47 protein-coding genes and 1 pseudogene (1 of these 48 only partly in view) are annotated in these 57234 nt (G+C 69.4%); 16 read left to right on the forward strand and 32 right to left on the reverse strand.

Annotated elements, in window-relative coordinates; translation table 11 throughout:
• The first annotated feature begins 641 nt into the window (after positions 1-641).
• Positions 642-941 (forward strand): hypothetical protein, encoded by a 300-nt coding sequence (locus OV427_RS26140; RefSeq protein ID WP_267858890.1) that lies wholly within the window; start codon positions 642-644, stop codon positions 939-941.
• A gap of 175 nt (positions 942-1116) precedes the next feature.
• The gene (locus OV427_RS26145; protein WP_267858891.1) at positions 1117-1662 is read left to right on the forward strand and encodes a hypothetical protein; all 546 of its coding nucleotides are present in this window, start codon (positions 1117-1119) and stop codon (positions 1660-1662) included.
• Here the strand turns inward: OV427_RS26145 and OV427_RS50605 are convergent.
• Both OV427_RS50605 and OV427_RS26155 read right to left on the reverse strand, forming a co-directional pair.
• Entirely contained in the window at positions 1556-1891 is a 336-nt protein-coding gene (locus OV427_RS50605) for an ATP-binding protein (RefSeq protein ID WP_324289991.1), read from the reverse strand. The two genes, OV427_RS26145 and OV427_RS50605, sit on opposite strands and share 107 nt — an antisense overlap.
• A gap of 169 nt (positions 1892-2060) precedes the next feature.
• Positions 2061-2831 carry a zinc-dependent metalloprotease gene (locus OV427_RS26155; protein WP_267858892.1) on the reverse strand — a complete coding sequence of 257 codons (771 nt, stop codon included), beginning with the start codon at positions 2829-2831 and terminating at the stop codon, positions 2061-2063.
• Between the two features lie 377 nt (positions 2832-3208).
• Between OV427_RS26155 and OV427_RS26160 the strand changes: the two genes are divergently transcribed.
• The 3 genes from OV427_RS26160 (at position 3209) to OV427_RS26170 (ending at position 11046) form a co-directional block, all read left to right on the forward strand.
• The gene (locus tag OV427_RS26160; protein ID WP_267858893.1) at positions 3209-3940 is read left to right on the forward strand and encodes a TIM44-like domain-containing protein; all 732 of its coding nucleotides are present in this window, start codon (positions 3209-3211) and stop codon (positions 3938-3940) included.
• 291 nt (positions 3941-4231) lie between these two features.
• Complete coding sequence (locus OV427_RS26165; RefSeq protein WP_267858894.1) at positions 4232-10648, forward strand: HNH/endonuclease VII fold putative polymorphic toxin; 6417 nt, start codon at positions 4232-4234, stop codon at positions 10646-10648.
• A gap of 2 nt (positions 10649-10650) precedes the next feature.
• Positions 10651-11046, forward strand: coding sequence for an Imm50 family immunity protein (locus OV427_RS26170; RefSeq protein ID WP_267858895.1), 396 nt, complete (start codon positions 10651-10653; stop codon positions 11044-11046).
• Between the two features lie 180 nt (positions 11047-11226).
• Here the strand turns inward: OV427_RS26170 and OV427_RS26175 are convergent, their stop codons facing one another.
• The 21 genes from OV427_RS26175 to OV427_RS26275 all read right to left on the reverse strand — a co-directional run bounded on the left by OV427_RS26175 (position 11227) and on the right by OV427_RS26275 (position 38022).
• Complete coding sequence (locus tag OV427_RS26175) at positions 11227-12240, reverse strand: hypothetical protein (protein ID WP_267858896.1); 1014 nt, start codon at positions 12238-12240, stop codon at positions 11227-11229.
• A gap of 28 nt (positions 12241-12268) precedes the next feature.
• A complete protein-coding gene (locus OV427_RS26180; protein WP_267858897.1) occupies positions 12269-13246 on the reverse strand; it encodes a hypothetical protein in 978 nt (325 codons plus the stop codon).
• On the reverse strand, positions 13246-18429 hold the full coding sequence (locus tag OV427_RS26185) for an eCIS core domain-containing protein (protein WP_267858898.1): 5184 nt from the start codon (positions 18427-18429) through the stop codon (positions 13246-13248). Before OV427_RS26185 ends, OV427_RS26180 begins: the two co-directional genes overlap by 1 nt.
• Before the next feature lie 15 nt (positions 18430-18444).
• Positions 18445-20487 carry an AAA family ATPase gene (locus tag OV427_RS26190; protein ID WP_267858899.1) on the reverse strand — a complete coding sequence of 681 codons (2043 nt, stop codon included), beginning with the start codon at positions 20485-20487 and terminating at the stop codon, positions 18445-18447.
• Positions 20484-21719 (reverse strand): DUF4255 domain-containing protein, encoded by a 1236-nt coding sequence (locus tag OV427_RS26195; protein WP_267858900.1) that lies wholly within the window; start codon positions 21717-21719, stop codon positions 20484-20486. Before OV427_RS26195 ends, OV427_RS26190 begins: the two co-directional genes overlap by 4 nt.
• Positions 21716-22369 carry a phage baseplate assembly protein V gene (locus OV427_RS26200; protein WP_267858901.1) on the reverse strand — a complete coding sequence of 218 codons (654 nt, stop codon included), beginning with the start codon at positions 22367-22369 and terminating at the stop codon, positions 21716-21718. Before OV427_RS26200 ends, OV427_RS26195 begins: the two co-directional genes overlap by 4 nt.
• A gap of 7 nt (positions 22370-22376) precedes the next feature.
• Complete coding sequence (locus OV427_RS26205; protein WP_267858902.1) at positions 22377-23282, reverse strand: GPW/gp25 family protein; 906 nt, start codon at positions 23280-23282, stop codon at positions 22377-22379.
• The gene (locus OV427_RS26210; protein ID WP_267858903.1) at positions 23283-23789 is read right to left on the reverse strand and encodes a hypothetical protein; all 507 of its coding nucleotides are present in this window, start codon (positions 23787-23789) and stop codon (positions 23283-23285) included. It lies immediately after the preceding gene.
• A gap of 9 nt (positions 23790-23798) precedes the next feature.
• On the reverse strand, positions 23799-26615 hold the full coding sequence (locus OV427_RS26215) for an Ig domain-containing protein (RefSeq protein ID WP_267858904.1): 2817 nt from the start codon (positions 26613-26615) through the stop codon (positions 23799-23801).
• A 26-nt stretch (positions 26616-26641) separates the two neighbouring features.
• Positions 26642-28534, reverse strand: coding sequence for a hypothetical protein (locus tag OV427_RS26220; protein ID WP_267858905.1), 1893 nt, complete (start codon positions 28532-28534; stop codon positions 26642-26644).
• On the reverse strand, positions 28534-30321 hold the full coding sequence (locus OV427_RS26225) for a putative baseplate assembly protein (RefSeq protein WP_267858906.1): 1788 nt from the start codon (positions 30319-30321) through the stop codon (positions 28534-28536). The genes OV427_RS26220 and OV427_RS26225 overlap by 1 nt, the downstream gene beginning before the upstream one ends.
• Before the next feature lies 1 nt (position 30322).
• On the reverse strand, positions 30323-31513 hold the full coding sequence (locus tag OV427_RS26230) for a phage late control D family protein (protein ID WP_267858907.1): 1191 nt from the start codon (positions 31511-31513) through the stop codon (positions 30323-30325).
• On the reverse strand, positions 31510-31800 hold the full coding sequence (locus tag OV427_RS26235) for a LysM peptidoglycan-binding domain-containing protein (RefSeq protein ID WP_267858908.1): 291 nt from the start codon (positions 31798-31800) through the stop codon (positions 31510-31512). Before OV427_RS26235 ends, OV427_RS26230 begins: the two co-directional genes overlap by 4 nt.
• Positions 31801-31810: 10 nt before the next feature.
• The gene (locus OV427_RS26240; protein WP_267858909.1) at positions 31811-32473 is read right to left on the reverse strand and encodes a hypothetical protein; all 663 of its coding nucleotides are present in this window, start codon (positions 32471-32473) and stop codon (positions 31811-31813) included.
• Positions 32473-32730, reverse strand: coding sequence for a hypothetical protein (locus OV427_RS26245; RefSeq protein WP_267858911.1), 258 nt, complete (start codon positions 32728-32730; stop codon positions 32473-32475). The genes OV427_RS26240 and OV427_RS26245 overlap by 1 nt, the downstream gene beginning before the upstream one ends.
• Positions 32731-32733: 3 nt before the next feature.
• Positions 32734-33804, reverse strand: coding sequence for a hypothetical protein (locus tag OV427_RS26250; RefSeq protein ID WP_267858912.1), 1071 nt, complete (start codon positions 33802-33804; stop codon positions 32734-32736).
• On the reverse strand, positions 33801-34685 hold the full coding sequence (locus OV427_RS26255; protein ID WP_267858913.1) for a hypothetical protein: 885 nt from the start codon (positions 34683-34685) through the stop codon (positions 33801-33803). Before OV427_RS26255 ends, OV427_RS26250 begins: the two co-directional genes overlap by 4 nt.
• Entirely contained in the window at positions 34685-35185 is a 501-nt protein-coding gene (locus OV427_RS26260; protein ID WP_267858914.1) for a phage tail protein, read from the reverse strand. The genes OV427_RS26255 and OV427_RS26260 overlap by 1 nt, the downstream gene beginning before the upstream one ends.
• 26 nt (positions 35186-35211) lie before the next feature.
• Positions 35212-37026, reverse strand: coding sequence for a phage tail sheath subtilisin-like domain-containing protein (locus OV427_RS26265; protein WP_267858916.1), 1815 nt, complete (start codon positions 37024-37026; stop codon positions 35212-35214).
• Positions 37027-37154: 128 nt separating this feature from the next.
• Positions 37155-37358, reverse strand: coding sequence for a hypothetical protein (locus tag OV427_RS26270; RefSeq protein WP_267858918.1), 204 nt, complete (start codon positions 37356-37358; stop codon positions 37155-37157).
• A gap of 190 nt (positions 37359-37548) precedes the next feature.
• Positions 37549-38022 carry a hypothetical protein gene (locus OV427_RS26275; RefSeq protein ID WP_267858919.1) on the reverse strand — a complete coding sequence of 158 codons (474 nt, stop codon included), beginning with the start codon at positions 38020-38022 and terminating at the stop codon, positions 37549-37551.
• A gap of 114 nt (positions 38023-38136) precedes the next feature.
• Here OV427_RS26275 and OV427_RS26280 point away from each other — a divergent pair, with 114 nt between their 5' ends.
• Both OV427_RS26280 and OV427_RS26285 read left to right on the forward strand, forming a co-directional pair.
• Complete coding sequence (locus tag OV427_RS26280) at positions 38137-39657, forward strand: DUF4157 domain-containing protein (protein WP_267858920.1); 1521 nt, start codon at positions 38137-38139, stop codon at positions 39655-39657.
• A 148-nt stretch (positions 39658-39805) separates the two neighbouring features.
• Complete coding sequence (locus OV427_RS26285) at positions 39806-40261, forward strand: hypothetical protein (protein ID WP_267858921.1); 456 nt, start codon at positions 39806-39808, stop codon at positions 40259-40261.
• Positions 40262-40323: 62 nt separating this feature from the next.
• Here the strand turns inward: OV427_RS26285 and OV427_RS26290 are convergent, their stop codons facing one another.
• From OV427_RS26290 to OV427_RS26300, 3 genes are all read right to left on the reverse strand, one after another.
• Complete coding sequence (locus OV427_RS26290) at positions 40324-40995, reverse strand: hypothetical protein (RefSeq protein WP_267858922.1); 672 nt, start codon at positions 40993-40995, stop codon at positions 40324-40326.
• Between the two features lie 6 nt (positions 40996-41001).
• Positions 41002-41526, reverse strand: a complete 525-nt coding sequence (locus OV427_RS26295; RefSeq protein WP_267858923.1) for a hypothetical protein — start codon at positions 41524-41526, stop codon at positions 41002-41004.
• 218 nt (positions 41527-41744) lie between these two features.
• A complete protein-coding gene (locus OV427_RS26300) occupies positions 41745-42959 on the reverse strand; it encodes a methyltransferase (RefSeq protein ID WP_267858924.1) in 1215 nt (404 codons plus the stop codon).
• Positions 42960-43057: 98 nt separating this feature from the next.
• Here OV427_RS26300 and OV427_RS26305 point away from each other — a divergent pair, with 98 nt between their 5' ends.
• The 5 genes and pseudogenes from OV427_RS26305 to tnpC all read left to right on the forward strand — a co-directional run bounded on the left by OV427_RS26305 (position 43058) and on the right by tnpC (position 46065).
• Complete coding sequence (locus OV427_RS26305; RefSeq protein ID WP_267858925.1) at positions 43058-43519, forward strand: VOC family protein; 462 nt, start codon at positions 43058-43060, stop codon at positions 43517-43519.
• 333 nt (positions 43520-43852) lie between these two features.
• Positions 43853-43975 carry a hypothetical protein gene (locus tag OV427_RS26310; RefSeq protein WP_267858926.1) on the forward strand — a complete coding sequence of 41 codons (123 nt, stop codon included), beginning with the start codon at positions 43853-43855 and terminating at the stop codon, positions 43973-43975.
• 45 nt (positions 43976-44020) lie between these two features.
• The gene (locus OV427_RS26315; protein WP_267858927.1) at positions 44021-44179 is read left to right on the forward strand and encodes a hypothetical protein; all 159 of its coding nucleotides are present in this window, start codon (positions 44021-44023) and stop codon (positions 44177-44179) included.
• On the forward strand, positions 44173-44511 hold the full coding sequence (tnpB, locus tag OV427_RS26320; protein WP_267858928.1) for an IS66 family insertion sequence element accessory protein TnpB: 339 nt from the start codon (positions 44173-44175) through the stop codon (positions 44509-44511). Before OV427_RS26315 ends, tnpB begins: the two co-directional genes overlap by 7 nt.
• Positions 44512-44668: 157 nt before the next feature.
• Positions 44669-46065 (forward strand): annotated as a pseudogene (gene tnpC, locus OV427_RS26325) (IS66 family transposase).
• A gap of 127 nt (positions 46066-46192) precedes the next feature.
• Here tnpC and OV427_RS26330 read toward each other — a convergent pair.
• A complete protein-coding gene (locus OV427_RS26330; protein WP_267858929.1) occupies positions 46193-46339 on the reverse strand; it encodes a hypothetical protein in 147 nt (48 codons plus the stop codon).
• Positions 46340-46538: 199 nt separating this feature from the next.
• Between OV427_RS26330 and OV427_RS26335 the strand changes: the two genes are divergently transcribed.
• The gene (locus OV427_RS26335) at positions 46539-47972 is read left to right on the forward strand and encodes a hypothetical protein (protein WP_267858930.1); all 1434 of its coding nucleotides are present in this window, start codon (positions 46539-46541) and stop codon (positions 47970-47972) included.
• 996 nt (positions 47973-48968) lie between these two features.
• Here the strand turns inward: OV427_RS26335 and OV427_RS26340 are convergent.
• Positions 48969-49379 (reverse strand): MarR family winged helix-turn-helix transcriptional regulator, encoded by a 411-nt coding sequence (locus OV427_RS26340; RefSeq protein ID WP_267858931.1) that lies wholly within the window; start codon positions 49377-49379, stop codon positions 48969-48971.
• 93 nt (positions 49380-49472) lie between these two features.
• On the opposite strand from OV427_RS26340, the gene OV427_RS26345 reads away from it, so the two are divergent.
• Entirely contained in the window at positions 49473-50558 is a 1086-nt protein-coding gene (locus OV427_RS26345) for an aldo/keto reductase (protein ID WP_267858932.1), read from the forward strand.
• A gap of 250 nt (positions 50559-50808) precedes the next feature.
• Here OV427_RS26345 and OV427_RS26350 read toward each other — a convergent pair whose 3' ends face one another.
• The 4 genes from OV427_RS26350 to OV427_RS26365 form a co-directional block, all read right to left on the reverse strand.
• Positions 50809-51369 carry an imm11 family protein gene (locus OV427_RS26350; RefSeq protein WP_267858933.1) on the reverse strand — a complete coding sequence of 187 codons (561 nt, stop codon included), beginning with the start codon at positions 51367-51369 and terminating at the stop codon, positions 50809-50811.
• 86 nt (positions 51370-51455) lie between these two features.
• Positions 51456-52919, reverse strand: a complete 1464-nt coding sequence (locus OV427_RS26355; protein ID WP_267858934.1) for a S28 family serine protease — start codon at positions 52917-52919, stop codon at positions 51456-51458.
• A gap of 262 nt (positions 52920-53181) precedes the next feature.
• On the reverse strand, positions 53182-53667 hold the full coding sequence (locus OV427_RS26360; RefSeq protein WP_267858935.1) for a VOC family protein: 486 nt from the start codon (positions 53665-53667) through the stop codon (positions 53182-53184).
• 182 nt (positions 53668-53849) lie between these two features.
• The gene (locus OV427_RS26365) at positions 53850-54407 is read right to left on the reverse strand and encodes an SRPBCC family protein (protein WP_267858936.1); all 558 of its coding nucleotides are present in this window, start codon (positions 54405-54407) and stop codon (positions 53850-53852) included.
• A 501-nt stretch (positions 54408-54908) separates the two neighbouring features.
• On the opposite strand from OV427_RS26365, the gene OV427_RS26370 reads away from it, so the two are divergent.
• Positions 54909-55238, forward strand: a complete 330-nt coding sequence (locus OV427_RS26370; protein ID WP_267858937.1) for a hypothetical protein — start codon at positions 54909-54911, stop codon at positions 55236-55238.
• 237 nt (positions 55239-55475) lie between these two features.
• Positions 55476-57234: the 5' portion of a hypothetical protein gene (locus tag OV427_RS26375; RefSeq protein WP_267858938.1), read on the forward strand. It continues 2813 nt past the right edge of the window; the window shows 1759 of its 4572 coding nt (coding positions 1-1759); it begins with the start codon at positions 55476-55478; its stop codon lies beyond the right edge, outside the window.

Genomic DNA, 57234 nt, shown 5'->3' on the forward strand with positions numbered 1-57234 from the left:
CGGCTCCGGCCTCGCCCCTGCTTGGGGGAAATGGCTCGCCTGCGCGGTGAAGACCCGGGATGCTACCTGCTGCGCGCCGCCCTTGCCGCCATCGAGAATCCCGGTACCGTCACGCTCCCGGCCAGCTCCGACTGACGCCACCGCGCCGTGCTTCAATGCCCGGCGGGCTCATCCTCGCCCCGTCCAGACGGGGCGCGGCGAGCTGTTACGTCGGCGCCATGTTCGCCCTTCAGGGCCGGAACGTGACGGCCTGCTCCTTGGCTTCGGCGCGGCGTTGCTGCCCGTAGTGCGCGGTACATAGCCCGTGCGCGACAACGTCCGTACGGGTGCAGCTGCCACCCGGCCAGGTTGCGGAGCAGGTCGTCATGCCAGACAGCGTAACCCTGCCAGGCGGCGGATCGGAGTTCGAAAATGCGAAGAGCCAGGCAGCGGCAGAGGCACCCTGCGCCCAACTGGCGCGCTGGCTCCACGGCCAGGTCGTGTAGGGAACAGTGCCGCGAGACGGCTACGACAACGGCGGTCGGGCTCCCTCATCTCCATTGCACATGCAACACGCATGACGGAAAGCGCGGGCGTCGCTGGCGTCCAGGTCAGAGGGACACGCAAAATCAATCGTCCCGCTTAAGACAGGAGACACGACGATGATGCGTCTTTCGCTGAAGAAGTCGTCCCTCGCCGCCCTCTGTGCCACCGCGCTGCTTGCCGGCTGTGGCAGCGCGCCTCAGGAAAGCAACGAACCGGAGACGCCGCAGTCCGGACAGGTCACCGCGCAGCAGTACCCGGACTGCGACCCGGCCTACGACTGCCCCGTCCCATCTCAGTACGTGGCCTGCTTCGACGGGATGCTCATGTACGCCTGGGCCACGCCCGACGGCGGCTACTGCATCCAGCGTGGCGTCTGTGCCAGCCACGGCGGCCCCACCGTCTGTCCGTTCGAATAGACGCGGGGCGCCGTCCGCGCCTGGGCCCCTGTTGGGCGGACGCAGTGGGGTTGGGGCGGGAGCCAGGAGGGCGGGTGAAACACCGTGCTCGGTAAGGTAGGTCAGCGCGCGCCGCCTGCCTCCGCACTTGCGAAAACACTGTCGGGGGACGCCGCTTCGATCGAGCATCCGGCCCATGAGCTTCGAATACGTGATTGCCGGTCGACGTGCGCTCCCACCTCACGAGGGCGCGTGGGTCTACTACCTCGAACACGACGAGGACGAGGTCGAGGACGAGGACGGCGAGGAGGACGAGTTCAAGAATCGGTTCGACGAAGGCTCGCTGGAGTCCTGCGAGATCTTGCCCAAGGGCAACGATGAGTTCTTCGCCGAGGTCGAGCGCCTGGTGGGCTTCGTGCCAGCGGTCGTGATCACGATCGATCCCGCGGCATGGGAGGTGAGTACCCTTGTCGCGGAGGTGCTGGCGGAAGCGCTCGACGGCGTCATGTACTGCGACGGCCTGGTGAACGAGTTCGGTCTGGAATACGTGCCAACGGCGGCCGCGTCGGCTGTGTCCACGATCGATGAGCTGGAGGCGCGAATCTTCGCCGCCTACGAGGATCCCAAGCCGTACGTCACCCGCAGGGCGGAGCGCGGGGCGGCCAGACAGGCCGAAGCCGATGCGCGCGATCCGGTCGGAGCCGCGAAACGAGCCGCGGAAAGCGACTGGGGAGATGTCTGACCAAACGCAGGGCGCGCGCTGCCTGACGCACCTGCTTCGCGTCCACCGACGGCTGCGCTTTGAAGTCGAAGCCCTCCAGCGTCTTCACCGCCGGGAAGTGGGCAATCGTGATTCCCATGCTGACGCGCTTCTTCTGCCTGGCGTCCATCTCCTCGCGCAGCAGCAGGATGGTCCGCATGCATGAGACCCACGGGGCCTGAGCCGTATCTGCCTCTTCGTCGGTGTCCATTAGAGGGGAGGCATGCCCACCGTCCCATGTACCCGCGCGGGCGGCGGCTGCCTCGCGGCGCCTCGGGAGTGACGTGACGTAGGGCACCCGGTGCGGCGGCTGATTCCGCGAGAGAATCAGCCGCCGTTCCGTGTGGCGGGGCCCCGTCTGCGTCCCTGAGGCAGCGCGCTCAGTAGAGGTAGTTCAAGGCCGTGCGGTCAGAGCTGGTGAACTCACCGTCGGTATCGGGCGGGTAGCAGCTGTTCATGATCGACCCTCCCGGCGTGGCGGTGGTCGGCGTCCCGGGGATGAGGACGGCACCCACGCCAGCGGTTCCTTCGTTGGTGGGGGCGCCGCCGCAGCTGATGGACCTGTCGTAGAAGTCCGTGTGACGAAGACCGAGGGTGTGGCCCAGTTCGTGGGTGACGACGTGCTCGTTCACGTCCACGCTGAGGCTGTTCAGGCCGGTGCCGATGTTGATGGTTCCGTAGGGACGGCCGCCCGACGGGAATCCCGAGGAGCCGCCAGTGCCGGCCATGGTCTGCGCGGTGATGTTCGCGGTGCAGCCCGTGGTCGGTCCGCGCGCGAAGGTAATCCGGAGCCCCAGGGCATTGTAGTTACCAAGGGCCAGGTCGAGCCCCTGGCTGAGCCGGGTGTAGGTGTTGAACGTGGCGGTGGGATTGACGCAGATCTTCGTCACGGAGGTGCCGACGCGATTGGTCGTCATGTACAGCTCCTCGCTCCCCTCGCCCCGCTGGAGCAGCTCGCGGGACGCTTCGAGGCTCACGTGCGCGTCGCGGCCCACGTACACGGCACCGTCGACGACCATGATGTCGTCGGCCGGAATCCCGGCCTCCATCAGGTTGGAGATGATCTCCTCATTCTCGATGTGCGGGTCGGTACCGCAGCCGGCAAACAGCGCGCCACAGCTCACCACGAGGACTGCCGCTCTCTTGAACATGGTCGTGTACCTCGAGTCCTGAAGCGGTTCTTCCCACACTCCCGGCATGGGAGCGTCGGGGCGGACAGCAAAGCACGAGAAGCGTGCGGCGCTACCACTTCACGATGGATGTGCTTGTAGAACTTCGGTGAGGAGCGGACGGCGATGTGTGAGGGGCCGGACACCACCCGCGTGAGCTGCATCCCCGGCTGGTGCACCACCAGCATCTGACCCCCGCACCGGGGTTGCTTTCGGAGAGGGGAACCGCACGTCCAACCCTCAGCAACTGCTCCACCTCTGCTTGCGTGGGCGGCCCATACGCCATCCCTGGCGCCCGCCTGCTGGCAAGGGAGCTGCATGCTAGCGTCCCGTCCACACAGCACTCCGAGAGCCCCGGCATGCTCCTGCGCCTCCTCGCCATCCTTACAGTGATGTTCCCCCTGGCAGCCCTGGCCGGGCCGGGAGGACAAATTGTCTCCGCGGCCTTCCGCTCGACCTTCGGCAGGATTGTGCTCATCACGCTCACCCTGCTGCTGCTGCCGCTGGTGCTCTACGTCGCCGTGAAGGAGTGGCTCGCGGAGCGGCGGACCCGAACGGCTCTGAAGACGCTCGCAAGCACCCGAGCGGAGTTCGACTGGCTGACGCTGAATGACCGCGTCCTCGAGTGCTTCCACCGCGTCCACTCCGCCTGGAAGCGCGAGTCCCTGAAGGAAGCCTCGGACTGGATGACCGATTGGTACTGGCAGAACCAGCAGCTCGTGTACCTGGACCGCTGGGAACAGGAGGGGCTGGTGAACCGCTGCACCGTGAACGAGGTGAAGCGCGTGCGGCCCCTCACGCTCGCCTGCAGGAACGAGGACGGCGAGGGCGGAGGCTCGCGTCTGGTGGTCGCCATCACCGCCGAGATGGAGGATTACCTGGAGTCCCTCATCACCGGCCACCTCGTGGAGGGCAAGAAGGGCTTCACCGAAGCCACGACGGTGTGGACGTTCGTGCTGCGCGACGGTCGCTGGCTCGTGAACAACATCGAGCAGGACCACATGATGCTCACCTACGCCCGCGTCGGAAATGAGCTGGAGGCCCTGCTGCCCGCCGACAACCCGGTCGCCCGGACCCGCGACGCCCGGTAGCTACTTCCGCGTCCCCATCGTCAGCTACGCATTGAACAACAGCCCCGACGAGCGCCTCGATGCCGAGCCCCGCCGCCGACGCGTGCTCGCGCAGGTACTCGACCATCGGGGCACGAAGTCGAGCTGTACCCGCGCGGGCGCTGCACCCCGCGAGAGCTGGGTGCTTGTGGTGAGTAGCGGGCGACCCGGCCTGACGCGCCGGACTCCTGCGCGGTGATTCCCGGAGTGCTTCTCCTCGAGGTGAATTCCTGCGCTCTAATGGGAGAAAGTGAGTGGTGCGAGGGGGAGTGCATGACGAGGTTCCTCGTGGTCGGCGTGCTGCTGGCGCTGGCCGTTGCAGGCCCTGGCTGCTCGTGCGAGCCAGACCCGAAGCCCGATGCGGGGACCCGACTCGACGCGGGCCCCGGTGACGCGGGCTCGGGGCCTGACAGCGGCTTCGTCGATGCGGGCACCGATGACGCGGGCACCGGGTTCGATGCTGGCCCCGATGATGCGGGCTCGGAGCCTGACGGCGGCTCCGTCGACGCGGGCCCCGATGATGCGGGCACCGAGCCCGACGGCGGCTTCGTCGACGCGGGCCCCGAGCCGGACGCCGGGGTGGATACGCTCGCGCCCACCTGGCCCGAGGGTGCCGCGCTCGGCGCGCTCTCCGTCGGCTCCTCACGCGTCCTGCTCCGCTGGAGCGCGGCGGTGGACGACGTGGCCGTCACCACCTACCGGCTCCTCCAGGACGGCACGGTCATCACGGAGGTGGCGGCCGAGGTCCTCGAGCGGGAAGTGGCGGGCCTGACTCCGGGCTCCCGCCACACGTTCCAGGTGGAGGCGCTGGACGCGAGGGGCAACCTGTCCTCGGGCGGGCCTTCCGCCGTCGTGGAGGTGGTGCCGCCACCGCCGGAGCTGGAGGCGCCCGCGCTGGACCGCTCGGTGGCCACCACGCTCGTGGAGGCCGCCTCCTTCCTCTTCACCGGCGAGGACCCGCCCCAGCGTGGCGTGGACGCGGGGACCTTCACCGCGCAGCGCCTCGCCGTGCTGCGCGGGCAGGTGCTGTCGCCCGAGGGCGAGGCGCTGGCCGGCGTGAGGCTGCGTGTGCTCGACCACCCGGAGTACGGCGTCACCCACAGCCGCGAGGATGGCTTCTTCGACCTGGCGGTGAACGGTGGCGGCGCGCTCACCCTCGTCTACGAAAAGGACGGCGTGCTCCCCGCGCAGCGCACGGTGACGGTGCCGTGGCAGGACTACGTGTGGCTGCCCACGGTGGCCCTGGTGCCGCTGGATGCGCGGCACACGCTGGTGGAGGCCGGGGCGCCCGTGCTCCAGGTGGCGCAAGGCACGCCGGTGGCCGACGCGGACGGCGCGCGGCAGCAGACGCTGCTCTTCGCCCCGGGCACCTCCGCCACCCTGGTGCTCTCGGACGGCGGCACCGCGGCGCTCTCCACGCTCTCCATCCGCGCCACCGAGTACACCGTGGGCGAGCAGGGAGTGCATGCCATGCCCGCCGCGCTGCCTCCGCAGAGTGGCTACACCTACGCCGTGGAGCTCACCGCGGACGAGGCCCTGGCGGCCGGAGCCCGCGAGGTGCGCTTCGAGCCACCGGTCATCTCCTACGTGGAGAACTTCATCGGCTTCCCGGTGGGCGGCATCGTCCCGGCCGGGTACTACGACCGCGAGCGCGCCACCTGGCTGGCCTCCGACAACGGCCGCGTCATCGCCGTGCTGGGCCGGACGGCGGGGCTGGCGGACCTGGACGTGGACGGTGATGGGTCGGCGGACGGTGCCGAGGCGCTGGCCGCGCTGGGCATCACCGACGCCGAGCGCGAGCGGCTGGCCGACCTCTACGCGCCGGGGCAGAGCCTCTGGCGCACGCCCATTCCCCACTTCTCTCCGTGGGACTTCAACTGGCCCAAGGGGCCTCCGCCCGGCGCGAAGCCGCCCAACACGCGTCCTCCGAGGAAGGGCCCGGACAGCCTCTGCAAGCAGCAGGGCTCCATCATCGGCTGCGAGGCGCGGACGCTGGGCGAGGCGCTGCCCATCACGGGAACGCCCTTCGGGCTGGTGTATCAGAGCGACCGGGCCCCGGGCCGGCATGACGCGTACACGCTGCCCATCCAGCTCAGCGACGAGTCCATGCCGGAGACGGTGCGGCGCATCGACCTCCACGTCTACGTCGCGGGCCAGTTCCACCAGCGCAGCTTCCCGGCCTCCATCCGCCAGCACACCACCTTTACGTGGGATGGCAAGGACGCCTACGGGCGCACCGTCCAGGGCCGCCAGCCCGTCGTCGTGCAGGTCGGTTACATCTACGACGCCGTCTACCAGAACCCCTCGCAGCTCCAGGCGGCCTTCGGCGCGTTCGGCTCGGGCATCGCGGCGGACAAGGCGCGCAACGAGGTCTCGCTGTGGACATCGTGGCAGGACTCGCTGGGCGCGTGGGACGCGCGCCCACTGGGGCTCGGTGGGTGGACGCTGGACGTGCACCATGGCTACGACCCGCTGGGGCGCGTCCTCCACCTGGGGAATGGCGAGCAGCGCGGTGCCGAGGCGCTCGGCGCCGTCATCACCCGGGTGGCAGGTCAACCCGGCCAACAGGGGTGCTGCGCGGACGAGGGGCCCGCGACCTCGGCGTATCTCGACCGGCCGCGTGGGCTCGCGGTAGGAGCGGACGGCAGCCTCTACATCGCCGACTTCTTCAACAGCCGCATCCGGAAGGTGGACCCGTCAGGCGTCATCCACACCATCGCTGGCACCGGCACACCGGGCTCCGCGGGTGAAGGCGGGCCGGCGGCGAGCGCCCAGGTGTACTACCCCTTCCAGCTCGCGCTGGGGCCGGACGGCAGCCTCTACTTCACCGAGAACGGCGGCGGCCGGGTCGGTCGCATCACCCCGGATGGGCGCCTGGTGCGGGTGGCGGGCAATGGCCTCTCCGGCAACGCTCCGGACGGCGTGCCGGCGCTCCAGGCGCCGCTGGGAGACCTCTGGGGGATAGCGGTCGGACCGGATGGCAGCGTCTACGTCGCGGACCGCGCCAACCACCGCGTCCGCCGCATCTCACCGGACGGCATCCTGAGCACGCTGGCCGGCAACGGCGAATACACCTTCCATGGAGACGGTGGGCCGGCCACCCAGGCAGCGCTGTGGAGCCCCATCGCGGTGGCGGTGGGGCCTGACGGCAGTGTCTACATCGCGGACTTCAACAACCTCCGTGTGCGGCGAGTGGGGACGGACGGCATCATCCGCACCGTCGCGGGCAACGGCTTCGGGGGGGCCACGGGCGATGGTGGGCCGGCCACGCAGGCGACGTTGCAGTGGCCGCTCGGGCTGGCGGTGGGCCCGGACGGGCGCCTCTACATCGTCGACAACTACAGCGGCCGGCTCCGCATGGTGGACGGCCAGGGCATCATCACCACGGTGGCTGGCGCGGGCATCGACGATGCCAGCGGGGATGGGGGCCCGGCGCTGCGGGCGCAGCTCTTCTATGCCTATTCGCTGGCGCTCAGCCCGGACGGGCACTCCCTCTACCTGCCGAGCCTCTCCACGGTGCGGAAGGTGGCCTCGCCGCTGCCCGGGCTGGTGGGGGACACGTATCTGCCATCCGCGGACGGCAGCGAGGTCTACCTCTTCTCCGCGCGCGGCCGACACCTGCGCACGGTGGACGCACTGAGCAACGTCACGCTGCACGCCTTCGGGTATGACGCCGGGGGCCGGCTGACGGACGTCACCGACGCGGAGGGCCGGTTCACCCGTGTCGAGCGGGACGGCGCGGGGCAGCCCGCCGCCATCGTCTCGCCGGAGGGCGACCGCACCACGCTGGCGCTGGGCGCGGACGGCTACCTCTCCCGCGTCACCAATGCGGCCAATGAGTCGGTGCGGCTGGAGTATCGGCCGGGCGGATTGCTCACGAAGCTGACGGACCCTCGTGGGCACGAGCACCTCTTCACCTACGACGGGGAGGGACGCCTGGTACGGGACGAGGACCCGGCCGGCGGATGGAAGTCGCTGGAGCGCACCGATGCGGCGGATGGGTTCTCGGTGCGTGTCAGCACGGCGCTGGGACGGACCACCACGTATGCCGTGCAGTGGACTCCCGCGGGCGACACGGTGCGGCGCATCACCGACGCGGCGGGCAGCGTCACGACGGCGCACCAGTATCGCAGCGGCCTGCAGGTCATCCTCAAGCCGGATGGCTCGCGCGTGGAGACGCTGGTGGGGCCGGACCCACGCTTCGGGATGATGGTGCCGGTGCCGGTGTCGGTGACGCAGACCCTGCCGAGTGGCCTGACGCTGCGCCTGGCAGCGGGCCGCTCGGCCACGCTGGCGGACCCGGGCAACCTGCTCAGCCTGACGGGCCAGACGGAGACCACGACGCTCAACGGGCGGCACGTCACGCGCGCCTATGACGCGGCGGCGCGCCAGTGGACGTCCGACAGTCCCGGGGGACGGCGGCGGCTCACGCTGTTCGACGAGCGCAACCGGCTCGTCGAGGAGCGCGCTCCGGGGGTGCCACCGGTGCTGTTCGCCTACGACGCGCGGGGACTCCTCCTCTCCACCACGCGAGGTACGCGCGAGACGCGGCTCACCTACGACGCGCGGGGCAACCTGGAGACGCTCACCGACGCACTCTTCCAGGTCTCTCGTTACGGGTATGACCCGGTGGGCCGCCTGACGTACCACCTGCTGCCGGGGGAGCGTGAGGTGCGCTACGCCCACGACGCCAGCGGCAACCTGACCTCGCTGACGCCGCCGGGACGCGCCGCGCACGCGTACACCTTCACGAAGCAGGACCTTCCGGAGGTCTACACGCCGCCGGAGACGGGCATGGGCGAGGGGGTCGTCGGCTACAGCTACGACCTGGACCAGCAGCTCACCCGGGTGCTGCGTCCGGACGGCACGACGGTCGACTTCGCCTACGACACCGCGGGCCGCGTGGAGACGGTGACGACGGCGCGCGGAACGGTGAGCTCCACCTACGAGCCGGTGACGGGCAGGCTGACCCGGCTCGCGGCGCCGGACGGCATCACCCTGGCCTACGACTACGACGGCTCGCTGATGACGGGCACGACCTGGGCGGGCCCGGTGTCCGGCAGCGTGCGGGCGACGTACGACGACCAGCTCGAGGTCCGCTCGCTGGATGTGCGGGGCACGAGCCTCTCCCTGGGCTACGACGCGGATGGGCTGCTGACCACGGCCGGGGTGATGACCCTGGAGCGTGAGGCGGCCACGGGACGCCTGCGCCGGCTGACCGTGGGCGGGCTCGAGACCGTGCCGGGCTACGACGGCTACGGCGAGCTGTCCAACGAGCGGACGACCTCGGGAGCGAGCGAGGTGTTCGCGCAGGCGTATGTCCGCGACGACCTGGGGCGCATCACGCAGCGCACGGAGACGGAGGCGGGAGAGAGCGTCGTCCATGCCTACGCGTATGACGCCGCCGGCCGGCTGACGGACGTGCGGAGGGATGGCGTCACCGTCGAGCACTACGCGTACGACGTGAACGGCAACCGGACGCGTGCGAGCAACGCCGGTGGGGACGTGGCGGCGACCCACGACGCCCAGGACCGGCTGCTGACACAGGGCGACCGCCGGTACACCTGGTCCGCCGCGGGCGAGCTGCGGAGCCGGGTGGACGAGGGCTCGGGCATCGAGACGGCGTACACCTACGACGCGCTGGGGAACCTGATGCGCGTGGAGCGCGAGGGCTCGGTGGTGGAGTACCTCGTCGACGGCGAGAACCGGCGAATCGGGCGGAGGCTGAACGGTACGCTCACCCAGGGCTGGCTGTACCAGGGCGACCGCATCGTGGGGGAGTTGGACGGGGACGGTCAGCTCGTCAGCCTGTTCGTGTACGGCACGCGCTCCTACGTGCCGGACTACTTCGTGCGGCTGCGGGGGACGGCCAGCGACTCACGGACGGGCACCTTCCGCATCGTCACGGACCACGTGGGCAGCCCGCGTCGCATCGTGGACGTGGACACGGCGGAGGTGGTGCAGGCGCTGGACTACGACGCCTTCGGCAAGGTCCTGCGGGATACCCGGCCGGGCTTCCAGCCCTTCGGGTTCGTGGGGGGCCTGTACGACGCGGAGACAGGGCTCGTGCGCTTCGGCGCGCGCGACTACGACGCGGAGACGGGGCGCTGGACGGCGAAGGACCCGCTGCGCTTCGGGGGCGGGGACACCAACCTCTACGCCTACGTGGGGGGAGACCCGGTCAACTTCGTGGACCCCAGCGGGCTCATTCCCCTGGATACCGCGGTGGACGTCGGCTTCCTCCTCTACGACATCTCGCAGGGCGACTGCGATGCCATCAAGATGGACCTGCTGGGCATGGCGATTCCCTATGTCTCGGCGGGAATGCTCAGGCCTCTCAAGGGCCTCGAAATCGCCAAGGCCCTGCCCACCCGCAGGGGAGCGCTGAACCAGGCCAGGCGGGACCTCGGGATTCCCCGCTCACAGCAGCCGCAAAGTGTGAATCGGGTTCCCATGACGGACCCGGGTGGCAACCGCATCCTGAACGATGCCAGGAAGCCCATCATGACTCGTGAGTACACGTATACGCGTCCGGACGGGTCCAAGGTCGTCATCCAGGACCACTCGGCCGGTCACAGGTTCGGAGAAGGCGTGGGCGACCAGGGTCCGCACTTCAATGTCCGGCCGCCCGAGAACACGAGAACAGGCAAGGTTCCTGGTACCCTGGACCACTACCTGTTCGGCCCCTAGCCATGGATTGGATTGATTCGATAGAGCGTGCCGTGTTCCTCCGGAGCTTGTTCCCGGAGGCCCCATCGCTTCATGGAGTGAGGGTGCTCGAGCTTGGCCTCCACCAGGACGGTCCGAGGGTCCTCATCCGCTTCGACTTGAACGAGTTCCCCGCGAGACCTCCCGCGAAGTGGGGGCAGTCGCAAGCCAACAGGGTCCAGCTCCGGCTCATGGGCATCGGTGTTCGGAGGCTGGAGGTGCGGGGCTGGTCCGCCAACAGCATCGTCGACATCGAGGTGACGCCGGCCACATCCGACGGAGTCGGGCTCGTGGCCCGGGGAGAGGGCTTCTCCCTGGAAGCTGTCTTCGACCACCTCTCGCTGGACGGCGTGTCCGCGTACCAGGACTCGGGCGTCTAGCCGGACTCCCAGCCTGAGCCTGCCGTGCCAGCGGCGCCCCAGCCCGTGGTTCCCTCAATTGGGGATGGAGTCGGGTCTGGGGGACGTAGGCCTGGGGGCCGCCGTCAAGGGCCCGGAATCGAAAGGTTCCGGGCCCTTCGTCTTTTCGGCGCCTGAGAAGAGGCCGCCGCGCTCAGGACGTCACTCGCTCCAGTAGAAGTCGGTCATCACGCTGAAGCCGTTCACCGTGTCGACGAAGATGGCGACCTGGTGCCCGCTCCACGGGTCATCCTGGTAGCTGGTGTAGCAGCCCTTGAAGGAGCGCCCCGCGGTCAACATGTCCAGGTTCGCCAGGCCCGCGGAGACGACGCTGCTGGGAATCGCGTTGTTGCGGTTGGCGAAGGTCACCGCGTCGAGCACCTTGGCACGCACCTCGGCGGCGTCCGCGAGGTTGGGGCGCACCGTCGCACCGTAGGGAGTGCTGGTCGGCTCGAGCCCGAAGCACGTGGGCGTCCCTTCGCGGTAGTGCGGGTTGGCCACCACGATGGCCCACCAGTCGAAGTGGCGGGCCAGCGTCTTGCTGAAGTCATACTGCGGCACCGCATCCACCGCCGCGATGAGCGCCTCCAGCGGGCGGCTCAGCGTGGCCGCGTTGCGGAGGTTGCGGAGGCTCACCGTGCCAATGCCCGCCGCGTCCGAGATGGCTTGGGTCGAGGTGAACGGACGCAGGCCGAGCAGATTCGAAGCGCCGTTCCACGCATCCGGCAGGATGTCGTGCAGCTCGCTGTCGCTGACGGTGTTCACCAGCGCGACGATGGCCGCGTCGTCATCCGCGGAGATGGCGAGCTCATCCATCACGCCCACGCAGCTTGCGTGGATGTAGCTCTGCGCGCGGGCGCCACCCTCGAGCTGCTCGAGCCGGGCAGGACCCATGCCCTGCACCGCGGAGACCTGCGCCAGCGTCGCGAAGGGCGCCGTCGCGCGCTGATTCACGAGGCGGGTCACGACGTCGCTCGGCAGGTACGCATCCAGCGTCGCGTACGACCCGGTGTTCACGAAGGTGATGAGGCCCTGGCACTCCGGGGCCACGTCCACGTCCGTGCTGGTGAGCGCCGACTGCGCGCGCTCGACGGACTCCAGGGACGGTTCGACGTCGGTACCACCGCAACCCACCAACAAGCCCACGGCAAGAACGGCTGAACCCAGATGACGCATTCGAGGAACTCCTTTACGAGGTGAAGCTTCAGCGCTCTTCCAGCGCATGGAACTCTCCGTCAGGGCCCGTGAAGTACACGCGGGCGCCGATGTCCGAGAGCGGGGTCGCTTCCCGGCGGGCCGCGGCCTCGTCGGGAAAGATGACGCGCAGCTCCCGGAGGGGGCGGCCGTCGGGCACCATGCCCTCGCTCCGGAGTGCGAGCAGGTTGTGGAACTCCCAGCCGTGGGGATGCGTGCCCGGGGGCGTCCAGGCCGCGAACGAGAGGACGCCGGTGGCGTCGTCGTAGCCAGCGGGCCGCAGCGTCTCCGTGCCCGCGAGATAGAGGGGCTCCTCTTCCGGCAGCGGCGTCGCGGGGCGGTAGGTGGTCCGGCCGGGCCGGGCGGCGCGCGCGAGGGCCCACTGGGAGGGCGCGGCGACCTCCAGCCATTGCACGGTGTCGAGCGCCGCCTCGCCGCGCGACACGAGGAGGAAGCCGTCGCGCTCGTGCACGCGCTCCCAGGCCGCGAGGAAGCCCTCCACGGAGGTATAGGCCTCCTCGACGCGGGAGCGCCTGGCGAGCACGAGGATGGCATCGGGCTCGACCAGGGGCGGAATGGGGAGGCAGTTGGCGCCAACGCCCCGGCGGACGCTCATCGACGCGATGCCAGTGCCGACACCCAACAACTCGAGGCACCGGCGCGCCGCCGCCACGGTGTCGGGGATGAGGTGGACGGGGTCTTTCCGCACGTCCACGGGGAGGCGGAGATTGAAGCGCGTGCCGCTCGGGCCCACGGGGACGAGGCTCCCCGTGACACGCCCCGCCATCTCGAAGGCGAGTCCGCCCGGTCCGGATGCGTCGGGTGGTGGCACGGGGGAGGGCTGGCGCTTGCGCGTGTCCATTCCCCATGCGGCGAGCGGCGGGAGACCGGCGGTCTCCCACGCCTGCCGCGCCCGTGTGGCCACCTCCTCGAGGCTGGAGCCGATGAGCTGTGCGTCGATGATGAGCAACTCCGGGTAGCGGGGCATCAGTGTTCCTCGGAGCCGGCGGTGCCAGGTGTCACGGTGGGAGTCACGGCGGGTGCGGCGGCCGCGGCACGCCTCGGCACGGGCTGGAGGTTGCCGCCCGTGTCTACATACATGACACGGATGTTCGGGTGGCGTCCCTCGGAGTCGAGGTGCGCGGCGATGCGGGTGGCGTTCCGCTGGTTCTCGCAGATGTAGACGAGGCCCGCGTAGCGCGTCCCGTCCACCGCGACGAGCTGGCCGTTGTTCGCGGTGAGGTTCTGGTGGTACCCGAGCGACTGCGCGGGGTCATAGGAACTGCCGACCTTGTTCTCGCCGAGGAAGTCATGGGTGGAGGTCTGCCCGCCCTGCGTCTCGGAGACGCGCACGGCCGTGTCCGCGAACCGGTTGGCCCCATTCCACTGACCGAGGCCGAGCTCCCGGTCGCGAATGGTGCTCATCGAGGCGTCGCCCGGTCCTCCCTGGAGTCGACGGTTGACCCAGCCGGTGAAGAGGGCGCCCGCCGAGGCGTTGTCGGGCTGCTGCGCGAGCAGGAGGTCCAGGCGTTCGCGTTGCGCGGCGGGCGTCGCGGCGCCGTTGCCCATGACGACGTCGAGCTCGTCGCTGCGCAGGGCGCGGCGGAACCGGCCGTAGGCTGCGTCGCCGTAGCCGGCGTCGAGGTGCGCGGAGGCGCGTGCGGCCGACTCGGCGCCGGTCCGCAGGTTCTCGCCCGGGTTCGCCGCGACGATTTCGTCCAGGAGCTGGAGCACGGGGTTCCACTGCCGGACGATGCCGCGGGACGGCGGGTCGTCCGCCACGCCGCGCGCGGTGAGCGCGGTCTCCAGGGGCGTGTACTCGCCCCGCGGGTGGGCGATGCCCTGGGAAGCCTGGGTGGTCTCGAACGTGCTCCGCGTCGGGCGCGGCTCCGTGACCATCCTCCCGTTCTGGCGCAGGGGCCTGCCGTCGGGGCCATGCACGACGCGCATGGACGGCCCGGCCGCGCCCGGGCTGAGCTGGAGCTGCCAGCCGTTCCCCTCGCGGACGTACAGGTGGCCCGTCGGTGCTGCGTCATAGCCGTCGAGCTGGGCGAGCGCGTTGTTGATGTCCGCGGTGCTCCCCGCGCGCACGAGCACCGGCCGGCCGTCATGGTGCACGACGGTGTGCTGCACCCAGTCGGGTCCCCGCCTGTAGAGCGGGTCGGCGACGAGGACGAAGCCATCGCCCTGGCGCCGGTAGAAGTGGCCGTCGGGAGGAGTGGGGTAGCCGGCCGCGATGGCCGCGGTGCGGTTCGCGTCCCGCACGGAGCCGCCCTCGACCGCCACGTAGCCGCGGCCCTCGGCGTCGATGCCCGAGCGGATGGTCGCCTCGTGGCGGGCCGCCTGGGAGTCGAGGTAGTCCAGGTCGGCGACGAGGTCCTCGATGAGGCCGGCATCGTGGGTGCGCTCGAGGGCGTCGAGCCGCTGGCGGACGAGCAGGTCCAGCTTCTGGAGCTCCAGGCGCGCCTCGAACAACTGTGAGCCGGGCTCGGGCGCGGCGCGGCCGGTGAGCCAGCGCCTCAGGCGGTTGAGCACCCGGCGGATGCGTCCGGACACGCCGGAGTAGCCGCGCAGCGCGGTCAGGATGGGCAGGTGCGCCGACAGGTTGTGCACGGCGCCGGGGCCGACGAGGATGTGAAGCGAGCCCGGGTCGACGAGGCCATCCTCGGCGGTGTACCGGACCCGCACCTCGCCGGCCGGGATGTCCGCGCTCTCCCTCACGAAGGCCTGCAGCGACGTCGGGACGGCGGCGTCGATTCCGGTCGCCGTCCCACGCGGACCCTGCTCGACGCGCGTCCGCGCGCTGGCGGTCCCCTCCCCGAGCGTGCCCTGCAGGGACTCCGCGTGCCGCCGGGACGCGAGCGCTCCGCCCGCCTGGATGCCGACCTGGAGGAACGCGTTGCCGAGAATCTCCGCCGCGCGCGCGGCGCGCAGGCCGGCGGGAAGGCCCTTGAGCGCCTCGAGCTGGTCGAGGATTCCCACGCCCATCATCACCATGCCGAGGCCGTCGGTGCCGAGCCCGACAATCCACAGCGCCCCCTGCACCCGCGCCCAGCGCAGCGACGAGCGGGTGAGGCCGCGCCCCGCCGACGCGGCCGCCCGTGCGCCCGCGCCGAGCTCGGAGAGCCCCACCACGGCGCCCGCGATGTCGACAATCTCCATCACCGTCTGGGCGTCGGCCCGGAGGGTGCCCATCTCACTGCGGTGGTAGAGGCGGTAGGCGGACGGCAGCGCACCGACGATGCCGACGGGCACGAGCAGGATGAGCGAGCTGCCGCCGGTGAAGGGCGCGGCGACGATGGCGGCAATCGTGATGAGCTGGGTGACGTTCTCAATCGCGTTGACGGCGATGGTCGCGAGGCTGCGCGCGACGCGGACCGTGTGCGCGGTCCCTCCCGAGGACGGCGTGACGACGGCGCCCGGCGCCCCGGAGGGGAGGAAGACGGAGAGGTAGCCGGCCCCGTAGCCGCTCTGGCCCTCGAGAATCTCGAGGATGGCGTTGAGGATGGCGTCGTGGCTGGGGTTGCCGCGGACGTGGGAGCCGTTGTTCCACGCGCTCGCGGTGCCGCTCCGGTCCGTGGTCAGGTCGGAGACCGCCCAGTTCGCGCGGGTGGGGTCGCTTGCGTTGTCGAGGCGCGCGGCCTCGAGCAGCAGGTGGATGGGGTCGCCCACGTCCGTCACCAGCGTGCCGGGGAGGCGGACGGGGTGGTTTCCGGCCACCGCGGTGCGGGTGCTCCGCATCTCGAGCAGCCGCTCCACGGAAGTGATTTGCGTAGCGAGCCCCGCGGAGGTGAGCCCCTCCTCGCCGGCGGAGGGGGTGCGGGCGTCGATGCGCGCCTTCTGCGCCCGGAGCTCGCTCAGCCGCGCCTGGAGGATGTCCGCGGTGCTGCCGTGGAGCCCGCGCCGGAGCGAATCCCGTTCCAGGATGAGCGCCGCCCGGTTCGGGAGGGACTCGTCGGGGTTGGACAGGAGGCTCTCCAGCTCCACGAGGCGCCGCTCACCCTCGGAGAGGCCGCGCGTCTCGGCGGCGGTGCGCAGCTCCGCCATCGACTGTGGGGTGCGGGCCCAGAACGGAAGCCACGCGACGCTCGTGCCGCGGCGGAAGCTCGACGTCTCCCGGTCCTCGTCGAACCGCGGGGCCGCGCGGCAGCGTACGAGGTGGAGCCCCCCTTCGGTCAGCGAGAACCGCTGCTCGTTCCGCGGCATCGTGAGCTTGCTGATGACGTTCTTGATGACCGTGCCGACGACGCTGAGCATCGCGCTCGCTGCGACGAGCGTCTGTGCCCCCAGTCCCGGGGGCCCCAGCAGCAGCTCGAGCGCGCCCAGGTCCCTCCGCACGCGCGCCATGTCCTCGCCCGCATACCGGATGTCGCGCGCGAGCTCGGTCGCGAGCGGGTCCCAGAAGCTGGGTGCGCGCCCCTCCGCCTCGGAGGCCTCGGCCAGGTTGGCGATGTCGCTGTCGCGCACCTTGATGAGGTCCCATTCGTAGGTCCACCCTCCGAAGGCGTTCCCGAGCGCCTCGTAGACGTCGGACCACTGGATGCTCATCGTGAAGTGGTGCACGGCGTCGATGGCCGCGTCGAAGTGGGGCGGCTCCAGCGCCGGGTAGACGGTCATCTGGCTCGGCAGCGGAGGCGCATTCACGCGGCTCGGCGCGTCCGTGACCTGGGTATTTCCCGGCTGCGCACTCGGCATGCGGCCGAGATAGGAAAGGAAGCCGTCGAGGAGCTCGCTCCGCCCCGCGCTGCTCGTCCGCGCCTGTTCGAGGAGCCCCTGGGGCTGGGTGGGCACGTACGTGTGGAATGCGATGACCCGGTTGGGGTCCACGCGACGTGTTCCGTCGTCATTCTGCGGGAAGAGCAGCTCGTAGGCGGCGTGTCCCTCGAGCTGCCTGTCGTGGCGCACCCGGTCCAGCAGGCGGGTGATGGGCGCGAACGCGGCGAGGAGGTCCACGAAGCGCTCGGCCGCCGTGTTCACGTGGGCCGGGTCCGGATGCGCCTCCCACTCCACCACCGCGTCGACGTACGGCCAGAGCTGGCGCCCGTACTGGGGGACGATGTGAATCAGGGAGCCCTGGAGCAGCTCCAGCGGCATGTCCACGCGGCGGCGGATGAACGCTCTCGCCGCGGCCTCCCGGATGGGGTCCGGCGGGGGGAACGCGCGTCCCGCCATGAGCAGGCGCTCCTGCTCCGGGGAGATGTCGAGCGTCTCGTCCAGGTGATGCTCGCGCAGCCACGTGCGCAGCGTGGTGATGTAGACCCGGGCCAGCCTCCCGGTGACCCGCGCCTTCTCGGAGCGCTGTGGGGGGAGCCCGGTCACGACGCCGCCCGCCGCCGTGGCCGCGTCCTGGAGCGCGCGCACCATGTCGGGGTCATAGCGCTCGCCCGTCAGTCGGAACGCGGCGATGGCGTAGAGGACGCGGGGGTCCGCCGGGAAGACGAACTCCGCGGAGTCCACCGGGTAGAACAACAGCTCCTCGAGGGTCGCGAACATTCGCGCGTGGGGCGGGTTCGCGAGGAACTCCCCGATGGTCGGAACCTGCGTGTCGGCGTGGAGGACGCCCGGGTCGTCATGGCGCGCATGCGCGAGCTCGTGGCCCAGGATGCGTGACAGGTCGGGGCTCGCGCGCGCCGCGCCCGTGAGGAACACGCGTCCGCCGAAGCTGAACCCGCGCGCACCGATGGCCGCACCGACCCGGTCGACCGCGCTCCCCTCGTGGATGAGGGTGCCCGGCCGCGCGGGAGCGGCCGCGGCGGCGGCCAGGGCGCTGCGCTCGGGGAGTGGCGCGCCCGGTCCCCGAGCGCGGCCGCGCACCCACCCGGCCTCGAGGTCGGCCCGCGCCTCGGTGGGGTGGTCGGGCGGGGCGATGGCGTGCGGCAGCGGCGGAGGCAGCGCGTGGACGGAGACGCGGCCGAAGTCCCAGGCGGGCGCGGCGGGGGGGGCGCGGGCCTCCGGCGCGTCGTTGCGGCGCGGCTCGGGGGGCGACGAAGGCGGCGCGTGCGCGTGGACGGAGATGCGACCGAAGTCCCAGGCGGCGCGGGCCTCGGGGGCGGGCGCCTCACGCTCGGGGGCCCGCTCGGGGGCCGGCTCCGGCGTGATGACTGGCGCGACCGGGCGCACGACCTGGGGCGTGGAGTCGAGGGCGGTAGGGGCCGGCACCAACGCGCGCATGGCGACACAGCCTCCCTACAGCGGCGGGGGAAGAGGCTTCTCCAGCTTGGTGAACTCCGTCTGGGCGGCGCGCCAGATGTGGCGCATCGTCACGGGCGAGCCGTCCTCGGCCGCGAGGAAGGCGGCATTCATCGCGATGAGGCGGATGTTCCCGCCCGCGACGCTCAGCTCCGCCAGCTTCTTGAAGTCCAGCCCCTCGGTGGGTGTCTCCGGAGGGAAGGCGCGCCGCCAGAGCTCGCGCCGCTCCGGGGGGCCCGGGAAGGGGAAGTCGACGACGAAGCGGAGCCGGCGCAGGAACGCCACGTCCAGCGCCTCCTTCATGTTCGTCGTGAGGATGGCCAGGCCCCGGTAGGACTCCATCCGCTGGAGGAGGTAGCTCACCTCGATGTTGGCGTACCGGTCATGGCTGTCGTTCACCTCGCTCCGCCTGCCGAAGAGCGCGTCCGCCTCGTCGAAGAGCAGCAGTGTGCCTCCCTCCTCCGCGGCATCGAAGATGCGCCGGAGGTTCTTCTCCGTCTCACCGATGTACTTGTTCACCACCTGGCTGAGGTCGATGCGGTGCACGTCCAGCCGGAGCTCCCGGGCCATCACCTCGGCGGCCAGCGTCTTCCCCGTGCCGCTCTGCCCCGCGAACATGGCGGTGATGCCCAGGCCTCGCGAGCCCTCGCGCCCCAGGCGCCACGTGCCGTACACGCGCGCCCGGTGGCGGACCTGGGCGGACAGCTCGCGCAACAGCCGCAGCTGCGACTCCGGCAGCACCAGGTCCTCCCAGCCCGCCGACGACTCGATTCGCTGGGCCAGCTCTCCCATGCGGGGACGCGTCAGGGCCCGGCACGCCTCCCACAGCGTGTGCTGCACGGCCTCCCCCTGCTCATCTCCCTGGAGGTGCTGGCAGGCCTCCTCGATGAAGCTGGCGCTCAGGTCGAACTGGGACACGAGCGACTCGAGGACGGGGCCCGGCGGCTCGCGAGTTCCGGACGCGTCCGAGATGCGGCCCTGGAGTGCCTCGGTCCAGAGCGAGCGTTGCTCCAGCGAGGTGGGCCGGCCCACCTCCAGCGCGATGGTCGGCCGGTCCATGGCGCGAAGGCGGTCCGGGCTCGCGGCCAGGATGGGCCCCTCGGCGCGGTCCAGCCACCGGAGCATCGTCGTCATGCGCCCGCTGTCACCCGGGTCCATCCCGTGGCAGTCCAGCAGGAGGGCGCTGCGCGTCAGCGCCGCCTCGCGCGAGAGCAGCCGGAGCAGGTCGCCCGGGTCCTCCCGCGTGGGGAGCGCGCGCACCACCACCCGCTGCAGGCTCAGCCCCAGCGCGGCGCAGGCGGCGGCGGCGATGGCGCGGTTGCCCGTCGCGTCGTTGCCGCAGAGCTGCACGATGGGGTGGCCCTCCGGACGGGGTGGCCGGGACCAGAGCGCGGTGATGCGCTCCGCCAGCCGCTGGTGCGAGGGCACCAGGGACGCGGGCGGGATGACGCCCTCGACGAAGCCCACCAGCCGCTCGTCGAGGTAATGCACGCCGGTGAGGTAGTGCAGCGTGCGCTCGTCGATGCGCAGCGGACGGGTGGTGATGGCCTCTCCGGGCGCCAGCTCCACGAGCCGCCAGCGGCGCAGCGCCGCACCCGGGTTCAGCGCGCTCCAGTGCGGCTGGGGCAGCGCCGCGAGGGCGAGTCCGAACGTGGGCCAGGCGAGCCGGGAGTCCCCCTGCGCCCGGGCGCACAGCGCGGCGAAGCGCGCATCCAGCTCCACGCCCGCGGCGAGCAACACCACCGCGCGCTCGAAGGGGGAGAGCTGGAAGAGGGTGCACAGCCGCTCCAGCGCGGCGGGGGACGGCAGGGCGCGGGCGGCGTCCTCCAGCTCGCGCTCGAGCGAGGAGTCGTCGGCCGCCGGCTCCCCCGCGGTGTGCTGCTCGAGCCGCTTGCGCACGCGTGCGAGTGCGGCGGAGAGGTAGCGCTGGTTGGCCTCGGCCCAGCTCGCGGCCACCTGCGCCGCTGTCTCGCGGGGAGGAGGCGTGGGCGCCTGGGCCGGGACGCGCCCGCCGTTGTCCGGAGTGGGGGAGTGGCTCATGGCAGGAGGACGCGGGGCTGGTCGTACCGCCCGGTGGTCTCGTTGAAGGCGAGCGGGCTCTCCGCGCCATCCACCCGCACCCGGACGAGGTACTCGCCCGCGGCCACGGCGGCGGCGTCGACGGTGAAGGTGGACGCGGCGGACGGGAGGGTGACGGGGAGGCTGTAGGCCTTCGGGTCCACCCCGGCCGGAGCATTGAACTGGTTCAGCAGCAGCACCACCTGCTGCCCCATCTGCACCTGGGACGTGACGGTGACCTGGATGTCCCCGGCCACGACGGAGAAGGTGGCCTCGGGCTGGAGGACGATGGCCGTCGCGCCCGACTCGGCGCCCTGCCGGAGCACGCCCGCCACCCGCTCCCGATGCACCACCTGCACCCGCTGCGCACCCAGGCGGAGCGTGGTTGGCAGGAGGACAATGACCTCGGTGTCGCTCGTCGCCTCGGGGGCGAGCTCGGCGTCACCCACCCGCACGCGCGTGTCCAGCTCGGGCGTGGGCGTCCTCGCCTGCAGGCCCTGCCCGCGGAGGATGAGCCGATGGCCGACGAGGATGGGCTGGCCCGCCACGGGCGCGGGGTCCGTGGGCGACTGGGAGAGGACGCTGTCGATGACGGGCTGCCCCAGCGCCTGCGCGCGAACGCCGAAGCGGCGCACCGGGAGCGCCGGAGCGCGCGGGGCGGTGTCCGCTTCAATCATCACCACGCTGCCCTGGTACGTGGCGGACAGGGCATAGGGTGCCTGGAACACCGACCAGAGCTTCGACAGCTCTTCCACGGACGTCGTCGTGGCGACGAAGCGCACCCGCTCCACGGCGCTGTCCAGGTTGGACGTGGTCAGGTGGGACGCCGCCGCCACGGCCGCCTGGATGACTTCGCGCGTGAGCACCGGCTGGGCCTCGAGCGAGCGGGCGACGATGCCCAGCGCGACCTGGGGCTCCTGCTTCACCTCGGCGCCGTAGAAGCTCAGCAGGTAGTGGAGGTCCAGGGCAATGACGGGGCGCTGCTGGAGCTGGCCATCCGCGCGCCGGGTGGGCACCGCCTCGTTGCGCAGGGCGGTGTTGGGCGTCACCTGGAACAGGAAGATATTCACCCCCACCGTCGGCAGCGCCGTGCTGGGCGGGGCCTGGGGGCGCACGGTGGTGGCCGTCGCGCCCGGCAGGTGGACCTGCAGGTCCTTCTCCAGACGGTGCCGGAGGGCCGCCGTCACGGTGGCGATGGAGAGGTGGTTGCTCATTCGGCCTTCACGATGGAAGTGAGGGAGCGGGGATTGGTGGTCGAGTTCAGCGCCGGCGGTCCGCTGGGGCCCACGCCCGTCGGGTGGGTGTGCGTGTCGAAAATCTTCGTCACGAAGGTCTTCGTGGCCAGCTCCTCCGTGTTGCCCGCCGAGCCCCGGAGGATGATTTCGTCCGCCTGCACCGTGACCGTCTTCGCGTTGGGGTCCAGGATGATTTCGCAGCCGGTGGTGGTGCGGATGGTGAGCAGCTCACTGCCGGAGGCGTCCCCGAGGATGATGACGTGGCCGGACTTCGTCCGAATCACGGCCTGGTCCGGATAGGAGTCCTGGGCCTCCTGGGGAATCTCCGTCGTCCCGCCCGGCTTCGCCCAGCCGCAGCCCGTCCACAGCGGGTGCTCCAGGTCTCCCTCCGCGAACTCCACCCACACCAGGTCGTCCACCTGGGGCACGAAGAAGAAGCCCACGTTGGCACCCGCGTACGGCGAGGCCGGCCACGCCCAGCCCGTCACGGCGTCCCCCAGCAGACTGGGGACCCGCACCTTGAGGCGGCCGAGCTGCTCGGGGTCGTCCCGGTCCACGACGAAGCCCCGGTACTTGCCCCAGTGCTTGCTCTCGTTGCGCTCGATGTAGCGCGCTACCCGCTCGTCCATGGCCGCCTCACCCGGGAAGGGGGATGCCCACACGCAGCTGCTCGGTCCTGAGGTCCGACTTGCGCATGTAGACGATGTCCACGCTCAGCTCGCTGCCCGAGGAGCCCACCTGGACCCGGTCCACGTGAATCTCCTCACCCAGGTAGCGCCGCAGCGCTCGCGCCACGGTGAACTCCGTGGTCGCGGCCAGCACGTCGTTGTTGGGGTCGAACACCAAATCCCGCAGCCGCGTCCCGTACTCCGGCAGGTTCACCCGCTCGCCGGGCGCGGTGAGCAGCAACTGGAGAATCTTCCCCCGCAGCAGCGGGTCTCCTCCCTGGGCGGACACCCGCCCCAGCCCGTCGATGCGGAACGGGAATCCCAGCCCGGTGGGGGCGCCCGTGCCCGGCGCGGACGCGCCCACTTCCACGAGCGCCTGCACCGGCTGCACGAACAGGTGCAGGATGGGCGTGGGCAGGCTCTGCAGTCCTCCCAGCCGCGCCACCACCGTGAAGTACACGTCCCCGCCGTCGCTGAAGCCGGAGAGGCGGGCCGCGAGGGTGGCATGCTGCGACAGGCGCAGGGTGCGGAACGGCTCCAGCGGCGCCGGGCTGGAGTACACGTCGAAGCGGATGCCCCGGGTGACGATGTCGTCGGGGTGCGTCCACCGCAGCGACACCTCGCCACCGCCGAGGTCCTCGCCGCGCAAATCCGCCGCCGACGGCATCGTGCCCCCGGCCTCGAGGGACAGGTTCGCGAAGGTCCCCAGGCAATACGCGCACGGCTCGAAGCCCTCACGGATGGCCTGCACCACGGTGTCCGGGGTGAAGGCCTTGTCGTGGTGGCTCGATTGGATCCGCGAAATCTGACACTGCGACTTCTGCCGCGTCAGGTCGTGGAACTCGTTGCTCTTGGTATTGCCCAGGTAGCGCATCTACTTCGACGTCCTCTTGGAGGGCTTGATGAGGTTGGCGACGGCGTAGCGCCGGAAGGCGCGCAGCCACTCGGCGTCGGGCGTCTCGTCGTCCAGCAGGAGCTTCTCCAGGCTCTCGCCCTTCAGCGCCTGGGGCTTCGGCGGCTGCTGCGGGCGCAGGGCGTTGAGCTTGCGCGAGTCCTTGAGCAGCTCACGCACCTTGTCGCGCTGCCCGGCCAGCGGCTTCGTGGCGTGCTTGAGGACCAGGCGGTCCCCACGGACGGTGATGCCGGAGATGGTGGGGTCCTCCGCCTGCACCGCCTTCAGGATGTCGTGCAGGGGCACCCCGTCCGGCGTGTCCCGGCTCTGGATGGACACCGGCAGCTCGATGGGCTCCTCGCGGAACACCTTCTGCGTGTCGAAGCGCTTGACGGGGACGGCCGACTCCAGGACCTGCCTCGCGATGGGCGTGTCAATCCACGCGCGGAGGGGCGCCAGGTCCTTTGCCTTGAAGACATATCTTCCCATGGCTCTCTCCTAGTAACCCTTCTTCAGCTCCAGCGCCGTCAACTGCATGTTGGTCAGCTCCACGGTGAAGGACGGAGTCGTGGCGGGGTCGTTCAGCGTGGCGAACACCTGCACCGACGTCGGGACGAAGGCCGACGACAGGAACAGGAACGGGGTGTCGCTCTTGGAGAAGATGTGCTGCAGCGGGACTTCGACGTTCTTCGGCTTGCGTCCCAGCTTCACCACCACCTCGCGGTCTTGAATCTTCCCCTTGTCCGGTTCGGCCTCCGGGTCGGTCATCTCGTCGTTGTAGAAGCTCATCCGGAGGGTGAGCTGCGCGTCCGCGTGCACCGTGCCGCTCAGGAACAGCTCACCGGACCAGAAGAGGACGAACTTGCTGTCCGCGGCCGTGGGAGGCAGCGCCAGGGCGCCCAGGTGCTCCGTGTTCTTTCCCGACAGCCCGGTGAGCTTCGGCAGCGGCGTGGCCACGGTGCCGGCGTTCGCCACGCGCTTGCGGCGGTCCTGGATGAGGTAGATGCGGTTCGGGTTGTCGTCGCTGCCGTCGCGGGTGAAGGTGGCCAGCGGGACGTAGTGGTGGACGACGCCCCGGGCGCGCTGGAACGCGAGCTGCTCGATGCGCGTCTCCGGGTTGATGCCGGAGGACTCGTCCCCGGCCAGGTAGCGCGTCTTGAAGCTCCAGTGGTCACCCCTGCGCATGGCGCGGCCGCCGAAGCGCACCTGCACGCCGTCGTTGAGGAGGATGGCGCTGGAGAGGGTCGCATCCGCGGGGTCCGCGGGGATGGGAACCCGGAAGCCGTTCCACCGCTGGAGCATGGGCCGGTCGTCCAGGGAGAAGGTGGTGAAGGCCGTCACGCGGCTCGCGGCGGGCAGCAGGGCGAGCTGCCCTCCCGTGGTGCCCTCGAGCGTGATGACGTTGCCGAACACGGTGGAGATGCGGTGCTCCTCCTCGCCGAACTCCTTGCGGATGAGGACGAAGTCACCTTTGCGGAAGGCCGCGGCGTCCTCCACCACCACCCGCTTGGAGCCGGGCGGGATGGGCTCGATGATGCGCTGCAGGGTGGAGGCGTTGTCCTCCGACCAGCGGAACGTCGCGGTGCCGATGTTGCCCGCCGTGTCGACTTCCACGCGGTAGAGCCGGTTGGCCTGGGCCGTGTAGCTGCCCTCCGTGGCCAGCGTCCCCAGGCCCACGCCGTTGCCCGTGGGCGTGACGCCCCCCTGCGCGACGCGCACGCGGTTCCGGGTCCGCAGGCGCGTGCTGGAGTCCGGCCCGCCCAGCGCAATCTCGCGAATCTCCGGGTCCTCCACGTACGTGACGGGCTCCGTCCACACGTCCAGGTACACCGTGTCCGTGCGCTTCGTCCCCACCGGAGGTGGGGTCAGCAGCGGGTCATTGGGGTCCGCCTGCTGCGAGTACAGGACGTCCTGCACCTGCACGATGGGCAGGCCGGCCACGTAGAGCCGGCCCGCGTTCTCGATGCTGGGCTCCGACAGCTGGAAGTCCGCGTTCAGCAGGTTGAGGAGGTTCAGGAAGAGGTTGTCGTCCTCTTCGTCCGGGTCCTCCTCGGAGAGGTCCGAGCCCTGGAGCGCGCTGAGCAGGGTGACCTGGTTGAGGAACTGGGAGAGCTCCGAGCCGCGGATGATGAAGTTGTTCTCGCCCATGCTCTTCTCGAGCGCGGTGCTGGCCAGGCGCAGGTCGTCGAAGTCCCAGACCAGGGGCGTCGTCGAGTCCTGGTAGACCTCGAAGCCATACTTGACGATGCGGGCCAGGTTGGCCGGCGTGCCCGTGGGCGTCTCGAACTTCTGCAGCTTCCCCAGCAGCTCGGAGGCGCTGGGCAGGGCCAGCCCCACCTCGCCCGTGGGCTTCACCTTCAACGTCAGCTGCCGCGAGACTTCGACGTTGTCGGAGCCCTTGACCTTCACCGTGAAGGTGAAGTCCCCCGCGGTGGTGGGCGTGCCGGAGAGCTTCCCGGTGCGCGAGTCCTCCCCCGTGCCGTCCGCTGTGAGGGTCAACCCGGCCGGCAGTCCCGTGGCGGTCCACGTCATGGGGACCTTGCCCGCGAAGCTGAACACCTGCGCGCTGTAGCTCTTGTCCTTCACCGCCGGCTGGAGCTCGGAGGTGACGATGCGGAAGCGCAGGTCCAGGGGCGCCGCGAAGCCCGCCAGCCAGATTTCCGCGCCCATGGCGGAGATGCCGATGAGCCACACGGAGCGGTTGCCGGCGTCGTCCTGGAGGAAGAAGCGGATGGTGCCGGGGACCTGGGCGTTGAGCCGGTAGCGGAAGGTGAGCAGCTCGTGCGCGGACAGGTCCGTCAGCCCGGGCAGCGTCCGGGTGAACGTCACGGTGCCGGCATGTCCCGACAGCCGCAGGAAGCCCTTGCCCGAGTAGGGCCTGTCCTTGCCGATGCGCAGCTTGCCCTGGGGCGAGGACAGCACCAGGCCCGTGAGCGACTCCATGTTGTCCAGCTCCTTCCCCGGGAAGCTGAGGAAGAAGAGGACGGGCCCGAAGATGAGGTACAGCATCAGGGACAGCAGGTCCGCCAGGCAGGCGCCGATGATGGCCCCGATGGCCTCGTTCAGGTCCATGCCGCTGGTGTCCAGGTCCTTCAGCAGGAGCTGGGGCGGCGGAGGGAATACCGGCGAGATGTTGAAGCCCGTGTTGGGGCTGCCCTCGCCGAGGGCCTCGCGGTTCAGCCGGCGCAGGAAGGAGACGGCGATGTCCTGGTTCTCGTTCCAGTCGGAGTCGAGGAGCACCCGGCCCTGTTGAAGATAGACACCGAGATAGTTCTTGAGCTCCTTGAAGTCCTCGCGAGAAATCGACCGAGACATGCCGTTGTTCCTTCCATGAACGCCACTCAGGCGAGCCGCGCGGGCTGCACAGGAATGCTTCGGGTATCCACGATGACGGGCACCGCGCCGGCGGGCAGGGCCGCCGGCAGGCGCTGGGCCAGGCTGGCGAAGGCGCGCGCCTGGGCCACGGTGTCCTCGTAGGTGTAGCTGACGCTGATGCGGTCTCCCGCGGCGAGGAAGCCCGCGGGGAACTTGAGCCGGCCGCGCCGCACGTCGACGGCGACGCGGCCCGCGGCGACGGGCGTGGCGAAGTCCTCCAGGTCCTTCAGCTCCACGGGCAGGCCGACCTCCACGCCATTGCGGAAGAGCTGCCAGCCGCGCGGGGTGAGGTGGTACTCGCCGACGTTGCGCCCCAGGCGCAGGGCCACCTCGATGGGGGTCCCGTCGAAGCCGTCACGCAGCGGCACCGGCGTGTCACCCGGCGCGAAGGCGAAGACGGCGCGGGTGGCGTCCAGCACCCGGGCCGGCGCGTTCTCCACGCGCGTCGCCGTCCCGAGCAGGTAGTCCACGCGGACGTCCTCGGGCTGGATGCCCAGCGCGCCCGGGTTCAGCACGAAGCGCCCGAGCTGCGGGTCCACGGCCACGTCGGTCGGCGCGAGGACCAGGTTCACGCCCTTCACGTCCTTCGGCTGGTTGAAGTCCGTCAGGTTGGCGGCCACCACGCGCACGGTGGGCTGGAAGGCCGGGTCGGTGAGGTCGACGCCGGCGATGCGCAGGGTGAAGCCCCAGGGCTGGCTGACGTAGGGCGTGCCCGGCACCGCCAGCTTCGCGCGCGTCAGCGGCGTGCCGTCCAGCCCATCCAGCAACTGCAGCGCGACTCCGGTGACGTCGCCGAGCGTCAGGGGGCGGTTGTCGAACGTGAAGCGGCCGCTGGAGGAGCCCGCGGGCACGACGTTGGGCCGCTGGTTGGCCAGCACCCGGCACGGCGTGACGAAGAAGCCGTGGTTGTCGAAGTGCTGCTGGCCGATGCGCTCGCTGACGTGCCGTGGGGCGCGGATGTCCAGGGTGTAGGGCGCCGGGTCGTCGGCGCGGCCGAGCTTCCGCATGCGCGAGGGGTCTCCCACGTGGAAGGCCTGGGTCGCGACGGAGGCGGGCGTGAGCGCGTGGTAGGTGACGCGCAGGTTGCCGGCCGCGGGCACGGGGTTGGGGAACTTGAAGCGGCCCAGCACCGGGTCCACCGCCACCTGTCCCGCGACCAGGACGAGCGCCGTGCCATCCACGTTCCGGGGGGTGGCGAAGTTGGTGAGGTCCGCGGCCCGCGCGACGAGGGGCGTGCCACCCGGCGGCGGCCGGAACAGGTCCACGCCGCGCTCCTCGAGGGTGAAGCGTCCCTCCGCGCCCGCGTACTCGGCCTCGTGCCCCGCCAGGGCCTGGCGGGTGATGGGGCGGCCCGTGACGGCGTCGAACAGCGGCTGGAGGCGCTCGGTGTCCCCGCCGAAGAAGCAGTTTCCACTGCCCGGGGTCAGCTCCACGACGGGCTGGTCCCTCCACACCGAGACGGGGTTGAGCGCCTCGAGGAACGGCACCTGGGCGACGCTGCGCGAGAAGTCCACCAGCGTCACGCGCCACTGGGTGAGGTTCTCCGCGTGGCGCGCCAGCGGCTCCTGCGTGCCCTTGGAGCGGTAGAAGCGCACGGCCTCGGAGACCTGCGCGCGCTGCGCCCGGGGCGGCAGCGTGGTGTCCACCTCCACGCCCACCAGCGTGCCGATGAGCGGAAGCAGCTCCGGCCGCCCCCGGAAGACGAAGAAGTCCTCGTGCAGCTGTCCCACGCTGGACTCCAGCTCCTCCAGCGGCAGGGCCGTGATTTCGAGGAAGCGCTGGAGCTCGCCCAGCGTGTCCTTGTCCCGGTACAGGCCCGGCAGGCAGCTGTAGAGCAGCGCCGCGAAGTCGGTGGCCATCACGAGCCTCCGAAGAGGTTCACGGTGAGCAGCCCCTCGTGGGCCAGCTCGTGCTCCCCCATCATCACATCCGCGAACTCGCAATCCTTCATGCCCACCGGCTGGTCGGTTCGCTGCAGCCGCTTGAGGAGGATGAAGGAGACGCCCTGCACGAGGTAGAGGGCCGAATAGACTTCGCCCACGCGCACGCCCCGGCCGAAGTCCTGGTTGGAGAAGCCGAGCAGCTCGCGGAGCACGCGCTGCACGTCCTCCAGCACCCGGACCTGGCTGGACTCCGCCTTCAGGTGCACGTCCACGGTGATGTCCACGGGCACGTAGACGGGGTCCAGCACGTCCACGCCGGCCATGCGGTTGACCGGCATCCGCGCTTCCAGGTAGCGCTTGAGCTGCTCCTTCAGCTCGCTGGTGGGCGGCGGCGGCGGCACCGTTTGCGGGTTCTCCGGCGCCACGTAGACCTGCACCACCTTGTAGCCGCCGCGCAGGCCCACGCGGGCCCGGGCCTTGCCCACGCCAGCGAAGCCCTCGGCGAGCAGCTCGTGGTCCTGGAGGGTGACGGCCCGCTCCTGGGCGATGACGGAGCCCGGCCCTGACACCTTGGCTTCCTCGGTGGACTCCCGGTCCGCTCCGCCCTGGGCCGCGAAGGGGTTGGTGAGGGCCTTCACCTCGGGGACGGCGGTGATGAACACGCCGAGCGCGTCGGGCCCCACGTTGCCCTGACTCCCCAGGCCCACGCGGTAGCGCGCCTTGATTTGACTGCCCGCGGGCGGCACCGCCCCGCGCGTCCCGGTGCCGAAGACCACCGTGGTGACGTCGTTCTCGTCGATGGTGAGCGTGTAGTGGGTGTCGGCCGGACCGCTGGCGAAGAGGCTCTCCACCGGATCCCATCGCGCCCCGTCCACGCGGACCTCCAGCTCCGGCCGCGAGCGCCGCCGGTGGAAGGGCTCGTCGCGCAACAGGTGCGTGACGGGCGCGCGGGAGAGGACGAAGCGCTGGCCCGGGGTGCCGTCGCTGACGAAGAGGGGCTCGTCGTTGACCGTCTCGCCGTGGGTGGCCCGCACGTTGTTGCCCTTGAGCGCGGTGTCCGCGGGGGTGAAGGGCTCGGCCAGCGGCGGCAGCCAGCGAATCTCGTCCTGGCCCCCACCCACGTTCAGCACCTGGACCACCTGCAACATCGCCGAGCGGCGCACCCGCGTGGCACCGCTGGACAGCGTCGTCTTCTCCTCCAGGTAGACGAGGTCTCCCTCCGACAGCGCATGCAGCGTCTGGCCGAGCCGCATCGCCGTGCTGCCCGCGGGGATGGCCGGCTGCGAGGCCAGGGAGATGCTGTTGTTGCGAAGGTGCAGGGCGAAGAGCTGGGTGATTTCGAAGGTGACGTCCGGCTCGCCGGGCCGGCCCGCCGTGCGCAGGCGGTAGGGCAGGTCCGCGCCCGTCACCGTCTTGTCGGCGGTGACGTCGAAGTGGATGTGCGCGGCGGCGGCCAGCCCCGGGTCGATCTGGTAGTCGATGAGCCGCAGCAGCTCCGTCACCGAGCGGCGCTGGGTGGCCGTGCCCAGGTAGGCCTCGTTGGCCACGCGGTCCTGGTAGTAGCTCAGGATGTCCGCCACGTAGGCGAACAGCTCGATGAGCACCACGCCGAAGTCGCTCTCGCCGCGGTCTGTCCAGTTGGGCAGCCGCAGCGGGATCTGATTCAGCATCGCCTGGCGGAAGCCCTCGTAGTCCTTGGTGACGTAGTCGATGACCTGCTGCCGCCCGACGGTGGTGAGGACGGGAGGAGTCGGCGGTGCCATGTCAGATGCCTCCGAAGGTGCTGCCGGTCGGCGGCAGCACGCGGCTGCCGGATGACGCCGGGCCCGCGCCGCCGCCCAATGAGGGCACGAGGGCCATGGGGAGCGAGGGCTGCTGGAACTGCTCCTCGCCGGTGAGCCCCACGCCGTTGCGTCGGGCCTCGAAGCTCTGGGTGTAGCCGTCCACGGTGAAGGCGTGGTGCACGCGGGTGACGTAGTAGAGGCCGCTGTAGCGCTCGCCCACGCCCTTGAGCGTCACCAGCCGCCCGGAGCGCAGCACCGCGAGGTACACGCGCCCGTCGACGTCGCCCTCCACCCGCACGAACTGGCCGGCCCCGGCGAAGGCGCCGCGCAGCCGCGCCTGCAGCTCCTCCCGGGCGGCGGACGGCTGGCGGAGCAGGAACTGGCGGCCCTCGGGCTGGTCTCCCCGCAGGGCCCCCAGCGGCTGGCTCCCCAGGCTCCGCTCCGGCAGGGCCGTGAGCCGCTCCGTCTCCTCGCGCTTCTCGAGCGGGTCCACGCGGCGTACCTCCGCGCTGGTGGCCGGCGTCCCGTCCACCCGGACCTTGAGCTGGGCGACGTTGGTCTCCGCGCCGAACTCCACGGCCAGCAGCTTCTGCGGCGGCTCCTGGAGGTTGGCGCTGCGGAAGTAGCCCTTGTTGCCGCGCACGTAGCACTCGAAGCCGTTGCGCGCCGCCAGCCGCCGGAGGAAGCGGATGTCCGTCTCGCTCTGGAGGATGGTGGCGTTGGCCTCCGCGTGCTGGACGACGGTGTCCTCCACCTCGTAGGTCAGCCCGTACGAGGAGAAGATGGCCTGGGCAATCTCGTGGTCCTTCTTGTTCGCCCAGGCGAGCTGCTTCTCCTCCAGGTCCAGCTTCGCGGACAGGTCCATCCCGGAGACTTCGAGGTAGGGCTCCTGCTGCGCGCCGAAGCCCAGCTCCACGTGGGTGATGAGCCCGTCCACGAGCGTCTGCGTGTCGTCGGGGTAGCCGGCCTCCACGGAGAAGCGCTTCCACACCTGGAAGCGGGGCTCGTCCACGTAGCTCCAGGTGCCGTCGGAGCGGGACACGAGCGCCAGCCGCAGCCGGAACACGTCCGCCCCCGTCACGGACTCCTCCACCGCGAGCTGCACGATGTCGGGCACCAAGTCGTCCTGGGGCGCGCCGTCGATGGAGACGTTGACGACCTCGTTGATCACGGGCTGACCACCCGGTTGCGAGGCACCTGGATTCTCCGTCCCGGCTTCAGGAGCTCGAAGGGGTTGAGCTCCCCCGGGTTGGCGTCCAGCAGGAGCCAGTACTTCTTCGGGTCGTCGTAGAAGCGGTGGGCCAGGTGGTCCAGGCGCTCGCCCTCCAGCACCACGTGCTCGATGACGCCCGGGGAAGGCTCGAGGCGCCGCAGGGCGAGGACCCGCGGATGCTCCCCCTGGCTGTTGACGGGCTCGATGACTTCCGTCCCCGCGTAGCGAGATCCCCGGTAGAGCAAGGCGCGCCTCCTAGCCGATGTTCACCACGGCCCGGGCGAGGTCGGGCGCGTTGAGCAGGTTGAGGCCCGCGAGCAGCTCACGCTGGGCCTGGGTGAAGAGGTAGAACGGGTTGTTCCCGCCAATCACCTGCATGCTCACCCCCACGGTGACGCGGGTGGGGTTGAGGTTGGGGTTGTATTCCACCTCCTGGATGTTCAGGTCCGTGAGGCGCACGGGGTAGATGCGCTGCCGGCCCCACACGAAGATGAGCACCGGCGTGCTGGCGCGGTCCCCGAAGCCGAAGTTGGCGGACAGGCCCAGCAGGCCTCCGAAGACGGACTCGGAGCGCGGGGTAATCATCATCTCCAGCGCGGACAGCGCGGGCAGCACGCCGAACTCGCCGGCGATGGGATTGCCCGCCTCCAGGTCATCCGTGGCGTCGAACCGGATGTCCATGGTGATGGTCTCCGGCGAGCTGCTGGTGCTCTGGGCCTGGCCGAGGCTCTCGTTCTCCGGCGTGCGCTCCTCGGTGCCCCGGCGCGAGCGGGGCGACTGGATGTTGGCGCTCTTTCGCCGGGTGAGCCGCTCCGGGTTGAACTGGAACGGCACGATGAGCGGCGGGAAGGCGAGCAGGTTCGAGTCGACGAACGCGCCCTTGAGCAGCTTCGGTTGGTGGGTGAGCCCGCTGGCCATCAGCGTCCCCCTCCGCGCCGCCGGAGCGCCTCGCCCACCGCGTCCGCGAGCGCCACCGCCAGCGCCTGCTCGTCCATCCGCTGCGAGGTGACCCTCAGCGGAGGAAGGGTGAGCGTGTCGATGCGGCCCTCGCCCAGGTCCTCCCGCTCATGGCGCTCGGCCACGAGCTGGAGCGCCCGCCGGGTGACGTCCCGGGCCCGCTCGGGGCTGAGGTCGAGTCCTTCGAAGCTCACGGTGGCGCGCTCGATGACGGGCATGGCTCACAGCCTCCCCAGGTAGTGACGGGCGGCGGTCTGCCACGCGCCGGCAGGTGCGCCCTGGGGCTCCGGGCGGGCTTCCCGGCGCTCCGGCGCGCGTGGCTCCGACGACATGACGCGGACCTCCAGGTTGCCGATGACCAGCTCCCGCGCCCGGCCTCCGGGGCGGGCCCCGGGCGCCTCGGACGGCCGCGCCCGGGGTGGCACCGGCCCGGGCTGTCGGGACACCGGCACGCGGGGCTCGGCGGGCCTGGCCACGGAGGGTGCGGCGGGAGCCCTGGGTGCGACAGGAGCCTCGGGCGCCGGGGCAGGGGACGGTGCCTGCTGCGCGTGGACCGCCTCGGGCAGGGGGGGCGGGTGGCTCGCTCTCAGTCGCTGGGCGAGGTCCTTCCAGCGCTCCTTGAAGGGCGCGAGCGCGTCGCCCGTGGCGTCCGCGGTCACCGCCTGCAGGCTGCCCTGGGACATGCCCGGCGCCACGGGCGCGGCGCTTCCCCGCGGCCCCACGGAGGCCGGGCTCCCGGGCTCCGCGACGCGGATGTCCGCGTCCCGCAGCGGCGCGGTGCGGGAGGCTTTCGGTGGGCCTGCCTTGGAGCCAGGCGTGGCCGGCGGAGCCCCGGGCGTGGCCTGGCGGACGGGCGTGGCGAGCTCGTCCGGGGAGACCTTCGGCTCGGGCGTCGCGGTGACGGCGGAGTCGGAAGGGGCCTGCGGCGGCTCCGCGTCCCCCCGGGGCGCGCGGGCCTGGCCCGGACGCTGAAGCGCCGCGTCCGCGCCGACGGGCGTGGGCCGCGCCTCCGTAGCGCGTGGCGCGCGTGGCTCCATCCCCCGGGGCGCGTGTGGCTCCATCGCCCGGGCCGCAGGGGCGGGAGGGCGCTGCGCTGGCGGGGGCACCTCCGTGGACTGTACGGAGACGGACACCGACGCCGCGGGCCCGGCCGCGTCTTCCGTCTCCAACGACTCCTCCTCGACGAGGTCCAGCAGGGCGTCGCTCGACTTCGCCGGGGCGCGGGCCGGGGCGCCGAGCGCGCCCAGGGGACGTGCGCCCACCGTGACGAGCTTCTGGAGGAATCGCGTCATGACGCCTCCGCCCGCTCTCGCGCCGACAGGCCGGAGCCCACGTCCAGCGCGTCCCGCAGCAGCCGCACGTAGTGCCGGCGCCGCTCGCGCGTCAGCCCGAGAATCTCTCCGAGCGGCCAGTGGTAGTGGAAGCTCAGCAGGTGCACGGCGCGGTCGAACTCGTGGCGCTGCGAATAAAGGCTCGCCAGGAACGAGGCCGTGGCGTCGAACGTCGTCGGGAACTCCCGCCCGCACTCCGGACAGCGCGCCTCGAGCGTGTCCTCTACGCGCGGGGAGGCCTGCTCCATCGCGGCATCGAGGGCCTCGCGCGCCGCGTCGGGCAGCGCGTCCACGGCGTCCCCGCCCGGGGTGGCCTTGCCGTCGAGGTCGAGGACACACCGCGCCAGGAGCGCCCGCTCGGGGTCCTCCGCGCGGCTGGCCGCCTCCACATCCCCGAGGCCCGGCAGGCGGAAGCCCACCTCCCGCGCGGGGGAGCCCTCCAGCCGGAGCGTGTAGCGCGGGCGGCGGGGACGCTCCTCCACGGGCACCTGCCCCAGCTCGAAGTCCAGGTCCATCTTCGCGCCGCACGCCGCGTCGGGGCACACCAGGACCCGCTCCACGCGCTCGCCGAACGTCAGCCCGTGGAGTCGCAGCACCAGGAAGTCGCAGTCACCCATGGACAGCGTGCGAATCATCGCGCGGCTCGCCCGGTAGGGCCCGATGCGCTTCACGCACCGGGCCAGCAGCATGGTCAGCACACTCACCTGTGACGTCTGGGGCGGCAGCGAATAGAGCCACTCCTCATCTCCGCCCCGCAGCGGGCGGAGGACCACCTCGCGCTGGCAGCCACCCCGCCGGTCCAGCCACCCACCCGGCAGCGTGCACAGGACGCCCGAGGACATCAGGCTTCCGTGGGCTCGGTCACCGAGGTGTCGCGCTCCCAGCCCTCGTTCTCGAGCTTGATGTGCTGGATGGCCACCGCGTTGGCGCTGGCATCCAGGTCCGGGAGCGCCTGGTACTCGGAGACCCAGCAGCGGAAGAGCTTGTACGTATAAACCCGCTGCCCGGCCTCGTTGTAGACGTCGATGCTGATGTCCTTGCGGAAGTTCTTCAGCGAGCCCGCGGCATCCCCCTGGAAGTTGTGGACCAGGTTGGCCCACGCCTCGAAGGTGGGGTCGTGCGTCAGGCCCGCCTCCAGCGTGACGGCCTCGTACGAGGACTTGCCGGGGAGCTTGCGGCTGGTGCTGGGGTCACCGCCCTCGCGCCACTGGGTGACTTCGGTGGTGCGCTTGAGCGCGCTGCACTTGTTGACGCCAGCGACGTATTGCCCGTCCACCTTCACGCGGAACTTGAAGTTCCGGTACGGGTCGAAGCGGTGGGTATTGACCGTGAATTTGGCCATCGCGACTGTCCCTCACTCTCTTTCGCCTACGCTGCGGCCTGGTCCGTCTTCTGGCTGATTCTCAGCACCACGAACTCCGCGGGCCGCAGGGGAGCGAACCCCACCTGCACCGTGACGGTGCCCGCGTTGACCTGGTCCTGCGGGTTGGTGTCCCGGTCGCACTTCACGAAGAAGGCCTGCGAGGGCGTGCTGCCCTGGAAGGCCCCCGCGCGGAACTGCGTCATCATGAAGGCGCCGATGTTGAGCCGCAGGCTGGCCCAGAGGTCCTCGTCGTTGGGCTCGAACACGGCCCACTGGATGCCGTTGTAGATGCTGCGCTCCAGGAAGATGGCCAGGCGCCGGATGGGGATGTAGCGGTACTCCGGGTCGGACTGGGTGGCCAGCGTGCGAGCGCCCCAGATGACGAGGCCCGAGGCCGGGAAGAAGCGCAGCGCGTTGACGCCAATGGGGTTGAGCACGTCCTGCTCGGCGTCGCTCAGTTGCTTCAGCAACCCCACCGCGCCCAGGACGTTCGCCTCCGTGCCGGCCGGTGCCTTCCACACGCCCCGGCGCGCGTCCGTGCGCGCGTACTGCCCGGTGACGAAGCCCGAGGGCGGCACGGGGATGGGCTCCGGCGAGGCGCCGGTGGGGTCCACCATCTTCAGCCAGGGGAAGTACACCGCCCCGTAGGAGCTCTTCACCGTGAGGCTGTTCACGAACGTCTGCGCCGTCTCCTTGGTGTCGACCGTGGCCACCATGTCGCCCACGAAGAAGCAGTCCATGCGCTTCGTGCAGTAGGCCGTGCCGGCCTCCACCACCGCCTTGGAGCCGATGCCGGGCACCGCGAGGATGTTCACGTCCTGCACGCCATCCAGGAGGGGCAGGGCGTTGAGGTAGTCGTTGTCCTGGGGCGTGAGGCCGTCCTTGCCCAGGGTCACCGCCACCGTCGTGCCGCCCACCACGCCGTCCCCGAGCAGGAAGGTGCCATTGGCCGGGCGGAGTATCGCCGAGCCGGTGGTCTCCGAGCCGCCGTTGGTGGTGCCCAGCTTCAGGAGCGTGGCCGCGTTCGCCGCCGTCGGGTCGCTCGTCACCTCCACCGAGGACTGCTTGCCGGTGGAGCCCGAGGTCAGCGTGTAGACGCCCGCGGCGAAGGCGCAGGCGAAGCTGGAGAAGGCCGCCGGATTGGTGCTGGCGCGCTGGCGGCTGAGGCCCTGAACCGCGCCGCGGATGGCCAGGGCAATCTCGTTGCCCGTCGTGCATGGGTCGGCGAGGGTGATGGTCTGCGGCCCGTCACCGTCGATGTTGACCACCAGCGCGCGCTTGCCGGCCGGCAGCGACGTCGCGGCGGAGGCGCCGCTGGTGCTGGTGCCCGCCACGGTCGATTCGTTGGTCGTCTCCACCTTCACCTTGACCAGGCGGGAGCGGGCGTTGACGACGTTGTCGGCGAAGTTCGTGGCAATGGGATTGACGCTCAGGTTGTCGAAGACCTCCACGACGGCGCCGGCCTGCCGGATGGACAGCTTGAACTCGTCGCCCGAGTCCAGGGTGCCATCGGCGACGACGGCCTCGAGGTCATTGCCCCACTTGCCCGCGCTGTTGGCCGTCACCGTGAGCGTCTTCGCGGTCGTGCCCTTCCGGTCGCCGATGGCGACCTCCGCGGCCGCCGCGTCCTTGGAGACGCGCAGGATGTAGAGCCGCTTGCCCCCGTTGTTGAAGTAGTGGAGCGCGGAGTGGGCCAGGAAGCTGTCACCGAGGAAGCCGCCGTAGACGGCCTGGAACTCGATGAAGCTGGTGACCATGAGCGCCCTGTCCAGCGGCCCGCGCTCTGCCTTGCCGACAAACGCCGTGGTCGAGGTGCTCACCCCTTCGAGAGGGCGGACACCGCTGGAAACCTCTTCCACGTAGACACCTGGATGCAGCCGCTCCATAGCTATCCTCGCTTCTTGCGGTTCAGCCCAGCCTGATGAACCTGCCCCCGGCAGGCGGCGCTCTAGGTGTCGTCCCGCGGGCCCTCGCTGGCGCGCTCGACGGCAATCCACTGGCGCTTCAGCAGCGCCTCCACCCAGGTGTTGCGGTCGACCTCCAGCTCGTCGATGGGCCCGGAGGCCTCGTCGGGAGCGAGGTGGATGCTTTCGCCGCTGTTGAGGGAGACCGTGACCAGGCCGCGGGAACGATTGACGACACGTACAGGCATTGGAGATCCCCCACCTGAACTGCGCTGTCCTCGAATGGTGCCGCCCGCTCGACGTGGATGCCTTCACCCCGAGTGATGCGCGATTCAGACCATGTCCCGCATCACGAATGCAAGTGAACTCAGCAGAAATGCATTGGCTTTCATTGACACGGGAAATCAACCACCGCCATGGGACGGCGATGGCGGGTCTTCACGCCACGTTTCCAGGGGGCAGCGGCGTCGGGAAGGCGACGACGGTGGAGAGCGCCAGCGCCTGGCAGGCCTGGGCCAGCTGCTGAGCGCGCACGCCGTTCTCCAGGTCGACGTTGGTGAACGTCGCGCCGAAGGCGCTGGCCGCGAGCGCCGTCCCCGCCGGCGGCCCGGCGGTGCCCGTGCCGAAGAGCTGACCCTGGATGTACGCCGAGAGGGCGGTGGCCAGGTCCTGGCCCGCGGCGAGCGCGCTGCCCGCGTTGAACGCCGAGGCGGCCTGGGTAGCGAGCTGGCCCTTGCGAGCCTGCGCGGTGGTGCAGGGCACCAGGTTGGCCTGCGCGGTGGAGAACCACGTGGCCACCGCGTCGGCGAAGCGGTTCGCGGACTGCTGGACGTTCTCCGGAAAACTACCGCCCTTCGGGACCAGCCAGTTGAGCTCGAGCTGGCTCTTCAGCGTGGCAACCACCAGCGCCATGGTGACTCCCTTCTCCTGCCGCCCCCGACCTGCTTGCGTTGGTATGATATCACTGCGGGTGTGAGCATGAAATCATGCCTCACACATGGGCTTGGGTCGCGCGAAGGAGGCCCCATGGGCAACGTCCGGACGAAGCACGTGGTGACGCCGCACAGCAGCTCACCGTCCATCCTGCGGGCCCAGCGTCAGATTTACAGCCGGGGAAAGACGCCCATCACGGACGAGCGTGGAGGCGTCCGGTCGCTGGACGTGGCGCCCGCGGACGCCCGGACGGCCGGCCGCCACCTGGGCGAGGTGGGGGCGCGCTACGGCGACGACGGCCTGTCCCGCTCCATCCGCGGGCTGGGGGTGACGCGCGGCTGGGACTTCGCCCACGTGGCGTTGGATCATGCGCCCCAGCAGGTGCAGAGCTCCGCCGCGCGGGGAGTGCTCGGCGCGAGCGTGGAGGGCCTGGAGCCCGAGGGAGAGGTGGTGGGCGCCGGAGTGGGGCGCACCATCGGCACGGCCATCGACCGCTCCACCGCGAGCGGTGCGCTGCCGTCGGGCGCCCACGGCAGGCTGAGCGGAGCCTTCGGCCAGACGCTGTCGGGCGTGCGCGTCCACAACGACGCGGCCTCCCACCACGCGGCCCGCATGCTGGGGGCGCGCGCCTTCACCGTCGGCCAGTCCATCTACTTCGGCGAGGGGGAGTACCAACCGTCGACGAGCAGCGGGTTCCACCTGCTGGCGCACGAGACGGCGCATGCGGTGCAGCAGCAGGGCGCCTCGCGGCCCTCCACGGCCCGGCTGGGCGTCTCCGCGCCCTCCAGCGCCGAGGAGCACGAGGCCGACGGGTTCGCCGACGCCGTCTCGCGCGGCCAGGAGGCGCCCGCGGTCCAGAGCCGATCCGCGGGCATCGCCCGGGTGATGCGCGCCATCACCTTCACGCGCAGCAACGACGTGATTACCCGCAACCACCCCACCGCGCAGGAGGACACGGCGGGCGCGACGTTCCAGATTGCCCAGGGCGCGGCGGCGGCGCCGCACTTCGAATGGACCACGGACATCACCATCCACGGCAACGCGGGAGACCCGTTCGCCAACTTCGTGGTCGGCCCCCAGCAGGTCGTGCGCGACTTCTGGCTCAACATCTGGTGGGGCAGCGGCGCGAACCGGACCCACAGGACGAGCCGCGTCACCACGCCCATCCGGGACACCACGCCGGGGGGGACCACGTGGTACCACGACGCGTTTGCCTCCGGGGCCTTTGGTGCCGACGGTGACGTGCGCAGCACGCGCCTGCAGGACACGCCGGGCGTGCGGCGGCAGCCCTACACCAATCCCATCGCGGGGCGCGTGGGCAACAGTGGCTGGTTCAACTGGGGCATGGCCTTCGTCGCCTACGTGACCGCGCAGGACACCACGGCGGGCACCGGCGCGGGGGCCTTCCGGACGCTGGCGCACGTGTACTGGAACCTGAGCGTCTCGGGCACCTTCGATGGCGCGGGGGCCACGGCCGCGAGCCGCGTCACGGTCACCGGCGGCGGCCAGACGAACACCAGCCGTGTCTTCAGCGGCGCCGACAGCAACTTCCCCACGATGCACGGCGGGGCCGTCTTCAACACCCAGGCGAACGCCAACCTGACGACCACGTGACATGAGCAGCCCCGGGCCCGTGTTCCCTTCCAGGGCCGTCGGGCTCTGCCTGGTCGGATGGCTGAACCTGGAGGGGTGTACGCAGCCGGTGAAGGCAGTCCCCGAAGAGGCCATTCCCCCGGCCCCTGCCGAGCGGAGGAAGACGGACATGACGGCGCAACTGGTGGGCACTCCGGGGATTCATCGCCTCCTGGATTCGTTGAAGGGCGCGCCAGGGCTGGTCGTGCTGGAGGCCAGCCGGGCGCCAGGCCTCGCGGAGTCCTTTCTCTCGCCGGGCCCCACCGACGCGCCGGCCGGTCGCCCGCTCGTGCTGCGGGTCCAGCTCACGACGGTGAACACGCCCGACACGCTCTCGCTCGTCGCCGCGCGGGCGGCGGGGACGCGCTTCGAGTTCGAGGTGGAGCACCGCGTCTTCGAGGGCGTCCTCGGGGCCAACGTCCAGGAGCAGGCGGTGCTCGAGGCGCGGCTCGCGCCCCTGCCCCCCGGGCGCTACGAGGTCATCGTCAGGAGACGGGAGCTGGGCTTCTCCCGGCTGGAGCATCCGGAAGAAGCGCAGCCGCGCACCACCACCGCGCAGACCTGGGCCTTCACCGTGAAGCCGTAGCGCCTGGGGGCGCGGGTCTTCTCCGACGAGGACGACGGGTGGAGGTGGGGGGCGCAGGGCGCTCACCGGCGCAGCGTCAGCGGCAGGCGCGCTCCCTCGCGGGACAGGTAGACGCGAGAGGCGAGGCGGCTGCCGTCCCCGGAGGGACGCAACACCGCCTGTCCTCGCAGCCCGGACGCACGCCGCAGCGAGCCCAGCAGCTCCAGGCGGGCCTCGGGCCGGTCGTGCTCCACCTCCAGCACGCACAGCCGCGAGCGGCAGTCCACCCGGGCCAGGTGGGAGCCGGTGAGCTCCGGGAGGCGGAAGGCCTCACCCAGCTGCGCCTCGGTGCGTCCCGCCCACTGCATGTCGCGAGGCTCCGTCGCGGCCGCCGCCTCCAGCTCGGCGTCCAACTCGGCCAGCCGCTCCCGGTGGGCCTGTTCCGCCGAGGCCCGTGCCGCCGCGTCAGGCCGTGCGCCCGGCTCGGTGGGAGCCGGGCCCGCTTCTGGCGACGGCGGCGGGGCGGCCCGTGCGGCGTCCACCCCTTGCGCCCGGTGGTCCTGCTCCTGGCGCAGCGACGCCAGCTCCGCGCGCAGGGCCTTCAGCTCCTGCTCCAGCTCCGCGAGGGCCCGGTCCCCGTGAGGCCCCGGGGGCGGTATGGATTCCTCCAGTGCAGCCCCCCTCATGCTCCACACGCTGGTAGCGGTCATGACGACCACGGCCAGTCCCAGGACACCCCAGCGGACCTGTCGCATCGGCGGTTACTCCGAGACCAGGATGCTGGAGATGACGGAGGAGAGCGTGGTGCCGCCGGCTCCAGGGAACGTCCCGGGGACGCGGCAGCGCACGCTCACGTAGCCATTCGTGCCGGCGAAGACCGAGGGCAGGTTGATGGAGAGGTTGTCCGGCATGGGGACATCGAAGAGCCCGCCGCTCGTGCAGGCGTCGTCATCCGTGATGGGCGTGCCATCGGCCTGCGCCACGGTGGCGACGCAGCAGATGTCGTCGTTCCCGTGGCCGTCCACCACGTTCACGGTGACGGTCATGTCCTCCGTCAGGGCCGGGAAGGTGACGTTGCGCTGAATCGGGCAGACGACCTCGAACGCGTTGCTGGACAGGTTGAGGAGGCGGCCGCTGCGGTAGATGGTCGGCGTGCCGGAGCCCGCGATGCTGATGGGGGTGCACAGCGCGCCCGGGTAGGTCGCATTGCCAGCGGCGGCGGGAAGGGCGCCCAGCAGGGCGAGGGCGATGACCGACTTCGACATGAATCCGTGGGTGTTCTTCATGGGGAGTTCCTCGGGGCACAGGTCTCCGGTGCGAAGCCGCGTCATGCGGTCCGGGGAGACCTGCGTGAGGACTCCTTGAGCAACCGGGATGCCAGCCCTCGAAAGCGGCGCCTTCCGAGGGGACTGCCGGGCCAGGAGCAAACCTTGCACTGTGGGCGGTCCGCGTCGATGCAACGCCTACCTCTTCGTGCAGGAGTTGCATTCGGCGCGCCCGTGGCTCAAGCGCTCCGCGACGCGATGAGCGCGAGGTTGCGCGGAGACAGGCGCGGATCGAAGAGCTGGAGGAGCTCGACCTGGAAGCCCAGCTCCTCCAGGAGGAGCGCGCGATCCAGCAGGAGCACGACCTCCAACGCCCTCGCGAAGCGGTCCCTCAGCAGATGGCAGAGCAGGAGCTCCCGCGTCTCGGCGCGAACGGACACCTCGAAGGCATCCAGCTCGGCGTCCGTCATGCCGGCATCGAGGCCCAGGCGCTCCAGGCGGTCGCGCGCGTAGACGGCGAAGCGTCCGGCATAGAGCGTCCGGGGCGCGTCACCTGCCCTCACGAAGCCGCGCTCGGGGAAGTGCCGCCTCGTCAGGAGATCGAACGCGAAGCGCCACGCGTACACCCGCTTCATCCGCGCGAACTCCTCCTCGGTCTTGTGGTGCCGTCCCCGCGTCGTCAGCGCCAGGGCATGCGGGGTGAAGGGCAGCGGGTGCGCGCTTCCGAAGCGGGAGACGGGGTAATCCCGCGGGGTCTCCAGCTTGTCGTAGCAGCAGCCGATGTTCAGGACGAAGCCCGCCCCCTGGCTCTTGCGAATCTGCGTGAGGGCGAGCGGCCCGCAGGTGTGCAGACCGATGGAGGCCCGGTCCCGGCCGGAGAAGAGCGGATCGAGCTGAGGTTGAAGCCCGTCCTCGACGGAGGCCTGGATGAAACACAGGGTGTCCCCGCCCGGGGGATGGGTTCTCGTCAGCCACCGCCGGCCCTTGTCCTGCAGCGCGGCGTCCCGATCGATGCTGTGGAAGGTCCACCCGAAGGTGCGCGCACAGAGGCGGGCGAGATGTCCCATGCCGCCGCCGATATCGACCGCCTGGTGGATGAAGCGCGTTCTGGGCGCGAGCAGGGCGAGCACCCGCTCGAGCTCGTGGGTCTTCTTGGCGCTGAGTCCCTGCGTCTCCGAGACTGTCAGCGCGTGAAGGCCCTCGTGCCAGGGCAGCGCCGTCAGTTCCTGGAGCGCGCCCAGGAGCGCGCCCAGGGAGGGAGGCGGGACGCCCACGAGCGCCCCCTGGTCCAGCCGCCGCTCGCCCGCTTCATCGAGCGACCGGGCATAGGCCAGCCAGTCCTCGGGATAGGCGGCGCCAGATTCGGGCCAGCCCTGGAGGATGGAGCGGGACCAGAGCGCGGACCAGGGCCGGAGTTGGTGCGTGAGCGCCTCGAGTCGCGCCTGGAAGTCCATGTCGGCTCATCCTATGCGCCGCCGCGCCGCTCCGCCGGTGGGTGCGGTATGGAAGCGAACGGCGGCTTCCTCAACCTCACGCTCCCGGAGTAGCAATCATGTCCAGCAAGCTCGCACCGTTTCTCTGGTTCAACGACAACGCGGAAGAAGCCGCTGGGTTCTACCTCGGCGTCTTTCCGCATGCGCGCAAGGTGAAGGAGCTGCGCTCGAAGGGCGTAGGGCCGTGGCCGGAAGGGAAGATCGCGACCCTCGTCATCGAGCTCGAGGGCCAGGAGATGACGTTCATGAACGGCGGGCCCGCGCACCAGCTCACGCCTGCGTTCTCGTTCTTCGTGCGTTGCGATTCGCAAAAAGAGCTCGACGCGTACTGGGAGAAGCTGATGGCGGGAGGTGGCAAGCCCATGGCCTGTGGCTGGCTGATCGACCGCTTCGGCCTGTGCTGGCAGGTGGTGCCACGCAATGTCGAGGAGCTGTTGAGCCATCCCAAGGCCATGCAGGCCATGATGGGCATGATCAAGATGGACATCGCGGCGCTGGAAGCCGCGGCGCGCGCGAGCTGAGCACTCTGAAAGGAGTGCCACGGTGGCGGGGCTCCGCGGGCGCGTGGGAGGCCCGCCCACCGTCATTGAAAGACGGGTTCGTGGACCTTGCGGCACTGCTCCGGTCCGCGATGAACCGGGCCCAGCTTGTCGAGGGGTGGGGCCACAAGTGCCGCCGTTGCGGCCACTCCGAGCACGGCCCTACCGGCAGTGGACACTGTCCTTTCCTCACCGGGTGCGGTGGGTGCTGTTGAAGGATGCAGGGCTCCTCTCCGACGTTCTTACGTATCCGTACGATGGACGACGTGCTGCGGGGCCTTGAGGAGATGAGCAAGTCAGGTCATCCCTTGTCTGGTGCCGAAGAGAGCTGAGAAGCCGGAGTGGGCGCGCGTCGCCGAGGAGTTCGAAGCGAGCGGGCAGACGCAGCGGGAGTTCGCCGAGAGCCGAGGGCTGCGGCTGAGAACGTTGCAGTCGTAGGTGTACCGGCGTCGGCGCTAGGTGAGTACCGAGGTGGAGCCGCCCATGCGCCTGCTGCCCGTGCAGGTGAGCGGAGCGCCCATGGCGGAGGAGGTGCCGTTGGAAGTGCTCACCGTAGGCGGGGCGCGCGTGAGCTTCGCGTCGGGCACTGACGTCGACTACGTGGCGCGACTGGTGGCGGCCCTGAGGCGTGCGGCGTGCTGACGTTGCCGGCCTCGGTGCGAATCCTGCTGGCCACCGGGCAGGTGGACATGCGCAAGTCGATAGACGGGCTCATGGCCTTGGTACGCACCGCATGGGGCGAGGACGTCTACTCGGGCCACCTCTTCGCCTTCGTCAGCCGGCGAGGAGACCGGGTGAAAATCCTCACCTTCAGCCGAGGCGGCTTCGTCCTGTACTACAAGCGATTGGAGACGGGCCGCTTCCGGCTGCCGCGGGTGGACGCCACCCAGTTGGCGATGCTGCTGGAAGGCATTGACGTGGCCGAGGTGAAGCGCCAGCCCGCCTGGGTGCCCCCGAGGCGGACAGGTAGCTGAGTACGTCACGCGGGTAAGGGCCTACCTCGTGGGGTGTTACGCGCGGGTGCCACGTCAGCTGCCACTCTACCACCATTGCCCCTGGCGCGAGGAGGCCGAAGAGCTCAAGGCCGAGGTGGGCCGTATCGGCGGGGAACTGGACACGCTCAAGAGCCAGATGGCGACCCTCCAGCGCCACGTCTTCGGCAAGAAGGCGGAGAAGCTGCCGACCGTGGCCGCCGCCGAGCTGCGCAAGGAGGCGGCGTGCGCGTAGGCACAGGCGGCACGGGACGAGGCGGCGCTGAAGAAACGACGCGAGCGCGCGGCCCGGAGAGTCGAGGGTGCGCCCATGCGCGAGATTCGCCACACCGTCCCGGCCGAGGAGCGCCACTGCCCCGCCTGCGGCAGCGAGGAGGTGAAGGCGCTGGGCAAGGGCCGTACCACCGAGGTGTACGAATACATACCGGCCCGTTTCGAGCGCCAGGTGCACGTGCAGGAAGTGCTGGCGTGCGCGTGCGGCCAGGGCGTCGTCACCGCGCCCCCGCCCGCGAAGGTGGTGGACAAGGGTGGGTACGGCCCCGACTTCCTGGCCCACGTGGTGACGTCCAAGTGCGCCGACTCCATGCCCCTGCACCGGCTGGCGCAGCGGATTGAGAGGGGCGGCGTCCCCATAAGTCGCAGCACTCTGACGGACCTCTTCCACCTGTCGGCCTCGGTGCTGCTGCCGCTCTCGCGCCACTTGCTGCAATGCATTGCGTCCGCCGAGGTGGTGTGGGCCGACGAGACGCCGCTGCGGGTGCTGGACGTGAAGAAGACGCGGCTGGACTACCTCTGGACGTTCCTCACCCAGCACGAGAAGGGCGAGTGGCTCATCGGCCACCGCTCCAGCATGGGGCGCGGAGGCAAGACGCCCCTGGACGTGCTGGGCGGCACGACGGGCGCGCTCGTGGTGGACGGGTACACCGGCTACAACCCGGTGACGCTGCCCTACGGGCGCACCCGCGTCGGGTGTTGGGCGCATGTCCGTTGCCGCTTCTTCGACGCGCTCGCAACCTCTCCCGAGGCCCGCGAGGCCATGGACCTCATCCTGGCCCCTACCGGGTGGAGGCCCTCGCGCACGAGGCGGACGTGGTGCGCACGGCCGCCCATCGAGAATTGCGCCAGCAGCACAGCGCCCCCGTCCTCGTGCGTCTGCGAGCTTGGTTCGAAGTACTGTCGTCACAGCACCCGCCGAAGGGGCCGCTGGGAGGGGCCATTGCCTACGCGCTAAAGCAGTGGGAGGCGCTGAGCTGCTTCGTCTGCGACGAGCGCCTGCCCTTGGACACCAACCGCAGCGAGGGCGCCTTGAGAAAAGCGGCCCTGGGCCGCAAAAACTTTCTCTTCGTCGGCCACGAAGCCGCGGGAGAGAACCTGGCCGGGCTCTACGTGCTGGTGGCCACCTGCGAGGTCAACGACGTCAACCCCGAGGCGTACCTGGCCGACGTGCTGCTGAACGTGCAGACGCATCCCCAATCGCGCATCGGCGAGCTGCTGCCGCACGAGTGGAAGCGCTTGCGCGCCGCCGACTCCTCCTGAGCCCCTCGCTCAGCTCCATCCCATCCACTCGCTCACGCCCAGGCTCGCGACCACCGTCGAGCACAGCTCCCGTCTGTCCTCAACCGGTCCGGCACGGCGTTCGCCGGACGGATACAGAGCTCGGCGCTCATGCTCTCGACTTCCTCCAAGGAAAACCGGGGGCGTTGCCCTCCAGCAACCGCGCCTTCTCGGCCAGTAGCTCATTCTTCATCATCAGCTCTCCCACCGCGAACCGGCCGCGCTCTGCCGTCCTGTCTTGCTTCTGCTTCTTCACATCCACCTCGCGAGGGGAGGCTATCCCCCAGAGAGGTGTCTCAGGGATCCCTGGGGCGGAGGAGACCCTCCTGCCTCTCAACGCCCCATGCCCACTCCAGCCTCTCGTCGCAACAGGGCTCCTGTTCCTCCTATGCGCTCTTAAATGCCTCCGCGTATACTACCTGCTTGCCAACAGGCCGCCTGACACAGGGGGGAGCATGAAGCACGCAATCGCAGCAATGTGCCTCGTAGTGGCTGCCGCATTCCTGCCGCTGGTTTCACATGCCCAGGACTGCGCCAACCCGAACGCTGTTCCGGTTTCCAGTTCAAATATCAGATTCAGCAGCAAACCAGAGGGCGGGATCGCTGCGACACCAGAAATAGTGATTAGCGCCCAAATCAACGACTCAACTAGAGAAATCTCTCTGTCGGGAATTGATGCTCAACAGGCAATTGCCAATGCACTCAAGACCACGTTTGCTCCGTTTCTGATCGAGCAGAAGATTCCCGGCGCCGCATGTGCGATCCCATTCTGTATCGCTCAGCGCCCTACAATAGACGCAGGCTCGTTCTATTCACTTGACTGCACCGGCCCTGCAGGCGGCATATACTCCTGTCATGCCAAGCCAAATCCACAGGCTGCCGCATTTGAAAATAAATTACCAATCGACAAGGCTGCATTAGCGCTCCCTTCTGCATATGGTCTAGATCCGCAGTCGTTGTCGGTGAATATTGAGTTTGTTTCAGGCAGCGCGTCGGTTCTGTTTTCTTCTGGAAAGTCCTCATTTTCGCTAAGACGGGTACTCGCCCCATGCGATGGGCCTATTCAGACTCAAAAGATACGTTATCCGGTTCAATTGCAAGTTCCGAACCAGGGATTGATCTTTGTTCAACCCATATGGCAACCACTGCTTGGCGATTGCGTTCAGGCCCTCAATTTTCTAGCAAGCGCACAGGCTGCCAAGGTTGAAAAAACAGGCGTGCCCGAGGGACAGGCAGTTGTCTACACCCAATCCAGCGCTTCAGTGTCGGCTACATATACAATAGGATTTAGATTTGGCTCTCAGAGCGGAGCCGCCCCAATTCAATCTTTGCAACAACTCACGCAGCCGCTCGGCGAACTAAAAATCACTCCTCTTCCGCCAACTCAAATTCCCGCTATTGACCAGAGATACAGGTATCTACCCGAATTTCAGACAGAGAATCGACTCCCTCTTGTCTTGATGATAAGCGAAAACATAGCCCAGGTAGGAGCATTTGGAATTAAAGAGCTCCCCTATTTGTTCTTGCGGGACATATTGAGCATCAGTGACCTTAGAGATGTCTATAGCTACTCTTCATGTCAAAAGGCTGGCTGGACGGCCTTCGAGGACACCACTCGCTCCAACGACACCCTCGTGGCAGGACAGCATTTTATTGTCATTGCCTGCAAAGACAATGGCGCAGATCCTGAGGTATACGTAGCAGCAAGAAATGCTTCCGGAAAGCCTGGAATTGTTACCCAGGGGGGAATCAGGAGCATGGCACAAGATGCCTCCAATATAACTCCCTGCCTGCCGGATAATCAGTGCGACTGGTGGCCTGATTTCGTGTCTCAACTAAGGGCAGCCAATTTGCACTACTCGCTTGGGTATCTCTTGAGGCGGAGGTAGACCATGTCCACTAAGGCCTCTTATTTCCTGTCTATGTTTGTTGTCGTCTCCTTTTCCTGGTCTGCGAATGCCCAGACTGTGGATGAGGGCCTGATCTACGTTGGGACATCGGACCCTGATGACATTGCAGCTGTCGAGAGGTGTCGCGAAAAATTCTATCCATCCTTCTCATACAAAGAAGGGGCGGCTACGGGGTTCTATGTCCCATTGCCAATAGTTTTTTGGTTTAGGGATAAGCAGATTAGATGGGGATCTGGGATTGCGTACGACCTTGAGTGGAGGTTTGTAAGGCCACACTGTTCCTCATTAGGGAAAATGACCCTACGAGCCAAACCAGAAGATGGGTTGCAAGTCGGGCTCGTTGTCTCGGCCGCGCCACTAATTGAGTCAACGAAAGAGACCACGCAAACACGAGTTGATGTTGTAACGACAGATCCGCAAACTGGCCAGCCCACTACCACAAGCCAGACATCAGTCAGCAGCAGCACGCAAGCCAATCCTATTTTTAGCCTGGGGACCGGTGTTAAATTGACATATAATTTTAAGACGGATTCTGGCATCCGGCGCGTAAGTCTCGGTGCATATCTAGGATGGCAACTCAATTTATCAACTGGCACGGGTAGCTTGTTTGTAGGTCCCATATTTACAATCAAGTAAATCCTGGGTTGCTGCCGGCCTCTAAACGACAGGGCGTGATTATCGAGCGGCCCGGAGGGGCAGGCATGCGCAGGAGAGCGGGGAAGCGGCAGGAACCCGCTCCGTTCGGCCTTGTGTGCGCAAGAACCAGAAGAAGAAGCGAGCCCTGCCTCAGGGATGGAAACAGCTGGCCGTCTCGCGCAGTCCCTCCTCTAGGGTGTAGCGCGGGGCCCAGCCCAGGAGTCGCCGTGCCTTCTCTCCCTCGAGCGGGGAGGGAGGCGGGCCCCCAGAAGGAGAGCCACTCGTTGGCCGCGGCGGCCTCCCCGTCCTCCGGATATCGGCGTGCGGGCTCCCAACGGGTCAGCCGCTCATCTTCTCCAGCAGGGCCCGCAGCTCCGCCTGCTGTGCGGCGCTCAGGCGTCCGAGCCGCTCACCGAACGCTCCTGACAGCAACGCGGTGCCATGCTGCATCACCTTGCGGCCAGCCGGGGTGAGCTGCAGCCGGTGCCGCCGCAGGTCCTCGGTGTCGATCTCCCGGCGCAGGAAGCCCGCGGCCTCGAGCCGCTTCACGTACAGCGTCACCGTCGGCTTGGGCATGCACAGGGACGCCGCCAGCTCGGCCGGATAGGGGTGCTCGTCCACGTCCGCGAGCACGAACAGCTCCTTCGTCTCCACCCCCAGCGCGGCGATGTCAGCGGCGACGCTGGAAATCACCGACATCAGCAGCCGGTGGTTGAGGGACCAGATTTTCGCCGGGTCGATTTTCGCCATGGCTCCTTGCGCGGAAATTGGTTCATCATTAAACCAGTTCCAGATTGAACCAATTCGCGTTCCCTACAATGTAGCACGCCCCTGGAGCCCATCATGCCTCTCGACCACTACGTGACGCTCGGCCGTTCCGGCCTGCGCGTGAGCCCGCTGTGCCTTGGTGCCATGACCTTTGGTGAGGACCTCGGCTGGGGGTCGAGTGTCGAGGAGTCCCAGCAAATCCTCGACCGGTACATCGAGCTCGGCGGCAACTTCATCGACACCGCGAACTTCTACACGAAGAGCCATTCCGAGAAGATCATCGGCGACCACCTCGGTCGCCACCCCGCCCGGCGAGACCGGCTCGTGATTGCGACGAAGTTCAGTGGGAATCTCTACCCGGGCGACCCGAACGGCGGCGGCTCCGGCCGGAAGTCCATCATCTCGGCCTGCGAGAACTCGCTCCGCCGCCTGCAGACCGACTACATCGACCTCTACTGGCTGCACAACTGGGACATCCATACGCCCATCGACGAGACGATGGCCGCGCTCGAGGACCTCGTCCGGGCCGGGAAGGTCCGCTACCTCGGCGTCTCGGACACGCCCGCGTGGAAGATTGTCGAAGCGAACATGACGGCGCGCTTCCGCGGCTGGTCGTCCTTCATCGGGTTGCAGATTGAGTATTCACTGCTCGAGCGCAGCGTGGAGCAGGAGCTTGTGCCCATGGCCAGGGAGTTCGGGCTCGGAATCACGCCCTGGTCGCCGCTCAAGAGCGGTGCGCTCAGCGGCAAGTACACCCGCGCCAATGCCGGTCAGCTGAAGGGCGACCGGGGCTTCTTCGTGGACACCTTCCTGAACGAGAAGACCTACGCCGTCGTCGACGCGCTCGGGGACATCGCCCGCGCGCACGAGAGCACCGTGGCACGAGTCGCCCTGGCCTGGGTGCAGGCGCAGCCCGGGGTGTCGTCGACCATCATCGGCGCGCGGCGGCTGTCGCAGCTGGAGGACAACGTGGGCGCCCTCGAGGTGAAGTTGACCACTGGGGACCTTCAGCGCCTCGATGCGCTCACCAGGCCCACCTTCGGCTTCCCCCAGAACATGCAGCCCATGTTCCCCGCCATCCACAACGGTGGAACGACGGTGAACGGCGTCTTCGCGCCGCCGTCCGACTTCGGGGTGGTGAAGGGCGAAAAGCCGTACTGACCGAGCAGGGATTGACTTGCTCGTGGCACTCGGCACGTTGGCCTCATTTGGAGTTGGGGCGACGGGCATCCTCGCACGCATCGCTGAAGCCATCACGCGCGAAAGGCCTGTCGGAACGACTGTTGCGATGGGCCGTCACCCGGTACGTTCCCCGTGTACCGCACCGGATCGATTCGACGGACGGGTCGAGATGCCGCGCAATCACATGCGCGGCGGCCAGCGTGGCGTGCCCGCACAAGTCCAGCTCTACTCAGCCCACCCAGTCTTCGGGCGACATGAACGTCAAGGTGCCGATTCCCGAAGCCTCGACAGCAGCCTTGACCTGTTCATGTACGATAATGGCATTGACCGCCTCCGCCAGCCGGAACATCAAGGCTCCTCTGGTTTTCGCCGGGTCTATTGCCAGACTGTCGATGTCCGCCGATATCGTGCGTTCGGTCGATCCGGGAGCAAACCGTGTTGCCTGCAGATCGGCCGCGGCAATGGCGCCTATGATGTTGAATGCCAGGTAGTCCGTGATCTCTTCGCCTGAACGACTGTCGGTAAGGATGACGGGATACACATCGAGGTTGGTCACCCCCGCGGCCACGAGTACGTCGTGCAGGCGCCTGGTCATCAGCGGCAAGGGCGTGTCCCAGAGCTCGGCCAGCATGCTTTGTTTGTCCGTCACCACGCGCGCACGTATCGGCAGGTCCGGCACACTTTCAAGCCGCTCACCCGCATTCCAGAACCTGAATGGATCGTCATCGCGATATTCGATACGCGCCTTATGGCCGTTGGACGAACTGAAACATTCCAGTATGTAGTACATTCCTCAGGCATTCCTTGGTTGGGCCGCGAACGGGGGCGCCCCCACCCGGCCACGGCGGGTGGAGGCGGTGTCCTCGTGTTTCAGGGCTACAGACGGAAGCGCGGCTCCATGCTGCGCTCCGCGTCCAGCTCGGCATCGAGCGTCAGGGAGCGAGCCCCCGCGGCCTGCACGTCCAGCCCCATCCACCGGTAGAGGTGCTCCACGGCCTGGGTGCGCTCGGGCTCGGGCAGGCGGCTGATGCGCGAGCCGTGCTCGCCGCCCGGGACGATGAAGCGGAAGGAGTCATTGCGCTCGCGCACGGAGAAGGCGCCGGAGGACCAGGGGTCATTCTCTCCGTAGATGAAGAGCATCCGCTCCCCCTGGCTGCGCACCCAGTTCTCCACGTGGTGCATGAGGCCGTGGTCGAACCGCTCCCTCACGGGGAAGGACAGGTACGCGCGGGGCTCGTCCTCGCCCGGGTAGCGCAGCAGCCCGTGCAGGTGCCGTGTGGAGAAGCGCGTAAAGCCCAGCTCCGTCGCCGCCTGGTAGTAGTAGGCCGCGTAGTAGTCGAGCCACACGTCGCCGTAGGTGAAGGAGATGCTGACGATGCCGTCCAGGAAGGTGAAGAGCTCCGCCGCCGACGCGTCGGGCGCGGGGACGTCCTCGCAGTAGGGCGTGCCCCAGTATTGCCAGAAGTAGAAGGACGTCTCGACGACGGCGAACTCCAGGGCGCGGTCCCTTCCGCCAATCACGTAGAAGTCCGTGCCCCCGAGGACCACCAGCTCATCCATGAAGGGCATCATCTCCGCGCGGTGCAACAGCACGGCCCGCTGGAAGGCCTGGAGCTTCGCGCGGCAGTCGGCGTCGCCCACCTGCTCGACGAAGCGGGCGTAGCGCCCGTCATCCATCCCGTGGCTGTTGGGTGCGACGTACGGCACGGTGACGTCCACGTCGTCCGGGTAGAAGTAGCGGTGGTACACGGCCGCCATGCCGCCCTTGCTGCTGCCGGTGTTCAGCCAGCGCCCGGAGTACAGCGGCTTGAAGGCCTCGACGATGCGGTGGTAGTCGCCCGCGGCCTGCCGGATGTCGAGCTGCTTCCAGTCATTCGAGGCCGGTCGCGAGGTGCCGAAGAAGCGGTGCTCCAGCGAGAGCTGGTTGGCGCCGAGCAGCGCGGTGGGCTCGGCCCGAGACGGGTTGTCCCCCAGGCCATAGCCGCTCCCAAAGAGCACCATGGGCGCGTCCACCGAGCGGTGCAGCAGATTCACCCGGAGCTGGAAGCGCTCACCCAGGGGACGCTGGTGGTCCGCGGGCTGCTCGAACACCATCCGGAAGAAGCGAGTGCCCGCGTAGGGCGAGGGCCGCTCGTCGAGGACGGTGAGCCCGGGGATGGACTGGAGTCGGGTGAGGATGTCCTCCGAGTCCGCTACCGCCTCCAGCGCGCCCACGGCCCGCGCGGGAGGCTCCGCCGCCGAGGACGCCGCGAGCGTGGCGTCCCCGCAGGACTGCAGCAACACGGCAACAACGAGCCACCCTGCACCCTTGAAAACGCCAACGGCTTCTGACCGCTTCATTCAAGCTCCTGGGGGTAGGTACTTCGCGCGCGAGCGCCCATGCACGGAAGAGCCGCTCCATCGCGGCGCATCCCACATTTTCGGCGCACGGAGCTGAACGGCGAAGTCCTTTTTATTGCACCTGCAACTGCACTACGCCGCGTGGCGGCGGCGCAACCGCGTCACCAGCACCCCGAAGACGGCGTAGGTAGGAGCGCCGCGCCCGCCCGGCGAAGAGGAGGGCGAGGCGCATCAGGTGCGGGGAGGCTTACACGTTGACCGTCTAGCCTTTGAGCGCTGCCTTGATCTTGGCGACGTCGATCTTCTTCATCTGCATCATCGCTTCAAACGCGCGCTTGGCGGCCGCCTTGTCCGGATTGCCCAGGGCTTCGAGGAGCACGCGCGGCGTGATCTGCCACGAGAAGCCCCACTTGTCCTTGCACCAGCCGCAGTCGCTTTCCTGGCCGCCATTGTTGACGATAGCGTTCCAGTAGCGATCGGTCTCTGCCTGGTCCTCGGTGATGACCATCTGGCTGACCGATTCATTGGCCTTGAAGTTGGGGCCGCCATTGAGCCCGACGAATGGCCGGCCGAGCACGGTGAAATCCACCGTCAGCTCCTCGCCTTTCTTCCCGCCTGGGAAATCGGACGTCGCGTCATGGGCCGGCCCGACTTTGCTGTCGGGGAAGACGGACGCGTAGAATTCGGCGGCCTTGCGGGCCTCGCCTTTGTCGTACCACAGGCAGGTGATCAGCTTTTCGTGGGCCATGATGATCTCTCCTTGAGACTTCCTTCACTGCACGAGGCGTGGCCCCGAGGGGCGCGCCCCACTGCGCCGGGTTGTGAAAGGAGGCGCAGATTAAGCCTTGCCGACCAGGGCGAACCCGGCGCCCCGCGGGTCGTGTCCGATAATGTGAAGTATGGGGCCCTCTTGCTCGGCGGCGGACTGACCTACTCCGTCTTCGCCGTCTGCTGACGCTTCTTCGCCTCGGCCTGCGCGGCGGTGTCGAGGTCGGCGAGGCCCTGCTCCATGCTCTTGCCGATGAACCCGTCCATGAAGGGCGACATCACCTTGCCCATCAGCGTGTTCGGCCCCTCCATGGTCCAGGTGACGCGGGTGCCCTTCTCGTTCGCCTCGAGCTTGAAGTTCGCCTGGTTCGTGGCCGGGAAGGGCGCGATGAACTCGAGCTTGATGGAGACCAGCTCTCCGGGCCGGCTCTCCAGGATGGTCATCCGGCCCTCGCCGATGTTGCGGTCCCCCTTGTACGCGTAGACGGCGCCGGGGCCCGAGGCGGGGCCCTCGAAGGTCCTCGCCAGGTTCGGGTCGAGCTTCTCGTAGGGCGACCACTGCTGCCACTGACGGAACTCGTTGATGAGCGCGAACGTGGCATCCGCGGGCGCACTGAGCTGGACGCTCCGCTCGACGTAGAAGCGGTCCGGACGCGTGGAGATGTAGACGACCAGGGCGGCGACGAGGATGGCGGCGGCGATTCCGAGCTTCTTGAGCATGGGCGGGTCTCTCGTGTGATTGCTGCCTTCAACACGGCGACGAACAGGGCCCGGGGAGATCGACACTCCGGTGATTTATTTTCGCCGCCCGCCCAACCCACTGGGATTCCACGCCAATTTCCCATCCCCACCGGTCCGGAAATGAAAAGCCCCTCCGCGCGGGGGGCACGGAGGGGCCGGATTTCGAGGCTGCGTCAGCATCCGAGAAGACGCTGATGGGCGACCTCGGGGTCGCGCGAATGGCACCGGAAACGAGGGTAGGCTCGCCGCGGGTGGATGGACCGCATTCCTCCTCACGAGACCCTCATGGCGCCTGGCAACCTGAAAGAAGCCCGGCCCGCCGACGTGAGCGCATCCTCGTGGCGCGTTTCGTTGCGGGAGTGAATCGGGAGCAGGAGGCACTGGAGCATCGCCGCCGCCGCGGTACCCGTGGTGGCGATGGGACTCGCGTGGTTGCTGAGCACGCGGCACGGAGGCGTCCCCACGGAGGCGGGAGTCTCCATGCAACTGGAGGCAAGGGACGGCGGCACGGCGGCCGTCGGGGACTCCGCCCTGACGGCGCCTTCGTCCTCCGCCGCGCCACCCTCCGCGTGGGCGACCATCGCCCTCGACGTTCCCCCCAAGCCCTTCCAGGGACAGCGGCGGACGGATTCCAATGGCAGCTGCCCAAGCCAGGGGCAGGTTCCCATCCAGGGGCACTGCTGGCTGAAGCAGGCCCTGGACCGGAAGGGCTGTGACGAGAACGGCTACCTGTACAAGGACGGGGAGTGCTACGCGCCCGTGTTCCCGACGGCTCGCCCTTCCACGTCGAACCCCCGAGGACTGAAGTGAGTCACCCCTTGGGCGAACCGACCGCTCCGCACGGGGCGTGTACCCGAGCCGGACATTGGCAGCCTCACCATCCCCAGGGCCGGGCGCCGGGCCGGAGGAGAGGCGGTGCAGCCTCATGCGTCCACCCATCTCCACCGCCCTGAAAAATACCTGGGACGCACGTCGGGACACGCTCTCTCTTTTTTGAAAGCCCGGGGCAGCCCTTGGCCGCCCCCTGCACGGAGAGAGGAAGTTCCCATGGGTTTCGCCCCCGTCGGTGGTTCTGGTACGTCAGGCGTGAATCCGGCAGATGCCGCGCGCCGTGCCGAGGCAGCCCGCCAGCAAGCGGAGGCCGCGCGCAAGGCCGCGGAGGCCGCGCGCAAGGCCGCGGAGGAGGCCCGCCGTGCCGCCGAAGCCGCGCGTCGCGCCGCCGAGGCCGCGCTCCAGCAGCAGGCCGCCGCCCAGAAGGACGCGGCGAATGCGCAGCAGGCCGCGCGGAAGCCGGGGCAGACGCCCGAGGTCGCGAAGAAGTCGCAGGCCGATGCCGCCGCCGCCGCGAAGGCACTGCAGCAGGCCTCCGAGAAGGTCGCCACCGCCAACAAGGGCTTGCAGGCCGCCGAGGAGAAGGTGGCGCTGACGGCGAAGCAGGCCCAGGAGGGCATGGGCAGGGCGAACAGCCTCGCCCTCCAGGAGAAGAAGACGCCGCCCTTCACCCAGAAGGAGCTCGACGGCATCAAGCCGAAGGCCAACGAGCTTGCCTCCGCCTTCGAGGGGACGAACCGCAGGGCGGAGCTGGAGAAGCTGCTGGGCACCGCCCCCCCGCCGAGGACCGAGGCCCCGCCAGAAACGGGGCTCGCGCCGAATACCCAGGCGGGTGAGAAGCCTCCCGCCTCGCTCGACGTGGTGGATGCGAAGGACATCGAGGCGGCGCGCAAGCTGCCGGACGGGCAGACCTACACGGACCCGTCCTCCGGCGCGAAGTATCAGGTGAAGAAGAACGCCAACACGGGCGAGATGGTGCTGTCCGACCCGGCCAGCGGCAACACCGTCACCGTCAAGCCAGACGGCAGCTCCACCTCCACGGTGACGTCGAAGGAGCAGACGCAGTCGGGCGGCTCGCGTGAGACGTCGTGGACGAAGTCCTCGGATGCGCAGGGCCGGCCCACGGGGCTCGAGTCGCGCAGGAGCCAGACGGAGCAGCACCCGGAGACGGGCAACACCACCACCACGTCCACCACGAAGTACGACGCCTTCAAGTCTCCTCCCGTGCCGCGGTCGCGCACGGAGGAGCTGCGCATGGAGAAGCCTCCGGCGGAGCTGGCGCGGCAGCCCGGCGTGCCCCAGGGCCCGGCGACGGTGAAGACGGAGACGGAGTTCAACGCGCAGGGCCTGCCGGCGAAGCAGGTGAAGACGACGCAGGTGCAGACGCCGGGCTTCAAGGCCGATGACGTCAATGCCTTCGAGGCCGGCCAGAACACGGCCCTTCAGAATGCTTCCAAGGGGGAGGGGCACCACAAGGCAAACAATGCGCCCACCTCCCTCAAGCCAGGCGAGTCCAGCCTCACGCTCACCGAGGAGACCCGCTTCAACGCGCAGGGCGAGCCCGCCGTGTCCACGCGGAAGTCGGAGACGGTGGCCACCCAGCCGGTGAAGTCGGACAAGAATGGCAACGGCGTGCAGGTGGTGCGCAGCCAGCAGGAGGTGACGCGCGGGCCGAAGGACGCCGCCTCCACCGACTCGCTTCCCGCCATCTCCTCCAAGACTCCTGGCAACGTCACGCAGCGCACCACGGTGACGGGATATGACCCGGACGGCAGCCGCTTCAAGCCGGGCCACGCCAGCCGCACCCAGACGGTGTCCCAGGCCTCGGGCACGGTGGATGCCAAGGGTCAGCCCCAGCTCCAGCACCAGCCCACCGAGGTGAAGAGCCTCCAGGAGGCCAACGACAACCGGTGGAAGTACGACCACGTCAGCTTCGAGGTGGGCGCGGACGGCAAGCCGGCGCCTGGCAAGGAGC

This window comes from Pyxidicoccus sp. MSG2 (assembly GCF_026626705.1).
In the GTDB taxonomy this organism is placed as follows: Bacteria; Myxococcota; Myxococcia; order Myxococcales; family Myxococcaceae; genus Myxococcus.

What these genes read in the sequence shown, in the direction of transcription:
- OV427_RS26140 (WP_267858890.1), top strand. Translation starts at nt 642, where the DNA reads ATGATGCGTCTTTCGCTGAAGAAGTCGTCCCTCGCCGCCCTCTGTGCC.
- OV427_RS26145 (WP_267858891.1), top strand. Translation starts at nt 1,117, where the DNA reads ATGAGCTTCGAATACGTGATTGCCGGTCGACGTGCGCTCCCACCTCAC.
- OV427_RS50605 (WP_324289991.1), bottom strand. Translation starts at nt 1,891, where the DNA reads ATGGACACCGACGAAGAGGCAGATACGGCTCAGGCCCCGTGGGTCTCA.
- OV427_RS26155 (WP_267858892.1), bottom strand. Translation starts at nt 2,831, where the DNA reads ATGTTCAAGAGAGCGGCAGTCCTCGTGGTGAGCTGTGGCGCGCTGTTT.
- OV427_RS26160 (WP_267858893.1), top strand. Translation starts at nt 3,209, where the DNA reads ATGCTCCTGCGCCTCCTCGCCATCCTTACAGTGATGTTCCCCCTGGCA.
- OV427_RS26165 (WP_267858894.1), top strand. Translation starts at nt 4,232, where the DNA reads ATGACGAGGTTCCTCGTGGTCGGCGTGCTGCTGGCGCTGGCCGTTGCA.
- OV427_RS26170 (WP_267858895.1), top strand. Translation starts at nt 10,651, where the DNA reads ATGGATTGGATTGATTCGATAGAGCGTGCCGTGTTCCTCCGGAGCTTG.
- OV427_RS26175 (WP_267858896.1), bottom strand. Translation starts at nt 12,240, where the DNA reads ATGCGTCATCTGGGTTCAGCCGTTCTTGCCGTGGGCTTGTTGGTGGGT.
- OV427_RS26180 (WP_267858897.1), bottom strand. Translation starts at nt 13,246, where the DNA reads ATGCCCCGCTACCCGGAGTTGCTCATCATCGACGCACAGCTCATCGGC.
- OV427_RS26185 (WP_267858898.1), bottom strand. Translation starts at nt 18,429, where the DNA reads ATGCGCGCGTTGGTGCCGGCCCCTACCGCCCTCGACTCCACGCCCCAG.
- OV427_RS26190 (WP_267858899.1), bottom strand. Translation starts at nt 20,487, where the DNA reads ATGAGCCACTCCCCCACTCCGGACAACGGCGGGCGCGTCCCGGCCCAG.
- OV427_RS26195 (WP_267858900.1), bottom strand. Translation starts at nt 21,719, where the DNA reads ATGAGCAACCACCTCTCCATCGCCACCGTGACGGCGGCCCTCCGGCAC.
- OV427_RS26200 (WP_267858901.1), bottom strand. Translation starts at nt 22,369, where the DNA reads ATGGACGAGCGGGTAGCGCGCTACATCGAGCGCAACGAGAGCAAGCAC.
- OV427_RS26205 (WP_267858902.1), bottom strand. Translation starts at nt 23,282, where the DNA reads ATGCGCTACCTGGGCAATACCAAGAGCAACGAGTTCCACGACCTGACG.
- OV427_RS26210 (WP_267858903.1), bottom strand. Translation starts at nt 23,789, where the DNA reads ATGGGAAGATATGTCTTCAAGGCAAAGGACCTGGCGCCCCTCCGCGCG.
- OV427_RS26215 (WP_267858904.1), bottom strand. Translation starts at nt 26,615, where the DNA reads ATGTCTCGGTCGATTTCTCGCGAGGACTTCAAGGAGCTCAAGAACTAT.
- OV427_RS26220 (WP_267858905.1), bottom strand. Translation starts at nt 28,534, where the DNA reads ATGGCCACCGACTTCGCGGCGCTGCTCTACAGCTGCCTGCCGGGCCTG.
- OV427_RS26225 (WP_267858906.1), bottom strand. Translation starts at nt 30,321, where the DNA reads ATGGCACCGCCGACTCCTCCCGTCCTCACCACCGTCGGGCGGCAGCAG.
- OV427_RS26240 (WP_267858909.1), bottom strand. Translation starts at nt 32,473, where the DNA reads ATGGCCAGCGGGCTCACCCACCAACCGAAGCTGCTCAAGGGCGCGTTC.
- OV427_RS26245 (WP_267858911.1), bottom strand. Translation starts at nt 32,730, where the DNA reads ATGCCCGTCATCGAGCGCGCCACCGTGAGCTTCGAAGGACTCGACCTC.
- OV427_RS26250 (WP_267858912.1), bottom strand. Translation starts at nt 33,804, where the DNA reads ATGACGCGATTCCTCCAGAAGCTCGTCACGGTGGGCGCACGTCCCCTG.
- OV427_RS26255 (WP_267858913.1), bottom strand. Translation starts at nt 34,685, where the DNA reads ATGTCCTCGGGCGTCCTGTGCACGCTGCCGGGTGGGTGGCTGGACCGG.
- OV427_RS26260 (WP_267858914.1), bottom strand. Translation starts at nt 35,185, where the DNA reads ATGGCCAAATTCACGGTCAATACCCACCGCTTCGACCCGTACCGGAAC.
- OV427_RS26270 (WP_267858918.1), bottom strand. Translation starts at nt 37,358, where the DNA reads ATGCCTGTACGTGTCGTCAATCGTTCCCGCGGCCTGGTCACGGTCTCC.
- OV427_RS26275 (WP_267858919.1), bottom strand. Translation starts at nt 38,022, where the DNA reads ATGGCGCTGGTGGTTGCCACGCTGAAGAGCCAGCTCGAGCTCAACTGG.
- OV427_RS26280 (WP_267858920.1), top strand. Translation starts at nt 38,137, where the DNA reads ATGGGCAACGTCCGGACGAAGCACGTGGTGACGCCGCACAGCAGCTCA.
- OV427_RS26285 (WP_267858921.1), top strand. Translation starts at nt 39,806, where the DNA reads ATGACGGCGCAACTGGTGGGCACTCCGGGGATTCATCGCCTCCTGGAT.
- OV427_RS26290 (WP_267858922.1), bottom strand. Translation starts at nt 40,995, where the DNA reads ATGCGACAGGTCCGCTGGGGTGTCCTGGGACTGGCCGTGGTCGTCATG.
- OV427_RS26295 (WP_267858923.1), bottom strand. Translation starts at nt 41,526, where the DNA reads ATGAAGAACACCCACGGATTCATGTCGAAGTCGGTCATCGCCCTCGCC.
- OV427_RS26300 (WP_267858924.1), bottom strand. Translation starts at nt 42,959, where the DNA reads ATGGACTTCCAGGCGCGACTCGAGGCGCTCACGCACCAACTCCGGCCC.
- OV427_RS26305 (WP_267858925.1), top strand. Translation starts at nt 43,058, where the DNA reads ATGTCCAGCAAGCTCGCACCGTTTCTCTGGTTCAACGACAACGCGGAA.
- OV427_RS26315 (WP_267858927.1), top strand. Translation starts at nt 44,021, where the DNA reads ATGCGCCTGCTGCCCGTGCAGGTGAGCGGAGCGCCCATGGCGGAGGAG.
- OV427_RS26335 (WP_267858930.1), top strand. Translation starts at nt 46,539, where the DNA reads ATGAAGCACGCAATCGCAGCAATGTGCCTCGTAGTGGCTGCCGCATTC.
- OV427_RS26340 (WP_267858931.1), bottom strand. Translation starts at nt 49,379, where the DNA reads ATGGCGAAAATCGACCCGGCGAAAATCTGGTCCCTCAACCACCGGCTG.
- OV427_RS26345 (WP_267858932.1), top strand. Translation starts at nt 49,473, where the DNA reads ATGCCTCTCGACCACTACGTGACGCTCGGCCGTTCCGGCCTGCGCGTG.
- OV427_RS26350 (WP_267858933.1), bottom strand. Translation starts at nt 51,369, where the DNA reads ATGTACTACATACTGGAATGTTTCAGTTCGTCCAACGGCCATAAGGCG.
- OV427_RS26355 (WP_267858934.1), bottom strand. Translation starts at nt 52,919, where the DNA reads ATGAAGCGGTCAGAAGCCGTTGGCGTTTTCAAGGGTGCAGGGTGGCTC.
- OV427_RS26360 (WP_267858935.1), bottom strand. Translation starts at nt 53,667, where the DNA reads ATGGCCCACGAAAAGCTGATCACCTGCCTGTGGTACGACAAAGGCGAG.
- OV427_RS26365 (WP_267858936.1), bottom strand. Translation starts at nt 54,407, where the DNA reads ATGCTCAAGAAGCTCGGAATCGCCGCCGCCATCCTCGTCGCCGCCCTG.
- OV427_RS26370 (WP_267858937.1), top strand. Translation starts at nt 54,909, where the DNA reads ATGCAACTGGAGGCAAGGGACGGCGGCACGGCGGCCGTCGGGGACTCC.